Source organism: Microbacterium phycohabitans, assembly GCF_032464935.1.
Classification (GTDB): domain Bacteria; phylum Actinomycetota; class Actinomycetes; order Actinomycetales; family Microbacteriaceae; genus Microbacterium; species Microbacterium phycohabitans.
In genome coordinates this window covers 1-56607 of sequence record NZ_JAWDIT010000005.1, presented here as the reverse complement: position 1 = coordinate 56607, position 56607 = coordinate 1, and the positions used below count along the sequence as shown (strand labels likewise).

Sequence of the window (56607 nt, the reverse complement as noted above, 5' to 3'; positions counted from 1 at the left end):
TTTTCCCGCCGCGGGGTCTTCGTTCAATACCCGCTCGAACGAAGGCTTGACGGACACTGTTGTAGCTGACGTCGAAGTATTCCGCGATAACCTCGAGTGACTTGCCCTTCTTATAAAGAGCAGTAGCTTCACGGACCTGGCTGTCACTGAGCGGCTGGCAACGGAGCTGGACACCCTCATCGCGCAGAAGCTTTAGCAGGCCGCCCTTCAAGAGGGTGTGCTCCACACAGAGGGAAGGGGTCGTCGCGCCGGACCGATACTTCGCGACGATCTCAGCGATGACGGCCGGATCGAGCCTACGGCGTAAGAGTCGAGGCGACGGCTCTGGGGGTGAGTTTGAGGCAGACGAATTCGGTACTAGACCAGCCAATTTCTGCAGTTCCGCCAGGGGTGGTGGTAGGAGCGCCGAATCATTCGAGTAGCTGTGTACTGGCTCTACAGGTTCCGCAGATCAGCCCCGGTTTTCGCCGGGGCTTCTGTCTTTCCCGGGCGCGAATCCTCCGCGAGCGAGGCAGCGCCCTTATCGAGGCGCCAACCGAGCCGGTCGCCTCCCCGCTCCGAGCCCGCGCGGGATTATGCTCGCCCCATGCTGATCGCCGCCGAGCACGGTCGCGGGTCTCGTCCCGCACCGATCTTCGGCGATCACTCCTACCGTTCCGAGCTTTATCAGTGAGCCGGGTGCCGTCCCCCGTCACCCCCTCTCACTGATCGGAACACCCATGACCATCCGCACCTATCCGACCCCTCCCGCGCCCGGAATCGACTGGGCCGCCGCGCACATGCCCCTCACCCGCGAGGCCGTCCGAGAGCTCGGCTCCGTCTTCAACGGGCTGCGCATCGCGATGTGCCTCCACATCGAACCGAAGACGGCTGTCCTCGTGCGCCTGCTCGCCGAGGCGGGAGCCGAGGTCTCGCTGACCGGTTCGCCCGGCACGACCCGCGAAGACACGGCCGCCGATCTGCGTGAGCGGGGCGTCGCCGTCCACGCCGCGCGCGATGACGATGCGCCCCGCGTCGCCGCGGTACTCGCGAGCGACCCCCATCTCATCCTCGACAACGGGGGAGACCTGTTCCGGGGCGTCCTCGACGGTCATCCCGCCCCGCACCTGCGCGGCGGCACTGAGGAGACGACGACGGGTGGCATCGTCCTGCGTCGACGCGCGGCCGAGGTGCGGCATCCGATCGTCGTCATCAACGACAGTCCGCTCAAACTGCTCGTCGAGAACCGCTTCGGGGTCGGGCAGTCGGTGGTGCAGGCGTTCATGAACGCGACGAATCTCATGATCCCCGGCTCCCGCGCCACGGTGGTCGGCTTCGGCCCCTGCGGGCGGGGAACCGCGCACACCCTGCGCCAGCTCGGAGCGGTGGTCACCGTGGCCGACATCGACCCCTACCGCGCTCTCGAGGCTTCGCTCGAGGGGTTCATCGTCGCGGATCTCGACGAGGCCCTGGAGCGCGCGCGTCTCGTGTTCCTCGCGACGGGGGCGCCGAAGGTGCTCGGCGCCGCGCAGATCGACCGGCTCGCGCACGGCGCGATCATCGCCGGCGTCGGCCACCACCCGTGGGAGATGGACCTCGAGGCCCTGGGGCAGCCCGCCGTCGCCGAGGGGTTCCACGCCTCGTACGATCTCGCGGGAGGTCGCACGGTGCACGTGATCGCCGACACGAACATGGTCAACCTGGTCGCCGGGTTGGGCAATCCGATCGAGGCGATGGACCTCGGCCTGACGCTGCAGGCGCGTTCGCTGGCCGCCGCCGCGCGCGGCGAGGTCGACCGCGGGGTGCACCCCGTTCCGGATGCCGTGGACCGCAGCGTCGCGGCGGCCTTCCTGCGTCAGCGGACGGCGGGCTGAGGCAGGTCGCCGCTCAGCCGCCACTCACGATCCGCACGTTCCCGTGGCAGTGCGCGCGGATCGTGGGGCGGCGGATGCCGCGACGCCGGGTCGCGGCATCCGCCCCCTCACTTCATGGTGTCAAGGATCCCCACCAGGTCGTCGAACGTCGTGCGGGGGTTGAGGATCGCGAAGCGCGCGTTCACGCGACCGGCGTGGCTCGACGGGGTGACGAAGGCGTGCTGCCCGTCGAGCAGCTGCGCCGACCAGCGGTCGTAGTCCGCTTTCTCCCAGCCGACGCGCTCGAAGACCACGACCCCCAGCTGAGGACGGCGGACGAGCGTGAGCTCGGGGCGGTCGTCGATCTCGTCCGCGATGCGCTCGGCGAGGTCGATCGCGGCGGTGATGGCCTCGCGGTAGACGGCGGCGCCGTAGGTGGCGAGCGAGAACCACAGCGGCAGGCCGCGCGCGCGTCGGGTGAGGTGAGCGGCGAAGTCCGAGGGGCTCCAGTCGCTCGTCTCGGTGAGCGTGTCGAGGTACTCGGCGTGCTGCGTGTGGGCGCGGCGTCCGAGCTCGGGGTCGCGGTAGATGAGCGCGCAGGCGTCGAACGGGGCGAACAGCCACTTGTGCGGATCGACGACGAGGGAGTCGGCGTGCTCGACGCCGGCGAAGCGGTGCCGCGCGCGCGGCGAGAGCATGCCGGTGAGCCCGTACGCGCCGTCGACGTGCAGCCACGCCTCGGTGCCCTCGAGGGCGCGGGCGATGTCGGCGATGTCGTCGACGATGCCGAAGTTGGTGGAGCCGGCGGTGGCGACCACGGCGAAGACGCTGTCGCCGTGCTCGTCGAGGGCCGCGCGCACGGCGGCACCGCGCAGCACGCCGTCGTCGCCCACGGGCACGCCCACGACCTCGACGTCCATGACGCGGGCGGCCGACGCGATCGACGAGTGCGCCTCGACGCTGCAGACGACGCGCCAGGCGTCGGGGCGGGGCTTGCCGGCATCCGCGAACCGGTCCCGGGCGGCCTCGCGCGCGGCGACGAGCGCCGAGAGGTTGCCCAGCGTGCCGCCCTGCACGAAGACGCCTCCGGCACCGGCGGGGAGTCCGAACTCGGCGGCGAGCCAGCGCAGCACCTCGTTCTCGGCGTGCACCGCTCCCGCTCCCTCGAGCCACGAGCCGCCGTAGAGGGCGCTGGCGGAGACGACGAGATCGAAGGCCGCGGCCGCCTTGGTGGGGGCGCTGGGGATGAACGACAGGTAGCGGGGGTCGTCGGTCGTGATGCACGCGGGGGCGAGCACGTGCTCGAAGATCCCGAGCGCCTTGCGCGCGCCGATGCCGTTCTCGTCGATGGTGCGACCCGCGAGGCGGCGCAGTTCGGCGGCCGGCAGCGGCTTGTCGAGCGGGGTGTCCTCCGAGGTGAGGCGACCCCGCGAGTACTCGAGCACCATGTCGACGATGGCGCGGGTCTCGTCGCTGACCTCGTGCATGCGCGCGGCGGGGGAGTGGGTCATCGAAACCTCCGGGATCAGGATGCCGATCGCGGCCGCGACGGGAGGCGGCGTCGGCGTCGACAGGGGTGGGGGAGCGCGGGGCGGGTGGCGATCGGCTCGTGGGAGTCAGCTTATTCGCCGCCGTCGCCGACGGCGCGACGAGGCCTGCAGGGGAGGACCGGGTGCGGCCTCGGGCAGCGGGGATCGTCTCGCCCGGGCCTCGCGGCACCGGCTCACGCCGCGGTGAGCTGTGGCGCGACGCGGGTGATGCGCGTGCGGAGCTCGGCGACGGTGCGGTCGAATTCCTCGGCGTTGCCGATCTGCGCGGGATCGCGGATCGACCAGTGCACGTCGTCGCGACCGCCGAGGGTCTCGTGCGCGTGATCGCACACACTGATGATGAAATCCCCGGGCCGGACGACCTCGTCGAGCGACCGGGGTCGGGCCGTGTCGTCGAGGTGCAGACCGTGCCGGGCCGCGGCGGCGATGGCGCCGGCGTGCACGTGCGCGCCGGGGTCGGTCCCGGCCGACTCCGCCGGGATCGCGCTGTGGGCGTCCCAGATGGCGCGGGCCAATTGCGACCGGGCGGAATTCGCCGTGCAGACGAAGAGCACGCGGCCCTCGACCTTGCGCGGGGCGAGGGTGAGGTCGGTGAACGCCTCGGGAACCAGCTGCAGGTAGCTGCGGCGGCCGTCCGACTCTGATCGCACGCGCCGGGCGATCCCGCGGTCTTCGAGCACGTTGGCGTGGAAGGCGACCAGGTTCGACTTCATCCCGAGCACGGAGGCAATTTCGCTCGACGACATGTCGCCCATCGCGAGCAGGTCGACGATGCGCAGGCGTCCGGGGTCTCCGAGGGCGGCGAACGCCTCGGCGCGTCGGTGAAGGTCGCTCATTATGCCCCCGTCCGCTCGATCTGTCATCCGTCAGCGGAAATCGCTATTGCTCAGTAAAGTTTGAGCGACCGCAACGGGCGGGCGCCCCCCAATAGTGCGCCCGTTGCGGTCTCTCACAGCTCCGGGCTAGAGGAGTTTCTCATGCGGCAGCGGCTCATCGGGTGCCGGATCACGGCGTGTGTCGGGAGCCCGCGATGACGGCGGCCGTCCCCCGGGAGGGTGGGCGACGAGCACTCCGGGCGCAGCGCGTGCCGGATGCCACGGCGCCCTCCGTGCCGGACCTGGGCGCGGTCTTCGCCGGTCGCTACCGCCTCCTGCAGCCGCTGGGTCGCCGGGGGACGGAGGGCCACGTCTTCCGCGCGCGCGACGACATCCTCGCGCGAGACGTCGTGCTGAAGGTCTTTCCCCTCGAACCGGCGGCCGACAGCGAGCCGCCGCGTCGTCTCGAGGGGGCCCGCGTTCTCGCCGCCCTCGACCACCCGTCGCTCGTCACCCTCTACGACGCGCAGCTCGCGCGCGACGGCCGCGGCTACCTCGTGACGGAGTTCATCGACGGACCCACGTTGCGCGAGCGCCTCGACAGCGAGGGACCACTCTCGTCGCCGTCGGCGGCCGCGCTGGTCGAGGACCTGGCGCGCGGACTCGCCGCCGTGCACGCGGTGGGCATCGTCCACCACCACCTCACGTCGTCGCATATCGTGCTGCGCCCCGTACGTCATCCGAATCGCCCGTTCGTGGGGATCCTGGCCGACTTCGGGGTGGCCCACCTGCTCGCCGGCGGCGCGGGCACGGCCGCCGGAGACACCGTCGCGGAGGACGAGGACTACCTGCCTCCCGAGCAGCTGCGCGGAGACCTGCCCGGCGCCGCGGCAGACGTCTACGCCCTGGGCCTTCTCGCCGTCGAGGCTCTGACGGGCGAGAGTCCGGTGCTCGGCGGAGAGGTGCAGCACATCGTCCTCGCCCCGCTCGACTTCGACCCCGTCATCCCCTCGCGTTTCGGCTACGGGTGGGAAGTCCTGCTGACCGCGATGACCGACCCCGACCCCGACCGTCGGCCCTCGGCCGGGGAGGTCGCCGCCGTCGCGGCCGAACTGCGGCAGGGGGCCGAGAGCCGCGACGTGGTCCTGGACCCGGATGCCCCGCTCGAGTCGGAGTCCGAGCCGGTATCCGCTCTCCACGCCGTCGCCCAGTCGCGCGAATCGGCGACGCGTCGGCGGCGTCCGCCCATCTGGGCGTGGGTCAGGCACGCGCGATGACCGCCTCCGGGCGGGTGGACCTGGCAATCACCTGACCTTCCCCTCCGCGTGTTCGTCGCAAACCGCGTGTTTCCGCATATTCGGAGGAGAGAACATACGTCGTGGCGCATATGCGCCCCGTAACGTCGACACCAGTCCTCGGCATCCGCCTTTGGCTTTCGGCCTACGCGGTCACCCCGAACCGAGGAGCATCCCATGGCTGCACCCGTCATCGAGTCCCGGATGGGGCCGATCCGCCAGACGTACAAGGGGACCACCGAGTTTCCCCCGATGGCCAAGGCCTACACCGAGCTGTCGCAGGTCGTGCGCGAGACGGGACTGCTCACGCGGGCCCGCCGCTTCTACGCCCTGGTCGGCGCGGTCCTCGCCCTCGGCTTCGGCGGCGCGATCACCGGATTCGTGCTCCTCGGCGACAGCTGGTTCCAGCTGCTCATCGCCGCAGCGCTCGGCATCCTGTTCACGCAGGTCGCGTTCCTCGCCCACGAAGCGGCGCACAAGCAGATCTTCGCCTCGGGCAAGGCCAACGAGCGTCTCGCCCTGTGGCTCGCCTCAGGCGTCGTGGGCATGAGCGTGTCGTGGTGGAGTGCGAAGCACACCCGCCACCACGCCAACCCGAACCGCGTGGGCAAAGACCCCGACATCGAGATCGACACGATCTCCTTCCTCGACGTCGACGCCGCCAAGGCGCGCGGCCTGCAGCGGTGGATCACGCAGCGTCAGGGGTGGGCGTTCTTCCCCCTGCTCACGCTCGAGGGTGCCAACCTGCACGTCATCGGGCTGCGTCACCTGCTCTCCCGCGAGCCGGTCAAGGGTCGCTGGACCGAGCTGTCGCTCATCGCCCTGCGCTTCGCGATCTTCGTCGCCCCTGTCTTCGTCTTCCTGCCCCTCGGCATGGCCTTCGCCTTCCTGGGTGTGCAGCTCGCCGTGTTCGGCGTCTACATGGGCGCCTCGTTCGCCCCGAACCACAAGGGCATGGCCGTCATCGCCCCGGATGCCAAGCTCGACTTCTTCAGCAAGCAGGTGCGCACCTCACGCAACATCACCGGCGGCTGGTGGGCGACCTGGCTCATGGGCGGCCTGAACTACCAGATCGAGCACCACCTGTTCCCCAACATGCCGCGCCCGCACCTCAGCAAGGCCCGCGCCATCGTCAAGGAGCACAGCGCCACGCTGAACGTGCCCTACGTCGAGACGACGCTGCTGCAGTCGTACGGCATCGTCATCCGGTACCTCAACCGCGTGGGCCTGGCCGCCCGCGACCCGTTCGAGTGCCCGATGACCTCGGCGGCCGCGCGCGCCTGACCGCGGCACCGACCCTTCCGACGGCCCCGGCCGGCGTCCTCACGCCGACCGGGGCCGCGGTGCGTCCGCGGGTGAAGGGGACGTAGCCTGGAGTGACAACCCGGGAGGTCTGGATGACGCACCGACGGATCTGCGCGTCGACGGGCCCGACCCGACGTCGGACCGGTCGACGACTCTGACCGATGGACGCTTCCCCCGATCCGCGCCGGTGGCGCGCGCTCTCCGTCCTGCTGATGGGGCAGTTCGCCTCGCTCCTCGACCTCAGTGTCACCAATGTCGCCCTCCCCTCGATCGGTCGATCGACGGGCGCCGGAGCGAGCGAGTTGCAGTGGGTGATCACGGGCTACGTCCTGGCCTTCGGGCTCGTGCCGGTGATCGGCGGCCGGCTCGGCGACGGTCGCGGACGCAGACGCATGTTCGTCGTGTCGATGCTCGGCTTCGTGGTCGCCAGTGCCGCGGTGGGTCTCGCCCCGACCCCCGAGGTGCTCATCGCCGCCCGCGTGGTGCAGGGGATCTTCGGCGGCATGATCGGGCCGCAGGTGTCGGGCTTCATCCAGAACGCGTTCCCTCCGCTCGAGCGGGGCAAGGCGTTCGGGCGGCTCGGTCTCACCGTGGGTGCCGGCACCGCGCTGGGCCCCGTCGTGGCGGGACTGCTGATCGCGGTGGGCGGCGACGTCGACGGCTGGCGTCTGGTGTTCTTCATCAACGTCCCGATCGGGATCGCTGCGGTGCTGCTCGCGCGCCGGTGGGTCGCGGCCGACGCTCCCGTCGCACACGGAGCGGGGCGTCGGCTCGACCTGCTCGGCGTCGTCCTGCTCGGGGCGGGGCTGCTGTGCCTGCTGTTCCCGATCGTCGAGACCGGTCAGGCCGGTGGACCCGTGACGCTCCTGCTCCTCATCCCCGCGGCCGGGCTCCTCACCGCCTTCATCCGGCACGAAGCCCGTCTGACGCGAGAGGATGCCGCGCCCCTGGTGGATCTGCGCCTGTTCCGCACGCGATCGTTCGTCATCGGGGTGGTGTTCGCGGTGGTGTTCTTCTGCAGCAACACCGGAATCCCCCTCGTGCTCGCGCTCTACTACCAGGACGGCCTCGGCTTCACGGCCTTGCAGTCGGCACTGGGGGTCACCGCCTACGCCGTGGGCACGGTCTTCGGCGCCCCCATCGCCGGCCGTTTCGTGTCGCGCGTCGGTCGGCCGCTGCTGCTGGGCGCGGTGTCGGTCTTCACGCTCGTCACGATCGTCCTCGGCCTCGTCGTCCGGGTCGCGCCCGAGGCCACCGATCCGACGAGCGTGATCCTGCGCCTGTGCCTGCCGTTGTTCGTCCTCGGCGTCGCCGGCGGGTCGATCGTGACGCCGAATCAGACGCTGACCCTCGCCGAAGTCGACCCCGCGCGCGGCGGCGTCGCCGGCGGGGTCGTGCAGACCGCGCAGCGGGTGGGGGCCTCGATCGGTCAGACGGTGCTCGGCACGAGCTTCGTCCTCGTGCTGGCGGGAACCGCGCGCGCGGCCGAGCCGGGTTCACCCGCGCCCGACCCGAGTGCCTTCGCCGACGCCCTCACGGTGGCGCTCGCGGTGTCGGTCGTCTTCTCGGCGACCGCCGCCGTCCTCAGCGGCGTCGAGGTGCGACGCTCGCGGACGCGGTAGCGTTCAGCCCTCGTCGTCCCAGCGCGACCGGGGGCGTTCATCGTCGTCCCAGCGAGAGCGGGGGCGGTCGTCGTCGTCCTCGTCGCTGCGCGCGACACGTCGCGGTTCCGGCCACTCCAGCTGGAATCCGCACTCCCGGCACGCGTCGGCATCCTCGCCCTCGTCGAACAGCGGGTGCATCGTGATGCCGCAGGCCGGGCAGATCGGCTGGCGGTCGTCGGCGGTGGTCTCGAGGAAGGTCATGGCGCGTCGCTTTCGGATGCACCGCCGACACCCGTCGACGGCGGACCTTGGAGGCAACAGGCGCCGGCGCCCCCATGTTCCCGTCCCGCTACCGTCCGTCCCCGCTACCGTCGGATCATGAGCGTTCCCGTTCCCCTCGGCCTCGGCCTCGCCGCCGTCGGCCGCCCCGCCTACATCACCACCGCGCGCGACGCCGACCTGGGCGACCCCGACGAACGGTCGATCGACGCCCTGCGCACGCGCGCGCATGAGCTGCTCGACGAGGCGTGGGGACTCGGCATCCGGTACGTCGACGCGGCGCGGTCCTACGGTCTCGCCGAGGAGTTCCTCGGATCGTGGCTCACCGCCCACCCCGAGCGCCGCGCGCAGCTCACGATCGGCTCGAAGTGGGGCTACGCCTACGTCGGCGACTGGAAGATGGATGCCACGGTCCACGAGCGCAAGGAGCACTCGGCCGCGATGTTCAACCGGCAGTGGCCCGAGACACTTTCGGCGCTCGGTACGGCACCGGATCTGTACCTGATCCACTCCGTCACTCCCGAGAGCCCGGTGCTGGCGGATGCCGAGGTGCTCGAGCGGATGCGCCGGCTGCGCGGTGAGGGGGTGCGCGTCGGGCTGTCGACGAGCGGACCGCGGCAGGGCGACGTGCTGCGCGCCGCGCTGACGCTCGCGGACACGCCCTTCTCCGCCGTGCAGTCGACCTGGAACCTGCGCGAGGTCTCGGCAGGCGACGCGCTCGCCGCGGCGCACGACGCCGGTTGGACGGTGGTGCTCAAGGAGGTGCTCGCCAACGGCGCTCTCGCGGCGGCCGAACCGGACGACGACCTCGAGCGGGCGGCATCCGGGGTCGATGCTGATGTCTTCGCGATCGGGGTCGCGCGGGCGCGGAGCTTCGCCGATGTCGTGCTGATCGGCGCGACCACGCGTGAACACCTGCGGCGCGGCGCCGGAGCGCCGGCCCGGTCGATCGAGAGGGCCGAGCTCGATGCGCTGGCCGTCGACCCGGAGGTCTACTGGAGGGAACGCGCGGAGCGCCCCTGGCGCTGACGCCGCGGGCTCACGACACGCAGCGCACGTCGGCGACCGCGCCCGAGACGTTCGCCGACGACCCCGCGATCGCCGTCGCCAGCACCGATCCCGAGGACGAGCGCGCCTGCGCGTAACCCGCCGAACGGGCATTGGCGATCGAACGCACGGTGATACCCGGCGCATAGGTGCCGCACGTCGACCACGACACGCGGGTTCCCGACAGGCCCGAGCCGCTGAACGCGCACACGTTGCCGGTCGCGCAACTGCCCACGGCCTTGTTGTCCTCGGCGGGCACGTCGATGCTCATCCCGAGCTCGGGCCACACCGCATGGCGGGCGTCGATGACCACGCCGCCGGGGACCTCGGCGAGGGCCGCGGCGACGTCGGGGTGCAGCTCGGCGGACGGATCGTCGGTGCGGCTCATCGGGGGGCATCCTCTCTGTCCTGCGCGTCCCACAGGGCGTATTCGGTCAGCGACCCGGCGGGCAGGTCGAGGTCGGTGTTCGCATCGATCAACGCCGACTCGAACCCGACGATGCGCCCGGTCTCGGTCGACAGCAGGAGAGTCACCTCGGTATTGGCGGTCACCGAGGGGATGCCCGCCAGGCCCACGACCGCGCGACCGAGACGGTCCTCGGTCGTCCCGAGAGCCCGCAGGCCGGGGGAGGCGGCGACGACGTCGAGGAGCGCGGACTGCTGGGCGTTGCTGAGCGTCCATTCGCCCTGCACGCTGCGCACACCGACCAGGGCGTCACCGGCGTTCAGGGCCTCGGTCGCGCCGGTGGCCGTCGTCAGGAGCGCGCGCATGGCCTCGGCCGACGCATCCGGCGGCGCCGGCGACAGCGGCCGGAACTGATTGCGTACGTAGCGCATCTCGCCGACGACCGTCCCGGGGGCGGGGTCGACGTTCGGCACGGTGTCGCCGTCGGCGTTCGTGGCCTCGGCCGCGGTGGTCACCACCGATCCGGAGAAGTCCTCGTTCCACCGCAGGTCCACCCATTCGCGCCGGAACACCGTCGCCTCGGCCCCGTCGGGTGAGGCGCTGAAGTACCAGCCGAGCGACAGGGAGCGGCGCTCCGCTGCCACGTCGCCCTCTCCGGCGGCGAGCCGTTCCTGCGCCTGCGCGATCACCTCCGCGGCACCGGTTCCGCTGGGCACGGCGGTGTAGACGAGGGGCTTGGGGGTGAGGGCGGATGCCGAGGTCCCCGGCATCCACAGGACTCCCGTGACGATGGTCAGGATCACGACGACGGCGGCGGCCGCCGAGGTCCACGCCAGGGCGGGGCGGCGACGCCGGACGGGCGGACGGTCGAGGATCTGCCGCAGCCGGCGTTCGGCGTCGAGGGGGAGGGGCGCGTCGAGCGGGGTCTCGGCGGGGTCCATCCGGCGCAGCGCGCGCGCGAGGTCATCGTCGGTCATCGCTCACCCCCTCCGCGTGGACGACGGCGCCGTCGAGCAGCGGTCGCAGACGCGCCCGCGCGCGATTGAGTCGCGTCCACACCGCGCCGGTGTTCATCTCCATGACCAGGGCCACCTCGGCGGCCGACAGCTCCTCCCAGTATGTGAGCCAGAGGATCTCGCGTTCGCGCTCGGGAAGATTGCGGATCGCGTCGACGAGGCGTTGCGCCATCGCGGGTTCGGCTTCGCTCGCCAGAGCGCGCACGTGGTCTTCGATGTGCGTCCACAATGCCCCCTCCCGGTCGCGTCGCCGATATTCGTTCGCGATGAGGTTGCGCGCGGTGCGGTACAACCACGGCAATCCGAATGGATCACGCGGATCGCGTTTGCGCCACGCGATCTCGAAGCAGTCCATCGTGAGGTCGGCGGCGGCCTCGCGATCCGATACGCGCCGTTCGATGAACCGCCGAACGGCGTTGTGGTGCTCGCGGAAGAGCGCCGCGAATTCCGTCTCGTCGATCACCGGCGTGCATCTCCGTGCGTTCGAAGAGGCTGTGTCGCAACCCGCGCGATCCTTACGTGGCGGCGGGAGGAAAAAGATTTCCGGCCCCGTGTAAGGAATGCCGACCGATCGACACCACATAGATGGGGGTGGGTGTCGTCTCCGGCTTCGAGACGACGCCCATACGCCCGTCGAGAGATGTTCGGGACAAAATTCGACGGGCGAGGGAGTGCACTGCATGGGGGCGGTGCACTCCCTCGGATCCTCGTCATGTCACCCAGGATGCCAGAGCCCGGTGCCCGGACCCTTTCCGCGCTCGCGGTGCGCTCGTGGGAGATGACGCCGCAGCGACTTCGTCCGTTGCGCGGATCGTGACCACCGCCGGCATCCCGGGGCGTGCTGCTCAGGCCGTGGCTGCTCCGCGAGGCCGCCGCGCTCACTCCGGATCGACGAGCAGGTTCGTGATGCGCGCCGTCGCGACGAGCCGGCCCTCGTCGTCGCTCACGCGCACGTCATAGGTCGCGATGCGACGCCCGCGGTGGGCGGGGGTGGCGACGGCGTGGATACGACCCTCGCGCGCGCCGCGGTGGTGGGTGATGTTGAGATCGACACCGACGCACACCTTGCCGAAGGTCGAGGCGTGGATCATCGCTGCCCAGGATCCCGTCGCCTCGCAGAGCGCGGCGGTGGCTCCGCCGTGCAGCCGACCCAGCGACTGGGTGTTGCCGTCGACGGGCATCGAGGCGCTCACGCCGTCGACGGACTGCTCCGTCACGACGATGCCGAGACGCTCGTCGAGGGCGCCGGGGACGATGGTCCAGGGTGTCATGACGGCTCCTTCCGCCGTCCCCTTGTCGGACGGGCGCGCCTCTGACACTATTACTGAACGCTCGGTCGGTAACAGGTGCCGCCGAGATTTCCCTGCCCACAGAACGACGGAGTTCTCATGGCCTCGCAGACAGCGGCATCCACCCGTGCCACCACGACCGGCATCTCGCGAGAGGAGCGGCGCGTGCTCGCCGGCACCCTCGTGGGCACCTCGATCGAGTGGTACGACTTCTTCATCTACGCCCAGGCGGCCGGCCTCGTGCTCGCGCCGCTGTTCCTCGCCCCACTCGCGCAGTCCGATCCGGCCATCGCCCAGGTGCTGTCGTTCGCGACGATCGGCATCTCGTTCCTCTTCCGCCCGCTCGGGGCGATCGTGGCCGGTTACCTGGGCGACCGCCTCGGCCGCAAGAAGATGCTCGTCCTCACGCTCATCATGATGGGCGTGTCGACGGCCCTCATCGGCGTGCTGCCGACCTACGCCGCGATCGGTGTGGCCGCCCCCGTCCTGCTCATCCTCTTGCGCGTCCTGCAGGGCTTCTCGGCCGGCGGCGAGTGGGGCGGGGCGGCGCTGCTCTCGGTCGAGCACGCCCCCGTCAACCGTCGCGGCTACTTCGGCGCGTACCCGCAGATCGGTGTTCCGGTCGGCATGATCCTGGCCACCGCGACGCTGTGGATCCTCACCTCGTCGATGTCGGCCGAGGCTTTCCTCGCGTGGGGCTGGCGCGTGCCGTTCCTCTTCTCGATCGTGCTCATCGTCGTCGGCTACGTCATCCGGCGCGCGGTGGAGGAGAGCCCCGTCTTCGAAGACCTCGTGCGTCGCCGCAAGGAGTCGTCGGCGCCGCTCGGCCAGCTCTTCCGCAAGAACTGGCGCCAGGTCGTGCTGACCGCCCTGGTGTTCATCGGCAACAACGCCGCGGGGTACCTGCTCATCGCGTTCTTCGCCACCTACACGGTCACCGTCCTCGGGCTCGAGCGCCCCACCGTCCTGCTCGCCACGACGCTGGCATCCTTCGGCTGGCTCGGGTTCACCCTCTGGGGCGGACGTCTGTCCGACACCCTCGGCCGCGTGCGGACGTTCCAGCTCGGCTACCTGCTGCTCGCGATCTGGGCCGTGCCGATGTGGTTCCTCATCGACACGGGGAACATCGTCTGGTACTTCGTCGCCCTGTTCGTCATGACCCTCGGCCTCGGCCTGTCGTACGGACCGCAGGCGGCGCTGTACGCCGAGATGTTCCCCGCGAACGTGCGCTACTCGGGGGTGTCGATCGGCTACGCCCTCGGCGCGATCCTCGGCGGCGCCTTCGCCCCGATGATCGCCGAGGCGCTGCTGCGCACCACCGGCGCCTCGTGGACGATCGGCGCGTACATCGCTGTGGCCGCCCTGGTATCGCTGGTCGCGGTCTCGCTCATCAAAGAGCCGAAGGGCGTCGACCTCCGGGCCTGACCCCGGATGCCGCGACGGGGCCCTGCGCGATCGCGCGGGGCCCCGTTCTGCTGCCGAGACCTCACGATCGTGACCAGATCGCTCGTCCCGAATCGCACGGATCGGGTGATCTCGCCCCGATCGTGCGGCTGCGCGGCGGGACGCCCGCGGCGGGACCCCGCGCCAGGACGCCCGCGGTCAGGACGCCCGCGGTCAGGACGTGCGCAGGCCCTCGAGGGCGATCCGCACGATGTCGGCGCCGAGCCGGTCGCCGTCGACGCCGCCCCCGGGCCGGTACCACTCCACGACGGAGTTGATCATGCCGAACAGCAGACGCGCGGCGACGGCGGCGTCGACGTCGTCGCGCACGTCGCCCTCGGCCTGGGCCGCCGCGACGAGGGCGGTGACGCGGTGGTCGAAGACGCGTCGGCGCTCCAGGGCGGCCTGTTCGACGGGGCTGTTGCCGCGCACGCGCAGCAGCAGGGTGACCGCCGGCAGCTGCGCCACGAGCACGTCGGTCGCGCCCGTGAGCACGTGACGCAGGCGATCGGATGCCGAGCCCTCGGCCGCGCGGGGGTCGTCGAGCACCGCCTCGAGCCCGCCGAGGGCCGCCTCGAGGGCGACCGAGAGCAGCTCCTCCTTCGAGGAGAAGTGGTGGTAGAGCGCCGATTTCGCCAGCCCCAGGCGGCGCGCGAGGTCGGACACGCTCGTGGCGTCGTAGCCCTGCTCGTTGAACAACTGCACGGCGACGGAGAGGATGCCCTCGCGGTCGTAGCCGGGTCGACCGCGCCGGGCGGGCGCGTCGGCGGCGGAGCTCGTGGCGGGATTCGCGGCGGTCACGGTGTCAGTGTGTCACTCCAGCAGCGCCGGGGTGTCGGCGTGCAGCAGGGCGCGCGCGGCGTTTCCGATCACGGCGCTGTAGGTGGGGTAGGCGAACCGCACGCCCGCGAGCGTCGACACGTCGATGCCGGCGGCCATCGCGGTGGTGACCGACTGGATCACCTCGACCGCGTTCTCGCCGACCGCGTGCGCACCCAGCACGAGCTCGCGGCGCCGGTCGGCGATCAGCATGAGGAACCCGTTCTCGCGATCGTCGATGACGGCGCGATCGAGGTCGGCGAACCGCACCGTGGCGACCACGCACGCCGGGTCGCGGTCACGTGCCTGCTCCTCGGTGAGACCGACGCCGGCGTAGTCGGGGTCGGTGAACCCGCCCGCGGGCAGCAGGTGATGGGGCGTGCGGCGATTCGCCCCCAGGACGGCGTTCTCGGCCGCGGCTTCACCCTCGAACTGCGCCGCCTGCACGAGCATGTCGCGGCCGTTCGCGTCGCCGACCGCGAGGATGTGCGGAACGATCGTGCGGAAATACCGGTCGACGGGGATCGCCGAGCGCTCCACCTCCACGCCCGCGTTCGACAGGCCGAGGTCGTCGACGTCGGCGGGCCATCCGGTGGCCATCACGACGACATCGACGTCGACGCTCCGGCCGGCGTCGTCCTGCCGCCAGGTCAGGCGGATCGACCCGTCGTCCTGCCGGTCGAGGCGCTCGACGGTGTCGATCCCGGTGCGCACGTCGACGCCGTTGCGGGTGAGCGCGTCGGCGATCGCGCGTGAGATCGCGGCATCGGAGGCCATGAGCACCCGCGGGGCGACGTCGAGCAGCGTCACCTCCGCGCCGAACGAACGGAACACCGTCACCAGCTGCGCGCCGGTGTTGCCCGCGCCGATCACGGCGACGCGGCCCGGCAGCTCGGTGAGCGAGAGCACGTCCTCGGGCACCGTGGCCAGTTCCGCGCCCGGGATGGGCAGACGACGGGAGTGCCCGCCCACGCACACCAGGATCGACTCCGCCCGGATGCGCCGGCCGCTGTCGAGCACGAGCGTGTGCTCGTCCGCGAAGCGCGCGCGCCCCTCGTGCACGAGGTCGACACCGGCCTCCGCGAAGCGTTCGGCCTCCCGCTTGATCGAGCGCACGGCATCCACGCGCTCGTGCACCCGCGCCACGACCGCCGACCAGTCGACGCGCGGTTCGTCGACGACGATGCCGTAGTCGTCGGCGGAGCGGGTCTCGCGCATGAGGCGCGCGGCCTTGGCCAGCACGCGGGTGGGGACGCAGCCCGTGTTCACGCACGTCCCGCCGACGCGGCCGGCCTCGAGCACGACGACGCGCGCACCCAGTTCCGCAGCCCGCAGGGCGGCAGCGGTGCCGGCGGGCCCCGCGCCGATGACGGCCACGTCGTAGCCGTCGGCTGCGTCCGTGGTGGGGTCGGGCGTCGAGGCGGGGTGCGCGGTGTCGGTCACGGTGGTCCTCCCGAAGGTCGAGGACCCCAGTCAACCGGCCGCGCGCCGACGGGCGGCGGGGCTTGTGCTCGCGGTCAGAACCGCTCGTACAGGTCGGTGGCGGTGAGGTCGGTGCCCCCGATGGCGTGCACACCCGGAGCAGGGTGCAGCGCGAACGTGTTCCCGTCGTGCAGCAGCGTCGCGGTGTAGTCGCCGCGGGTGTCGAGCTTGACCTCGAACCGCCCGGTGTCGATGAGGCGCAGCGTCACGACCGCTCCGCTGCGCGCGAGGAACTTCGTCTCCTTCTCCTGCGCCGTCGGCAGCGGGATCACCGGCTCGTCCGCGGCGGGCGCGGGCGGTGCCGGTGGGGGCGTGGTCGGCTCATCGGCATCCATTCGCCGAGTCTGTCACGCCCCCACGGGCCGCGGGTCAGCGCCCGTCGCGCCAGGAGCGCTGCGGGTCGTACCCCAGCAGGCGCCGCGCCTTGTCGATCGAGAGCAGGGTCGTGTTCTCGCCGAGCTCGCGCGTCTCGACGCCCGGGAACACCTCGGCGACGAGTTCGGCGTTGGGGCGGTTCATGACCGTGTCGGCCGCGGCGATGATGAACGTCTCGAAGCCCGCCGGGGCGACCTCGAGGGCGCGTTCGATCGCCTGAGCGCCGTCGCGCGCGTCGATGTACCCCCACAGGTTCCACTTGCGGGTGCGGGCGTCGGCGTCGAAGGGGAACTCGGCGTAGTCCTCGGGCACCATGACGTTCGAGAAGCGCAGGGCCGTCACCGACAGGTCGGGGTTCCAGCGCACGAGCTCGGTGGCCATGCGCTCCTCGAGCGTCTTGACGAGCGAATAGACCGACTCCGGCCGCGGCGCGTACTCCTCGTCGACGGGGATGTAGGGCGGCGGCACGTCGAAGGGCAGACCCAGCACCGTCTCGCTGGACGCGTAGACGATCTTCCGGATGCCGAGACGCACGGCGGCCCAGAACACGTTGAACGTGCTCGTCATGTTGTTGTGGAAGGTCGCGACGTCGGAGCGGATGCCGGGGGCCGGGATCGCGCCGAGATGGACCAGGGCGTCGACACCGCTGTGCTGATCGTTCACGCCCGCGAGGGCGTCGATGACCTGGCCGTAGTCGGTGAGATCGACCTGGACGAACCCGGGGCCGCGCTCGCCGCGGACGTCGAGACCGATGACGTCGTGGCCGGCGGAGCGGAGCTCGCGGGCGACGACGGTGCCGAGTTTGCCGGACGAGCCGGTGAGGGCGATGCGCATGGGACTCCTGGGTGTCGGGGTGGGGTGTGGCCGACGATAGCGGTCGGGTCCGACACGGGAGGCTCTCTTGACGCCGCCCGCCGAACGGCTCGCCTCGACGGCAGAGGAAAGGCCCGCGAGCGAGGTGCTCGCGGGCCCGGACGGCACGTCAGTGGACGCGTGCCTCCTCCTGCTCGTCGTCGTCGTCGCTCGGGATGTAGACGTCGACCACGGTCACGTTGATCTCCACGGCCTTCATGCCCACGATCTCGGTGATCGCGCGACGCACGGCCGAGCGGACGTCGTCCGCGACGCGCTGGATGCGCTCGGGGTAGTCGACCTGGATCGCGATGTCGGCGGCGACCTCGGTCTCGCCGACCTCGACGCTCACGCCCTGCGCGTAGTCCTTCGCGCCGACGGCCTGGCGGATGTTGCCGATCACGCGCGCGGCACCGCCGCCGAGCGCGTGGACACCGGGGACCTCGGCCGCGGCGATGCCGGCGACCTTGGCGACCACGGGGTCGACGATGACGGTCTTGCCGCCGCTGGTACGGGCGTCGGCCGAGAGGGGGGAGTTCTGTGCCATGAGGAGCGTCCTTTCGTCAAGATCCCCGACCGCGGAGGGTGCGGGGTGTTTCGCTATGGGGACGAACCGGATTCGCGACACGTCACGGTTCGACGCTGAGAATTCGCTGACAGGAAATCGATGCCCTCTTTGTCCACCGCCACCGACGCCTTCCTCGCGTCGCGCGCGGCCGACGGCGACCAGATGGCCTTCGGAGTGCTGGTGCGTCGACACGCGCCGTTCCTCGTCGCCTTCGCCACGCGCCTCACCGGATCACGGGCCGACGCCGACGACTGCGTGCAGGAGGCCCTCATCACGGCGTGGCGTCGCCTTCCGGATCTCACCGATCCGGAGAAGGTGCGAAGCTGGCTGACGACCATCGTGTCGCGCAAAGCCACGGACCGCCTTCGTTCGCGCAAGATCTCCGATCAGATCGACGAGGAGATGGTCTCGGCGGCCGACGACCCGGAGCGCTCGGCCGTGGCGTCGTCGCAGATGGACGCGTTGAAGAGAGTGCTGGCGGAACTGCCCGAGGAGCTCCGTGTGGTGTGGGTGCTGCGCGAGGTCGGTGGGCACAGCTACGACGAGATCGCCGTCGAGGTGGGGGAGTCGGCCGCCACCGTCCGCGGCAGGCTCGCCCGGGCGCGCAAGACCGTGTTGGAACGCATGCAGGAGTGGAGGTGATCGGATTGAGCGAGCACAACGACGACATCGGCGGCTCCGGCTACTCGCTGGAGGATCTCTCCGCGTATCTCGACCGCGGGCGTACCCCCCGCATCTCCGCGATCGAGCGCAACGCCGAGTGCCAGGCGATCCTCGCCTCGATGGAGCGCATGGGCCGGCTGTCCCGCGAGATCGTGGAGGAGCAGGCCGCCGAGCCGCTCGCGGACTCCTGGTACGACAGCATCATGCGGGAGGTGATGCGCGAATTCCGCTCCGGCCGTGACATCCCCCTGGCACGCACCGAGGACGGCACCGAAATCGTCGTCACCGAGGGCGCGCTCTACGAGCTGATCCGTACGGTGGGCGACGGCATCGAGGGCCTGCTCGTCGGTCGGGTGCGGCTGAACCAGCCCGAGCCCGACGCGCCACTCGACGTGCGCGTGACGGTCAGCGTGCGTTTCGGGCGCGCGATCGCCGCCGCCGTCGACGAGATGCGCGACGGCATCCGTCTGGCGATCGAGCGTCACGGCGATCTGAAGGTGGGCCGGGTCGACGTGACCGTCGGTGACGTGCATCTGGACGAGGGGGAAGACCGATGACCCGCATCACCGCAGCCGAGTTGGCGCCGCGCATCGACCTGGCCGTCACGGCGGTCGAGGGCGTGCGCGAGTGCTATTCCGCGCGGCCCGTGGTCGCTCGGGCGTTCGAACACGTCACCGACGTCGAGGGATCGCTCTCCGCGGTCGATGACGTGCCGGGAGCGCGGGCCATCACGGTCTGCATCGGCGTCTCGGCGCAGGACGACAGCGCCGCCGTGGCCGCGGCGGTCGCGGCGGCGGCCCGGGGTGCCGGCGACGACGACGAGACGGCGACGGTGCGCGTCCGCGTGGCACGTCTGGTGGCGCCCGCGACCTGACGCAGCTCCCGGGCGGCGCGAAGCTCCATCGGTGAGGCAATTCCCGGCCGGGGGAGTGCGCGGAGCAATACGCTGGAGGCACCGCTCACCCCCGGAGGCCGTATGTCCATGCCGCCCGTCATCGCCGTCACCGGATCCACCGGCGCCGTGGGAGGCCGCGTCGCCCGCGACCTCGCCGCCCGCGGCATCCCGCAGCGTCTTCTCGTGCGCGATGCGTCGCGCGCCCCGCGTCTCGACGGCGCCGAGGTCCACGTCGCCCGCTACTCCGACACGGATGCCGCCCGCTCCGCGCTGCAGGGCGTCGAGACCTTGTTGATGGTCTCGGCGTCGGAGACGGCCGACCGCGTGGAGCACCATCGCACGTTCGTCGAGGCCGCAGCCGCCGCCGGCGTGCGCTCGATCGTCTACACGTCGTTTCTGGCTGCCGCACCCGACGCGGTGTTCACGCTCGGGCGCGACCACGCGGCGACCGAGGACATCATCCGCGCGTCGGGGATGAGCTTCACGTTCCTGCGCGACAACTTCTACATGGACATGATGGAGCTCTTCGCCGGTGACGACGGGGTGATCCGCGGTCCCGCGGGAGAGGGGCGCTGCTCGCTCGTCTCGCGGTCCGACGTCGCCGCCACCGCCGTGGCGGTCCTACGCGATCCGTCCGCCCACGCCGACGTCTCGTACGACCTCACCGGCCCCGAGGCGTTGACCATGGCCGAGGTGGCCGAGAAGATCTCGGCCGTGCGGGGCCATCCCGTCCGCTTCCTCGACGAGACCGTCGACGAGGCGTACGCGTCGCGAGCCGCTTTCGGCGCGCCCCGGTGGCAGGTCGACGCCTGGGTCAGCACTTACACCTCCATCGCCAGCGGCGACCTCGCCGGGGTCTCCGACGACGTCGAGCGCGTCACGGGTCGTCCCGCGCAGAGCTTCGACGAATTCCTCGGCGCGGTCTCTTGACGGCGGTCTCGTCGTCGTACCGGTTCCGACGGCATCCGGCTCCGGTGACGCCGCGTGACGCATCCGTGTCGCCGCGCTCCCCGCTCGAGTATGCTGACCGCGTGCTGACTTGTCGCTGTTGTCGCTGAACGCCCCCGCGTTCTCTTTCGACGACCCCGTCAGCCGCGCCCGCCTCGGGCGCTCCCAACCCCTCAGGATGCCATCGTGCGTTACGCCCAGAGCGTCGCCGACCTCGTCGGCAATACCCCCCTCGTCCGCCTGTCCCGCGTCACCGACGGCATCGCCGCCACGGTGCTCGCCAAGATCGAGTACTTCAACCCCGGTGGCTCCGCCAAGGACCGCATCGCGGCCAACATCGTGGATGCCGCCGAGCGCGACGGTCTGCTGCAACCGGGCGGCGTGATCGTCGAGCCCACCAGCGGCAACACGGGCGTGGGCCTCGCCCTCGTAGCGCAGCAGCGTGGGTACCGGTGCGTGTTCGTCGTCCCCGACAAGGTCGCGGAGGACAAGCGCGCGGTGCTGCGCGCCTACGGCGCCGAGGTCGTCGTCACGCCGACGAACGTCGAGCCCGACGACCCCGACTCGTACTACAGCGTCTCGGACCGTCTCGTGCGCGAGATCCCCGGGGCGTTCAAGCCCAACCAGTACGCCAACCCGAACGGACCGCGCAGTCACTACGAGACGACCGGTCCCGAGATCTGGCGCGACACCGACGGCGCCCTCACGCACTTCGTCGCCGGCGTCGGCACCGGCGGCACCATCACCGGAACCGGACGCTACCTGCGCGAGGTCGCCGGCTCCTCCGTGCGCATCGTCGGGGTCGATCCCGTCGGCTCGATCTACTCGGGCGGCGACATCCACGGCTACGACGTCGAGGGCGTCGGCGAAGACTTCTGGCCCCCCGCCTTCGACCCCACCCTCGTCGACGGGTACGAGCGCGTCTCGGATGCCGAGTCCTTCGCCATGACGCGTCGCCTGGCCCGCGAGGAGGGCCTGCTCGTTGGCGGTTCGAGCGGCATGGCCGTCGTGGGCGCCCTGCGCGTCGCCCGCCACCTCCCGGCCGAGGCGGTGGTGGTCGTGGTCCTGCCCGACCACGGCCGCGGCTACCTCAGCAAGATCTTCGACGACGACTGGATGACCGCCCGCGGTTACGAGGTCGAGCCGTCGGCATCCGTCCTTCCCCCGACCTCCCAGGAGCACTCCGCATGAGCACCCACGACGCCGCCCGCGGTTTCGACAGCCTCGCCGTCCACGCGGGCCAGGCGCCCGACGAGACCACCGGCGCGGTCATCCCGCCGATCCACGTCTCGACGACGTACGCGCAAGACGGCATCGGGGGCCTGCGCGGCGGGTACGAGTACGGCCGCAGCGGCAACCCCACGCGCACCGCGCTCGAGACGCAGATCGCCGCCCTCGAGGGCGGCGCCCGCGCGCTGTCTTTCGCCTCGGGTCTCGCCGGCGAGGACGCCCTGCTGCGCGCCGCCCTCGTCCCGGGCGACGAGGTGCTCCTCGGCAACGACGTCTACGGCGGCACCTACCGCCTGCTCGCGCGCGTGCTCGGCCCCTGGGGTGTGAAGCTCCGCGTCGTCGACATGAGCGACCTGGATGCCGTGACCGCGGCCATCGAGGAGCGCGCGCCGAAGATGGTCTGGGTCGAGACGCCCAGCAACCCGATGCTGCGCATTACCGACATCGCCGGTCTCGCGCGACTCGGTCACGCGGCCGGGTCGATCGTCGTCGTCGACAACACCTTCGCCTCGCCCGCCCTGCAGCGCCCGCTCTCGCTCGGCGCCGACGTGGTGGTGCACTCCGCGACGAAGTACCTCGGCGGGCACAGCGACGTGGTGGGCGGCGCCCTCGCGTTCGCCGACGCCGCGCTGGCCGAGAAGGTGCAGTTCCTGCAGTTCGCCGCGGGCGCCGTCTCGGGCCCGTTCGACGCCTACCTGACCACGCGCGGAATCAAGACCCTCGCCGTGCGCATGCAGCGTCACAGCTCCAACGCGCAGGCCGTCGCCGAGCACCTGCTCGCCCACGACCGCGTCGCGAAGGTCTACTACCCCGGGCTTCCCACGCACCCCGGGCACGCGCTCGCCGCGGCGCAGATGAGCGGCTTCGGCGGCATCGTGTCGCTCGAGTTGGCCGACGGCGCGGCCGCGCGCCGCTTCGCCGAGTCGACCCGCCTGTTCACCCTCGCCGAGTCCCTCGGCGGCGTCGAGTCGCTGGTGAACTACCCGGATGCCATGACCCACGCCTCGGTCCGCGGCACCGAGCTGGCCGTTCCCGAGACCATCGTGCGCCTGTCGGTCGGCATCGAGTCGGTCGACGACCTCATCGCCGACGTCGAGCAGGCCCTCGCGGCTCTCTGACCGCGCCCGGAAACGACGAACCCGGCCCTCGCGATTGTGCGGGGCCGGGTTCGTTCATTTCTGACGTGAGTCGTCGGGATTCGTCGCTCCGGGGCCTCCCCGGGCGACGAATTCCTACGCCTCGCGCGAGGGGAGAGGGTCAGCGTTCGGCGCGGGCCAGGTTCTGCTCGAGCTCGGTGCGGGTCTGACGCACGACGTACGCGGGCTGGTCGCGCTCGACGCGCCAGCTCTCGGCGAGCGGGCCGACGTTCACCGTGTCGAAACCGAACTGGTCGTAGATGCGGGTGACGAGGTCGACGGCCTCGTCGGAGTCGCTCGACGTCGCGAGCGCGCGGCGGTCCGCGCTACCGGCGGGGGCACCGTCGGTGAGGATGTCGGCGGCGGGGATGTGGTTGAACGCCTTCACGACGATCGACTGGGGGAGGCGCTCCTGCAGCATCTGCGAGGTAGTGGTCTTCTTCTCATCGAGAGCCGCGATGCGACCGTCGCGCTCGAAGTAGTAGTTGTTGGTGTCGAGAACGGTCTTGCCGGCGAGCGGGGCGACGGGGAGGTCGTCGATCGCCTTCAGGGGCACGGTCACCACGACGATGTCGCCGGCCTCGGCGGCCTCCTCGGCGGTGGCGGCGCGAGCGCGGTCGCCCACCGAGGCGACCAGGTCGCCCAGGGTCTCCGGCCCACGGGAGTTCGCGATGACCACGTCGTAACCGTGATCCGCGAAGCCCTGTGCGAGAGCCGAACCGATGTTTCCTGCGCCGATGATTCCTACGGTTGTCATGCCCGAGGACAACCGCGACGGAACCGGACCCATTCCCGGGAGCGCTACCAAGAGATCAGTGGTCTAAATAGTTAGCAGCTCTAGTAATCAGTGTCAATGGGTCGATTCGCGGTGATCCGGCTCCCTATCGTCATTCCTGTCGCACCCTCACGCGAGTGGTCGCAGTCCGGTGTTCGGGTCACCGTCCTGCTTGACCTGTGAGGGCGACGGCCCCCGGTGGACGCGGCTTCGGACCACCGGGGGCCGCTTTCGTTTCCGGGTCCGTCCGCGACGACCGGTCGACGGCGGCGACGGCGCGGAGGAGTGGAAGACTGGGGCGTCGGCGAGACGCGCTCGCCCCCCACGACCCCGAGGACCCCCGTGACGCTCGAGACCCGCCCGCCCCGCACCGCCCGCCTCTACGTCGTCTGCGTCGGAGTCGGACTGCTCGCGGGGCTGATGTCGGGCCTGTTCGGTGTCGGCGGCGGGACCGTCATCGTGCCGCTGCTCGTCCTGCTGCTCGGCTTCGACCAGCGCCTCGCCGCCGGCACCTCCCTCGCGGCGATCGTGCCCACGGCATCCGTCGGGGTGATCACCTATGCCGTCGACGGGCACGTCGCCTGGCTCCCGGCGCTGATCCTCGCGGCCGGCGCGGTCGGTGGGGCGCAGATCGGCACGTGGCTGCTGCCCAAGCTGTCGCAGACCGCCCTGCGATGGGCGTTCGTCGCCTTCCTCGTCGCGGTCATCGTGAGCCTCTACTTCGTCATCCCCTCGCGCGACGCCGACCTCGTGCTCACCTGGGTCACGGGGCCCGGCCTGGCCGTGTTGGGGGTGGTCACCGGCATCCTGGCGGGACTGCTCGGCGTGGGCGGCGGGATCATCGTCGTCCCGGCGCTGCTGCTGCTGTTCGGCACGAGCGACCTCGTCGCCAAGGGCACGTCGCTGCTGATGATGATCCCGACCGCCGTGTCGGGCACGGTCGGCAACCTGCGCCGGAAGAACGTCGATCTCGTCGCGGCCGTGTGCGTCGGCGTCGCCGCGTGCGCGACGACGGCCCTCGGCGCCCAGATCGCCAAGGCGGTCGATCCGTTCGTGGCCAACGTGCTCTTCTCGATCTTCCTCGTCTTCATCGCCTCGCAGATCGCGGTGAAGGCCGTTCGCGGCCGCCACCAGCGCTGACGCCCTGGCGCACCGAGGCGTCGCGCGGTTCGCGGGGACCCGTCGTTCTCTGCGCACCCTCCCGAGACGGCGGACGGGGAGACGGACGCCACGGGCACAGCCCCACCAGAGCCTCTCGGTAGACTGACCCGGTGCCCGTGAACCCCGAATTGGTCGGCCGAGTCTTCCCGCCGACCGCGCCGTACCTCGTCGGTCGCGAGAAGGTGCGCGAGTTCGCGCGCGCCGTCTTCGCCGACGCCCCGCAGCACTCCGACCCCGAGGCCGCGCGCGCCCTCGGCTACGACGACGTCGTGGCCCCGCCGACCTTCGCGATGGTCGTCCAGGACCTCACGCTCCAGCAGCTGCTCGGCGACCCCGAGTCCGGCATCGAGCTCTCGCGTCTCGTGCACGCCGAACAGCGTTTCCGCTACACGCGTCCGATCGTCGCCGGCGACGAGCTCGTCGCGACGCTGTCGGTCACCGGCATCCGTTCGATGGGTGGCAACGCCATGATCACGAGCGAGGCGGAGATCGTGGATGCCACCGGCGCCCACGTCGTGACGACGGCGAGTGTCCTGCTCGCGGGGGAGGCCGGCGCATGAGCGAGTTCACCGTGGGCGAGTTCATCGCCGAACGCTCGGTCCACCTCACGCGCGAGTCGCTCGTGCGCTACGCCGGCGCGTCGGGGGACTTCAACCCCATCCACTATCGCGACGACGTCGCCGCTGCCGTCGGGCTCCCAGGCGTCCTCGCCCACGGGATGCTCACGATGGGCATCGCCGTCGGCACCCTCGCCGAGGCGCTCGGCGACAGCGGTCGCATCGCCGAGTACGGCGTGCGTTTCACGCGCCCGGTCGTCGTCGACCCCGAAACGGGCGCGGATCTGCACGTGAGCGCCAAGGTCGGCGCCGTCGACGACGAGACCGCTCGCATCGACCTCACCGTGACCTTCGCCGAGACCACCGTCCTGGGCAAGGCGCAGGTGCGGGTGCGGCTGCGCTGATGCCCGAGGTCGCTCCGGTTCCGCTCTCGCAGCTCACGACGCTGCGCACCGGCGGGGCGCCCGCGCGCCTCGTCGAGGCGGCGACGACGGACGAGCTCGTCGCGGCGTTGCGCGAGGCGTGGGCCGACGGCGAGCCGTGGTTCGTCCTCGGCGGGGGATCCAATCTCTTCGTCGGCGATGAGCCGTTCCAGGGCACGGTGATCCGCGTGCGCACCTTCGGCATCGAGGAGCTCCCCGGCTCGCGGCCCGACACCGTGCGTCTGCGCGTGCAGGCCGGACACGACTGGGACGCCTTCGTCGCCGAGACGGTCGCCCGCGGCTACGCCGGAGTCGAGGCGATGTCGGGCATCCCGGGCACCGTCGGCGCGGCACCGGTGCAGAACGTGGGCGCCTACGGGCAGGAGATCGTGCAGACGCTCGTCGAGGTCGAGCTGATCGACGAGTCCACCGGCGAGGTGGCGCGGGTCTCGGCATCCGATCTGGGTCTCGGTTTCCGCACGTCGGTCCTGAAGCACCACTACGGCTCCGTGCCCGAGCGGCCCGCCGTCATCCTGTCGGTCACGCTTGAACTCGAGCGCGTCGGCACGGACGAGCGTCCGATCGCCGGGGAGCAGTTGCGCGGCGCCCTGGGGCTGGATGCCGAGCAGTCCGTGTCGTTGCGATGGATCCGCGACCACGTGCTCGCCACCCGTGCCCGCAAGGGCATGGTGCTCGACGCTGAAGACCCCGACACGTGGAGCGCCGGCTCGTTCTTCCAGAACGCGATCGTCTCGGAGGCTTTCGCGCGCACCCTGCCCGACGCGTGCCCGAAGTGGCCGATGGGCCCGGCCCTCGACCCGGTGACCGTGATCCCGCTCGCCGCGTTCGACGGCATCCTGCCCCCGCCGCCGGTCGAGAACCGCCAGGTCAAGGTGAGCGCCGCGTGGCTCATCGAGAACGCCGGGCTCTCGCGCGGCTTCCGCTTCCCGCGCTCGCGCGCCGGTCTGTCGACCAAGCACACCCTCGCGCTGACCAATCGCGGCGAGGCGACCGCGGCCGAGATCGCCCAGCTCGCCCGCTTCGTGCAGAGCCGCGTCGCGGCCGAGTTCGGCCTCGTTCTGCAGCCCGAGCCCGTCCTGGTGAACGTCGAGCTGTAGCCCGTACCGTCGCGTGCGGTCGTGCGGGCCGGGCCCGCCGGTCTGTGGTTCGGGGGCGTGCCGTCGTGCGGAGTTCGTCGTGCAGTCCGTAGCGTGCCGTCGTGCGGAGTTCGGCGGCGACATGCCGGTTCGGGATGCCGGGGTGCGGCGTGTCGGTCCGGAACTCCGCGTGACGGTCCGGTGGGGTCGCATCGCCGCGCAGCGGGTTGGGCGGGGGCGGCGTGCCGCCCGGGGCGTGCCGTCATGCCGCCCGGGGCGTGCGGTTCGGGGCGTGCCGTCGTGCGGAGTCCGATGCCGACACGCCGGTTCGGGATGCCGGGGCGCGGCGTGTCGGTCCGGAACTCCGCGAGACGGTCCGGCCGGGCCGCAACCCCGCGCGGCAGGTTGGCGGGCGCGGCGTGTCGGCCGCGAACTCCGCGAGACGGCCGGGCGGGGTTGCGGCGCCGCCCGGCGTGTCGGCCGGGAACTCCGCGAGACGATCGGGCGGGGGCGCGGCGCAGAACGGCGCCGGCCACCGCGATCGGTGACCGGCGCCGCAGAGGTCGGCTCAGGCGAAGAGGCGCTGGAGGCGCTGCACGCCCTCGAGAAGCTGGTCGTCGCCGAGGGCGTACGACAGGCGCAGGTAGCCGCTCGGGCCGAAGGCCTCGCCGGGGACCACGGCGACCTCGGCCTTCTCGAGGATGAGGTCGGCGAGCTCGAGCGAGGTCGTGGGCGTCACGCCCTCCCACGTGCGGTTCAACAGGCCTTGCACGTCGGGGTAGACGTAGAACGCGCCGAGCGGATTGGGCACCTCGACGCCGTCGATCTTCGACAGCTCCGAGACGATCAGCTTCCGCCGGCGGTCGAACGCCAGACGGAACTGCTCGGCCTCGTCCTGCGGGCCGTTCAGGGCGGCCGCGGCGGCGAGCTGGGCGACGTTGTTGACGTTGCTCGACAGGTGCGACTGCAGGTTGCCGGCGAGCTTCATGGCATCCGCCGGTCCCACCATCCAGCCCACGCGCCATCCGGTCATGGCGTAGGTCTTCGCGACGCCGTTGACGAGAATCGTCTGCCCGGCGAGCTCCGGCACGGCCTCGACGATCGAGACGGCGCGCACGCCCTCGTAGGTGAGGTTCTGGTAGATCTCGTCGGTGATGACCCAGATGCCGTGCTCAAGCGCCCAGCGGCCGATCTCGGCGGTCTCCTCGGGCGTGTAGACCGAACCGGTCGGGTTCGAGGGGGACACGAACACGAGCACCGTCGTCTTGTCGGTGCGAGCCGCCTCGAGCTGGGCGACGGTGACCTTGTAGTCCTGATCGGCGCCGGCGAAGACCTCGACGGGCGTGCCGTCGGCGAGGGCGATGGCCTCGGGGTAGGTGGTCCAGTACGGCGCGGGCAGCAGCACCTCGTCGCCGGGGTTCACCACGGTCTGGAACGCCTGGTACACCGACTGCTTGCCGCCGTTGGTCACGATGACCTGCGAGGGGGCGACCTCGAGGCCCGAGTCGCGCAGCGTCTTGGCGGCGATCGCCTCGCGCAGCACGGGGAGGCCGGCCGCGGGGGTGTAGCGGTAGTTCTTGGGATCCTGCAGCGCCTTCGCTGCGGCATCCACGATGAACGACGGGGTGGCGAAGTCGGGCTCGCCGGCCGCGTACGAGATGACGGGGCGGCCGGCGGCCTGGAGGGCCTTGGCCTTGGCGTCGACCTTCAGGGTCGCGGACTCGGCGATGGCGGAGAGCTTGCGGGAGAGCGGAGCGCGGGAAGTCACGACTCCGAGCCTAGTGTTTCCGCGCTTTCGGCCCCAGGGTCATGACGACCAGGGCCCCCAGATCAACGCCGCCGGAACGAGCATCAGGATGCCGAGACCCAGCGCCACGATCGACCACGCGCGCCGACCCTCCCGGCGGGCGGCGACGATCAGGCCGATCACCGAGAGCAGGATCACGATGACGCCGTCGAGCACGAGAAGCGGAAGCAGCACGATGCCGAGCCACCAGATCGCGTTCATCTCGGGGACGAGGCCGATGAGGAAGACGGCGAGGGTCGGCACGATCACGACGGCGGCGATGCACGCGGCGATGATGCCGAGCACGTCGGCGGGGCGGCGGGCGGCGACCGGCGGGGGCGTCATGCGGTCAGGCTACCGCCGGTCGGAACACGAAACATGGGTCGATTAGCGTGGCGGGGTGACCGCTCAGACCGCCACGCCCCTCCGCTCCCGTCGACGCGGATTCGCCTCCCTCACCCGGCTGGGGATCGCGACCCTCGTCGTGGGCGTGACCACGGGGCTCGCCGTGCTGCTGCTCGTGTGGATCGTGCACAGCCTCGAGCACTTGGTGTGGGGCCATGAAGAGGGTCCGTTCCTCGACGGCCTCGCATACCCGTCGGTGTGGTGGCTCCCGATCGTCACGGTCGGCGGCGCGGGCGTCGTCGCGGCGCTCGGCTGGTACCTGCTCCGCCGCTTCGGGCGAAAGCTCGCCACGGTCGAGCAGGGCGTCGACGGAGCCCGGATGCCGTGGTGGGAGACGCTCGCCGACACCGTCATCCAGGTGGGGTCGGTGGCGATGGGCGCCTCGATCGGCAAGGAGGTGGCCCCGCGCGAGCTGTCGGCGATGGCGGGCGCGAAGGTCGTGCGGTGGTTGGGCCTCGACGCACGATGGTGCCGCATCCTCATCGCCTCGGCCGCCGGGGCGGGCCTTGCCGCCGTGTACAACGTGCCCCTCGCCGGGGCCCTGTTCGCGGTGGAGATCCTGCTCGCGCAGTTCAGCGTGGGCGCGGCGGTGGTGGCGCTGACCGTCAGCACCATCGCCACGCTCGTCGCGCGTCCGCTCGTGGGGGACGGGTCGCTCTACTCGATCGGCTCGGTCGAGGTGAACGCGTCGCTCATCGTCGCCGCGATCCTCATCGGCCCGCTCATGGGGTGGGGAGCGACGAGCTTCGCCACGGTGACGAAGAAGCTCGCGCGTTTCCGTCCCGAGGGGTGGAAGCTCCTGGTCGTCCTGCCGCTGACGTTCACGGCCGTCGGGGCGGTCGGGGCGGCCTTCCCGCTCATCCTCGGCAACGGCCGTGCCCTGGCGACCGCCGGTTTCGACCTCTCGCAGCCCGCGCTGCTGCTCATCGCGCTCGCCGTGCTGAAGTACGTCGCGACCGCCCTGTCGCTGGGGTCGGGGGCCATCGGCGGCACCCTGCAGCCCTCGGTCGCCATCGGCGCGGCCCTCGGCGCCGCCGCGGCGGCGGGGTGGGCGTTCGTCTGGCCCGGAGCCGACGGCACGGCGCTGGCGATCGTCGCGGCGGCTGCGTTCCTGGCATCCAACATGAGGGCCCCGTTCACCGCGATCGCCCTCATCATCGAGTTCACGAACACCGGGTTCGACCTGCTGCTGCCGATGTTCCTCGCCGTCGCGGGATCGCTCGCCGCGTCCAAGCTCACGTCGCGCGAGAGCCTGCGCCCGTTCGCGCCGATCGACCCGGCGCGGCCCTGACGGGTGCGGCCCTGACGGGTGCGGCCCTGACGGGCGTTGCCCCTGACGGACGTTGCCCCTGACGGACGTTCGGCTCGGGGCGCCTCGCCGAGCGCGGGGCCCCTAGCCGAGCGCACGGCCCGCCGGCACGGGTGAGGGGCCGAGGCTCGTGGCCCCGGCCCCTCGGCATCCGGTCAGTTCAGGTGCTTCGCGTACGCCGGCAGGGTGAGGAACGCCGGGAACTCCTCGCGCAGGGCCACCTCGCGGAACACCGCGGCGGCGTCGTCGAACCGGTCGCCGGCCGCGCGGGGCGCATCGGCGAGCACGTCCTGCACCATCGACTCGACGTACTCGCGGGTGATCGGGGTGCCCTCGGCGGTGCGGTGGTCCTGGTGGATCCACTGCCAGATCTGCGAGCGCGAGATCTCAGCGGTCGCGGCGTCTTCCATGAGGTCGTCGATGGCGACGGCGCCCAGGCCCCGCAGCCACGCCTCGATGTAGCGGATCGCCACCGACACGTTGCCGCGCACGCCCGCGGCGGTCACGGGGCGTCCGATGCGCACGTCGAGCAGGTCGGCCGGCTCGACCGACACCTCCTCGCGTGTCCGCCCGAGCTGGTTCGGCTCGTCGCCGAGCACCGCGTCGAACTCGGCGCGCGCCACGGGGATGAGGTCGGGGTGGGCCACCCAGGTGCCGTCGAACCCGTCGCCGGCCTCGCGACGCTTGTCGGCGGCGACCTTCTCGAACGCCGCCTCGGTCACCTCGGGGCGCCGGCGGTTCGGGATGAAGGCGCTCATGCCGCCGATCGCGTAGGCGCCGCGCTTGTGGCACGTCTGCACGAGCAGCTCGGTGTATGCCCGCATGAAGGGGACCGTCATCGTCACCTCGCTGCGGTCGGGGAGGACGAAGCGGGCCCCCCGGCCGCGGTAGGTCTTGATGATCGAGAAGATGTAGTCCCAGCGTCCGGCGTTCAGGCCCGCGCAGTGGTCGCGGAGGGCGAAGAGGATCTCCTCCATCTCGAACGCGGCCGGCAGCGTTTCGATCAGCACCGTGGCGCGGATCGTGCCGTGCGCGAGCCCCAGACGCTCCTCGGTGAACGAGAACACGTCGTCCCACAGGCGGGCTTCCTCGGCCGACTCGATCTTGGGGAGGTAGAAGTACGGTCCTCGGCCCGCCGCGATCAGGGCGTGCGCGTTGTGGAACACGTACAGGCCGTAGTCGACGAGCGACCCGGATGCCGGCAGCTCCCGACCCGAGCGATCGATGAAGCTCACGTGCTTCTCGGGCAGGTGCCAGCCCCGCGGGCGCATCACGATCGTCGGGGTGCGCTCGGCCGTGACCTCGTAGCGCTTGCCCTCGGGGCTCGTGAACGACAGCTGCCCGCGGATCGCGTCGAACAGCGAGAGCTGCCCGCCGATGACGTTGCGCCAGGTGGGGGAGGTGGCATCCTCCTGGTCGGCCAGCCACACCCGCGCTCCGGAGTTGAGCGCGTTGATCGTCATCTTCGGGTCGGTGGGGCCGGTGATCTCGACGCGGCGGTCCTCCAGCCCGGGGCCGGCGCCGGCCACGCGCCACGACGGATCCTCGCGGATGTGCGCGGTGTCGGCTCGGAAGTGCGGGTCGTCGCCCGTGCCGATCTCGAAGCGGCGACGCAGCCGCGCGGCGAGCCGGTCGTGCCGGCGGCGGGCGAAGCGGTCGTGCAGCTCCGTGAGGAACGCGATCGCGGCGGGGGTGAGGATCTCGGCATCCCGGCCCTCGAGGGGGCGCTCGAGACGCAGGTGAGGGGTGGATGCCGGAGGGCTCGGCATCCGGGATCCGTCGGCGGCGCGGTCGCTCGGCGTCCGGTGCCCGGCGGTGCCGGCGCCGGTGGTCGGGGGCGGTGGAGAGGTGATGAGGGTCATGGTCCTGGCTTTCTGTCTGTATCGCGCTCCGCCCCTCTCCCGCAGACCATGTCCCGAAGATGGCTACTCGGGGGTGGCCCGAGTGGCCATATGTGGGACGAGGTCCGCGATAAGTGGGACGAGGTGTCGGTGCGCAGCGGGCAGGGGCGCGGCGGGGTGGTGCGCAGCGGAGAGGGGCGCGGCGGGGTGGGCCGCGTGCAGACCGTGTCCCGAAAATGGCTACTCGGGGACGGCCCGAGTGGCCATATGTGGGACGAGGTCCGCGATAAGTGGGACGAGGTTCGAGGGAAGGGGCGAGGGCGTCGCCCGGGTCAGTGGAACTGGGCGGTCTCGGTCGAGCCGGCCAGGGCGAGGGTCGCGCTGTCGGGGTTGAGCGCGGTGGAGACGACGTCGAAGTAGCCGGTGCCCGCTTCGCGCTGGTGGCGCGTCGCGGTGTAGCCGTCGGCTTCGGCGGCGAACTCGGCCTCCTGCAGCTCGACGTACGCGCTCATGGCGCGCTCGGCGTAACCGCGGGCGAGGTCGAACATCGAGTGGTTGACGGCGTGGAAGCCGGCCAGCGTGATGAACTGGAAGGCGTAGCCGAGGGCAGCCAGGTCGGCCTGGAACGTGGCGATCTGCTCATCGTCGAGGTGGCGCTTCCAGTTGAAGCTCGGCGAGCAGTTGTAGGCGAGCTTCTTGCCCGGGTAGCGGGCGTGGATCGCCTCGGCGAAGGCGCGGGCGAGTTCGATGTCGGGCTCGCCGGTCTCCACCCACAGCAGGTCGGCGTAGGGGGCGAAGGCCAGGCCGCGCGCGATGACCGAGTCGAGCCCCGGTCGCACGCGGTAGAAGCCCTCGGTCGTGCGCTCGCCGGTGAGGAACTCGGCATCCCTCGGGTCGACGTCGCTGGTGAGCAGGTCGGCGGCCAGCGCGTCGGTGCGGGCGATGATCACCGTCGACACCCCCGCGACGTCGGCCGCGAGGCGCGCGGCGTTGAGCGTGCGGATGTGCTGTTGGATCGGCACGAGCACCTTGCCGCCGAGGTGACCGCACTTCTTCTCGCTCGCGAGCTGGTCTTCCCAGTGGATGCCGGCGGCCCCGGCCGCGATCAGCGACTGCGCCAGCTCGTAGGCGTTGAGCGGTCCGCCGAAGCCGGCCTCGGCATCCGCGACGATCGGGGCGAGCCAGTCCTGCGTGATCTCTCCCTCGGCGCGCTCGATCTGGTCCTGACGCAGGAGGGCGTTGTTGATGCGGCGGACGACCGCGGGCACGCTGTTGGCGGGGTAGAGGCTCTGGTCGGGGTAGGTCTGGCCCGCGAGGTTGCCGTCGGCGGCGACCTGCCAGCCGCTGAGGTAGATGGCCTTCAGCCCCGCGCGTACCTGCTGCACGGCCTGACCCCCGGTGTAGGCGCCGAGGGCCCGGATGTAGTCCTCGGTGTGGAGGAGGTTCCAGAGGTTCTCGGCCCCGCGGCGGGCGAGGGTCGACTCCTCCCGGACGCTGCCGCGCAGGCGGACGACGTCCTCGGCCGAGTACGTGCGCTCGATGCCGTCCCAGCGGGGGTCGTTCTCCCACGCGGCGCGGATCTCATCGGCGGTCTCGGTCTGGTCGCCGGGGCGCAGGGGCTGCTGGGCGGGGGTGGCCTGGATCGTCATGTCGTCCTCCTTCGGGTCGCGGGGCGGCGGTGCCCCGTGACGACCACTGTGGGCGAAGAAACGCGCACCGAACCGGTGTTCATGCGGTGAAGATCGCGCGATCTTCTGTTTTCGTGAGAACCTCGCGTATGGACACCGGCGTCTTCGCTTCCTCGGCATCCCTCCCGCTCGACGATGGGGAGGTGGACACCCTCACCATCGGCCGCCGCATCCGGCAGCTGCGCACCGCGCGGGGCATGACGCTCGACGACCTCGCCGCCGCGGTCGGGCGCGCCCCCAGCCAGATGTCGATGATCGAGAACGGCCGCCGCGAGGCGAAGCTCACGCAGCTGCAGGCGATCGCCCGCGCGCTGGAGTGCCGACTCGATCAGCTGCTGGATGCCGAGCCCCTCGACGCCCGCGCCACCCTGGAGCTCTCGGTCGAGCGGGCGATGCGCGGCCAGACCTTCCAGGCGCTCGGCATCGCTCCCTTTCGCGTGGGGCGGTCGGTGCCCGACGAAGCGCTCACAGCCATGCTCGCGCTGCAGGCCGAGATCGAACGCCTCCGCGAGGAGCGCTCCGCCACGCCCGAAGAGGCCCGGCGCGCCAATGTCGCCCTGCGCCGACTGATGCGCACGCAGGACAACCACTTCCCGGAGCTCGAGCGCGTGGCATCCGGGATCCTCGAGGCGATCGAGCACCCCGGCGGGCCCCTGACGCAGCGCGGGGCGAGCGACATCGCCGCGCACCTGGGCTTCACGCTGCACTACGTGCCCGACCTGCCGTCGTCGACGCGAAGCATCGCGGATGCCAAGAACGGACGGCTGTACCTCTCGACGAAGGTTGCGAAGGGCGACCCGCGCGCCGCGGTGCTGCAGGCGCTGTCGAGCCGGATCCTGGGTCACGGCGAGCCGACCAGCTACGACGAGTTCCTCCGCCAGCGCGTCGAGACCAACTACCTGACGGGCGCGCTGCTGATGCCCGAGGCGCACGTCGTCCCGGCGCTGCGCGAGGCGAAGGAGCGGCGCACCATCAGCATCGAGGACCTCCGCGACGCCTACTCGGTGTCGTACGAGACCGCCGCGCACCGTTTCACGAACCTCGCGACCGTGCACCTCGGCATCCCGGTGCACTTCCTCAAGGTGCACGAGTCGGGGACGATCACGAAGGCGTACGAGAACGACGACGTGAACTTCCCCACCGACCGGCTCGGCTCGATCGAGGGACAGATGTGCTGCCGGCGGTGGACGAGCCGCGTGGTGTTCGACGAGGACGACCTCTTCAACCCTTATTACCAGTACACCGACACCGGCAACGGGACGTACTGGTGTACCGCGCGCGTGGAGCAGTCGAGCGAGGGCGCGCACTCGGTGAGCGTGGGCGTGCGCTTCGACGACACGCGCTGGTTCCGCGGCCGAGACACCCCGAACCGCGGCGTCTCGCGGCACGCCGTCGAGACGTGCTGCCGTCGGCCGCCGGCCTCGCTCGAGAACGCGTGGCGCGGACAGGCATGGCCGAACGTGCGCACGCCGCGGACGCTGCTCGCGACGCTGCCGACGGGGTCGTTCCCGGGGGTCGACACGACCGAGCTGTACGAGTTCCTGGAGGCCCACGCCCCGGTGGAGTGACCGGCGTCGCGGACGTGCGGACCCGTGTCGTCGTGGGGTGGGCGGCTGTGCGGCGGGCGGTCTGCCCCGTGTCGTCGTGGGGCGGTCGGGCGGTGGGGCGGTGGGCGGCGCGGTCGTGCGGGGCGCCGTCGGGCGGAGGTCGTGGGCGACACGCCGGTTCCGGATGCCGTGGTGGCGGCGTGTCGGGTCGGAATCCGCGGGACGGTCCGTGACGGCTCGATCTCGAACGGGGTTGACCTAAAACCTAACGTGTGTAAGGTTTCTGACCAGTGAGCTCCATCCCCCCGGAGCGCTTTCGATGAGGAGAGCCAGTCATGAAGCACACCCTCGCGGCATCCACCGCCGTCGTCGGTCTCGTCCTGGGCGGTCTCGCCGCGTCGGCCCCGGCCGTCGCCGCGCCGCCCGAGAAGCCCGGTCCGCCCGGCCATGCGGGGCTGCCCAGCCACGCGGGTCCACCCGCTCACGCCGGTCCCGGCGCGCGCGACCTCGCCCGCTACGCCGAAGACACCTGGACCTCTCTCGCCGCGATGGCCCACGAGAACACCGGTCTGCCCGACGACAACATCGGCGGGACGCTCGATGAGTCCACGGCATCCGGATACACCTCGCCGACCAACATCGGCGGCTACCTCTGGTCGACGGTGACCGCGCGCGACCTCGGCATCATCGATGCCGGTGAGGCCCGCGAGCGCCTCACCGCGACGGTCTCCACGCTCGAGACGATGGAGCGCAACGAGGGCAGCGGCATGTACTACAACTGGTACGCGCCGGACACCGGGGCCAAGCTCGAGACCTTCCCCACCTCGGGCGAGGTCATCCACCCGTTCCTCAGCACCGTCGACAACGGCTGGCTCGCCGCGGGGCTGCGGATCGTCCGCGAGGCGGAGCCCACGCTCTCCGACCGCGCCGATGCGCTGTACGAGTCGATGGACTTCTCGGCGTTCTTCGACACCGCCGGGGCGGCGGGCCTTCCGGCCGGCACCAACCGCGGCGGCTTCTGGGAGGCCCCTCCCGGTGACGGCTGCGCGGTCGAGGCCCCCATGTACAACGGCAGCGGCGAGCAGGCGTTCTACACGTGCCACCACTACGACACGACCGTCAGCGAGAGCCGCATCGCGACGTATCTCGGCATCTCCGACGGCTCCATCCCGGCATCCGGTCTGTACGGCACCCACCGCACGATGCCCGCCGGCTGCGACTGGGCCTGGCAGGAGCAGCTTCCCACCGGCGAGAACCGTGAGTACGACGGCGTCGACGTCTACGAGGGCGTGTATTCCTACGACGGCATGTCGTTCGTGCCGAGTTGGGGCGGCAGCATGTTCGAGGCCCTCATGCCCGACCTGCTCATCCCCGAGGCTGAATGGGGTCCGCGCTCGTGGGGCGTGAATCACCCCATCACCGTCGAGGTGCAGAAGCGACACGGCCTGAACGAAGCCGGCTACGGCTACTGGGGCTTCTCGCCCGCCAGCAACCCGTTCGGCGGCTACAGCGAGTACGGCGTCGACATCGCCGGCATCCGCTCCGACGGATACACCTCGGATGCCGAGAAGACCGATGTCGACATCGACCGCCCCGGCTGCACGGAGGGGACGAACCCCGACCCGACGTTCGGCGACGGTGTCGTCACCCCGCACGCGGCGTTCCTTGCCCTGCCGTACGACCGGCAGGGGGTCCTCAAGAACCTCCGCGGAATCGAGAAGAAACTCGGCGCCTACGGTCCGGGTGGCTTCTACGACGCCGTCGCCGTCACGAGCGACACGGTCGCCGAGCGCTACCTGTCGCTGGACCAGTCGATGATCATGGCCGCGATCGGCAACGCGCTGACCGACGACTCCCTCAAGGACTACATGGTCGATGACAGGATGGAGCAGAACCTCCGGCCCGCCATCGAACAGCAGGTCTTCGGCTCGTCGTGGGGCGCATCGCGTCCCTGACGTCTCGATCGCTCGATGCCCGGTGTCCCGAGGGGTGCCGGGCATCGTCGCGCCCGGGGAGAGGATGCCGATGACCGACGCACCCGCGCCCCGCGCTCGCCGCGGGAGTTACGCCAAGGGGCAGCAGACGCGTCAGCGCATCGTCGACGAGGCGGTCCTGGTGTTCGGGCGCTCGGGCGTCACCGCCGGGTCGCTCCGCGAGGTCGCGGCGCGCGTCGGGCTGACGCCCGCGGGGCTCCTGCACCACTTCGCCTCGAAGGAGGAACTCTTCGCCGAGGTGCTGCGCCAGCGCGACGAGCGGGTGCGCGCTGCCGCCGGTGACCCGGACGAGCACGGGCTCATCGAGCAGATGCAGAAGGTCGTCGCGCACAACGCCACGACTCGGGGCCTCACGTCCTTGTACACACTCGTCGTCGCCGAGGCGGGCGATCCCGCCCACCCCTCGCACGACGCGTTCGCCGAGCGGTACCGTCGGAGCGCCGAGACCGCTGCCGAACTCCTGCGCGCGGGTCAGGCCGCGGGCGAGGTGCGCGCCGACATCGATCCCGCCCGTGCGGCGCGTCTGCTGGGCGCCGTGATGGACGGCCTGCAGCAGCAGTGGCTGCTCGACGAGTCGGTCGACATGTCCGCCCTGTTCGCCGAGTTCGTGCGCGGTTACCTGCGGCCTTCTCCCTGAGCCGTCGGCATCCACTGGTCGCCGGCCCGACCTCGGATGGCGGCGGGCCGTCTGGCGGAATTGGTCGGGGCGCGCCGTGTCCGGATGCCGGGTCGGCGGCGTGTCGGCGGTGGGCTCCGCGTGACGGTACGGGTGGGGCGGGCGCGAGGGGGAGGGCTCCATCCGAAGGCTCGACGGGTGCTGGACGGACGTGCGTTGGGTCGGCGACATTCGGTGGGATGCCGTGTGGCTGTCAGGGGTTCGCGAGGTGCAACCCGCGGTCGACGTGGGCGCGGATGGCGAGCTTGACCGTCGGCCAGTCGTGCACCACCATGGCGTAGTCGAATCGCAGGGTGACGAATCCCCACGCTGCGGCATGTGCGTCGCGGACCAAATCCCGGTGTCGGTGGTCGGCGCCGGCGTGGTTCTCGACGCCGTCGACCTCGACGATCAGACGTTCGCCGATGACGAGATCGACTCGGCCGACCGACACGATGTCCTGCTGCGTCCGCACATCGATGCCCCACCCGCGGAGGCGCCATCGGACCAGGGTCTCCAGGCCGCTCTCCGCGTCATGGCGGGCGAAGGCGATCGCCTCGCGTGCCTGCTTGTTCGTGTTCTCTTCGAGCCAGGCCAGATCAGCGGGTCGGATCTTCTTCTGATGCAGCGCTGATTCCAGAGCGACCACAAAGTCTTCGACTCCTCGGCATCGAAGGATCTGCCGTAGCGTCTGCGTCACCGGCGGAAGGCCGAATGCATCGCGGGCATCATGGTCCCAGTGGTCCACGTCCGCGGTCCCGTGCCGATGCCCGTGTGGCCTCAGCCTGATGTGCAGCGGTTCCGAGGCGGTCAGAACCCAGAGGCCGTGGTGTCGTGCGGCAGTGACACACGCGGGCGAGCCGCCGAGCAGGGCCGCACGAATCATGGGCTCGCAGGTGTCGGCATCCGCGTACACCCCGCGTCGGAGGCGGACGAGGGTTCCGCCGCGCAGGGCGGTGTCGATCGCCCGGCGGGTCATTCCCCGGGAGAGCAGCTCCGCGCGGGTGCGGATCGAGGACGTGCACATCGCCCCAGCGTCGTCGAGGCGGCTGGCCGCGCGTCGGCGTTCTTCCGTCAGGTGTGGATGACGCGGCGGATTCCCCCGGTGGGGAGGACGGGCGAGGTGAGGCGGGCGGCGTGCCGTCGTGCGGAGTCGTGCGGTGACACGCCGCGGCGGTGCGGGTGCCGGCGGCGTGTCGTCTCCGGACTCCGCGCGACGGCCCGGGTTCCTCCCGACGGCCCGTTGCCCGGGCCTGCCGTCCGGCGCCCGCGGCTGGACGCGGGCGGGCGGCGTGCCGTCGTGCGGAGTCGGGCGGTGACACGCCGCGGCGGTGCGCGTGCCGGCGGCGTGTCGTTTCGGGACTCCGCTTGACGGCCCGGCTACCGCGCGGCGACCCGCCGCCCGGCGACCCGCTGCCCGGCCCGCTGCCCGGCGACCCGCCCGCCCCCCGCCCCCGACGCGCCGGTTGCAAACCAGAGGTTATGCGCTTAAACTCACCCACGACGTTGCATTCGGCACCCGACGGCGGGTGCCCCGGTTCGAGGAGGAACACGATGAAGATGACCCGATGGAGCGCCGTGGCGGTCGTTGCGGTGGCGGCGATCGCGCTGACCGGCTGCGGACGCGCGTCCGACTCCGACTCCGGCGCCGCAGAGGCATCGACGATCGGCGACGCCGAGGCCGAGGGCACTCTGACGATGTGGGCGATGGGTGCCGAGGGTGAGGCACTGCCCGAGTTCGTGAAGCAGTTCGAGGATGCCAACCCCGGCGTGACCGTCGAGGTCACCCCCGTGCCCTGGGATGCCGCCTACAGCAAGTTCCAGACGGCCATCGCGGGCGGCAACACCCCCGACCTGGCCATGGTCGGATCCACCTGGATGGCGGACTTCGGCGATGCGCTGCAGACCGTGCCGACCGACCTGTCCACCGACGGGATCTTCCCCGGCGCCGTGGATTCGACCATGATCGATGACCGCGCCACCGGAGTGCCCTGGTACGTCGACACCCGTGTGCTCTACTACCGCACCGACATCGCCGCTCAGGCCGGCTGGACCTCGGCTCCCACGACGTGGGACGACCTGAAGCAGATGGCGACGGACATGCAGGCCAAGGGCGGTGCCGACTACGGCATCCGCTTCCCCGCCGGCAACGACTCTTTCCAGGGCAACGTGTGGATGCCGTGGTCCAACGGTGCCGAACTCGAGAACGGGTCCGAGTGGACCCTCGACACCCCCGAGGCCGCGGAGGCGTTCGAGTACTACCAGAGCTTCTACGCCGACGGCGTGGCCAATCCCGCCGCAGACCGCTCGGCCGGGGCCCAGGAGGCCGACTTCGTCTCGGGCTCGACCCCGATGCTCATCGACGGACCGTTCCTCATCGGTTCGCTCGAGGAGCTCGGCGGCGAGGGCTTCAGCGACAAGTTCACCACCGCCGTCTTGCCCGCGAAGGAGTCGTCCACCTCTTTCAGCGGCGGCGCGAACCTCGCGGTCTTCGACAACAGCGACAATGCCGCCAGCGCGTGGAAGCTCGTGCAGTGGCTGACCGAACCCGAGACGCAGGCCGCCTGGTACGAGGCGACGGGTGACCTGCCCGCGGTTCAGGACGCCTGGAAGTCCGACGCCTTGGCCTCATCGCCCACCCTCGCCGCCTTCGGCACGCAGCTCGAGACAGCCAAGTCGGTGCCCGCCGTCACCACGTGGGTGCAGGTCGCCGCGGCCGGTGACGCGATGCTGGAGAAGATCCGTCTCGGCCAGCAGTCGCCGGCCGACGGTCTGAAGGAGCTCCAGGCCACCGCCGACCAGCTGGGTCTGGGCTGAGACCATGACGCAGGCAGTCGTGGGCGCGACCGGGCGGGCTCCGGCCCCCGGCCGCGCCCGCGCCGGCGGGGCGTCGAGCCGCCGCCGGCGCCAGGGATGGGTCGCGTGGGGCTTCGCCCTGCCGTTCGTCGCGGTGTTCGCGGTGTTCATGGTCGTGCCGATCGTCGGATCGTTCGCGATGTCGTTCACCGACTTCACGGCGCGCGACATCCGCTCGCCCTTCGCGGTGAACTTCGTCGGACTCGAGCAGTACGTCGGCGTCCTCTCCGACCCCGTCTTCCTCACCTCGTTGGGGGTGACCGCGACGTTCGTCGTCGTCGGCATCCCGGTGACCATGGCACTCGCGCTGGCCCTCGCCCTCGCGTTGAACGCGAGTAAGGGGCGCATCGTCTCGGTGCTGCGGGTGGGCTTCTACGCCCCCGTCGTGACGAGCATCGTCGCGGTCGCGGTGGTGTGGCGCTACATCCTGCAGCCCGAGGGGCTGCTCAACTCGGCGCTGGCGATCGTCGGCATCCAGGGCCCGGACTGGCTCAACGACACCTCGACGGCTCTTCCCTCGCTCATCGCGATGGCGGTGTGGCGCAATGTCGGCACGCTCATGGTCATCTTCCTCGCGGGCCTTCAGGCCATCCCCACCGATGTGAAGGAGGCCGCCCTGATGGACGGCGCCTCGTCGTGGCGGCGCCTGACCTCCGTGACACTGCCGCTCCTGCGTCCGACGCTGTTGCTCGGCGCCGTGCTCATCTCGGTCGGGTTCCTGCAGTTCTTCGAAGAGGCCTTCGTGATGACCCAGGGCGGTCCGTTGAACTCCACCCTCTCGGTGGCCTATTACACGTTCAAGCAGTTCGGCTTCGGTGAGTACGGAACGGCATCGGCCGCCAGCTACCTGCTTTTCCTCGCGATCGCGCTGCTCAGCCTGGTGCAGTTCCGCGTTCTGCGGGCGAAGGATTGAGGGAGGATGCCATGACGCTCACCACCCCCGCGGCCCCGGCCGCTGTCGTCGACGCCACCGGGACGCCGCCCCGCCGTCGCCGCGCGGAGAACCGGCTCACCCCCGGTCGCGCTCTCACCTACACCGTGCTCGTCGTGGGCCTGCTGGTGTGGATCCTGCCCTTCGCGTGGATGCTGCTGGGCTCGGTCAAGACGCAGCGGGAGATCCTGCAGCGTCCGCCGACCTGGTGGCCGCAGGAGTTCACGTGGGAGAACTTCGGCGCCTGGTTCGGTCAGCTGAACTTCGGGCAATTCTTCGGCAACAGCATCGTCGTCGCGCTGTTCACCGTCGCCGGCAACCTCGTGTTCTGCTCGATGGTCGGCTACGCCCTGGCGAAGATGAACTTCCCCGGCAAGAAGGCGCTGTTCGTGGTGGTCATGGTGACCCTGATGGTCCCCGGCGTCGTCACCTTCGTGCCCCTGTTCGTCATGGTCTCCTCGCTCGGCCTGGTCGACAGCTATGCGGCGCTGATCCTGCCGTTCGTCACCACTCCGCTGGGCGTGTTCCTGATGCGGCAGTTCATGCTCGGCATCCCGGATCCACTCCTGGAGGCCGCGCGTATCGACGGAGCGGGCGAGCTGCGTATCTTCGCCCGGATCGTCATGCCGCTGTGCGGACCGCCGCTCGCGACCCTCGGCATCCTGACCTTCCTCGCCTCGTGGAACAACTTCCTCTGGCCGCTCGTCGCGGCGCAGACGGAGGCGAAATACACCCTCCCCGTCGCGCTGTCGCTGTATTCGACGGGCCAGAACGCCACCGATTACGGCCTCCTGCTCGCGGGCTCCGTGCTGGTGATCGCGCCCATCATCCTTCTGTTCGTCTTCCTGCAGCGCTACTTCATCCAGGGCATCGCCTCGACCGGTCTGAAGTGAGGCTCGGGCGGGCTCGCGCTGCCGCGACCCGCCCGACGCCGCCCTCGGCCCGACCCCCGCTCTCCGGCCCGGCCCCGCACCGGCGGGCCTCGAAAGGATTCCCCCATGACCTCCGCCCGCTTCCTCACCGCCCCTGACGGGACGCGCTTCCGCGACCTGAACGGCAACGGCGTGATGGACCCGTACGAGAATCCGACGCTCGGCGTCGAGGAGCGCACCGACGACCTCGTCGCGCGCCTCAGCCTCGAAGAGAAGGTCGGCCTGATGTTCCAGACCGTCATCGAGGTCGGCGACGACGGAGAACTGCTCGAAGCGCCCGGCAAGATCTCGAAGTCGCCGACGACCACGGTGGTCGTGCACAAGAACATGAACCACTTCAACGTGCACGCGATCCGCACGGCCCGCCAGGTGGCGACGTGGAACAACAACCTTCAGGCTCTCGCCGAGACGACGCCGCACGGCATCCCGGTCACCATCAGCACCGATCCGCGTCATGCTTTCGTCGAGAACACCGGTGTGGCGTTCTCGGCAGGGCCCTTCTCGCAGTGGCCCGAGGGGCTGGGGCTCGCCGCCCTCGATGACGTCGAGACGGTGCGCGCCTTCGCCGAGGTCGCACGGCGCGAGTACGTCGCCGTCGGCATCCGCGCCGCTCTGCACCCGCAGATCGACCTCGCCACCGAGCCCCGGTGGGGCCGACAGGCGCAGACCCTGGGGCAGGATGCCGCGCGGGTCACCGAATTCACGGCCGCCTATCTCCAGGGGTTCCAGGGTGACCAGCTCGGCCCCGACAGCGTGGCGTGCACGACGAAGCACTTCCCGGGCGGGGGGCCTCAGCTCGGCGGCGAGGACGCGCACTTCCCGTACGGCCGCGAACAGGTCTACCCGGGGGGCATGTTCGACTACCACCTCGAGCCCTTCCGCGAGGCGATCCGACGCGGCACCGCGGGGATGATGCCGTATTACGGGATGCCGGTGGGGCTCGAGGTCGGCGGCGAGCCGATCGAGGAGGTCGGCTTCGGCTACAACCGCCAGATCGTCACGGGCCTGCTGCGCGAGCAGTTGGGATACGACGGTGTCGTGGTCACCGACTGGGAGCTCGTGAACGACAACCACGTCGGCGACCAGGTGCTCCCGGCGCGGGCGTGGGGTGTCGAGCACCTCACCGCCGTCGAGCGCATGGAGAAGATCCTGGATGCCGGCAGTGACCAGTTCGGAGGGGAGGAGTGCGTCGAGATGCTCCTCGACCTCGTGCGTTCGGGTCGTGTGTCGGAGGAGCGGATCGACGCCTCGGTGCGGCGCCTCCTGCGGGTGAAGTTCGCCCTCGGTCTCTTCGACGACCCGTACGTCGACGTCGACGAGGCCGAGCGCCTCGTCGGCAACGCGGACTTCCGAGCACTCGGCGAGCAGGCCCAGGCCCGGTCGCTGACGGTGCTCGTCAACGAGGAGCGCGACGGGGCGCCCGTGCTGCCGTTGCGGCCGGTGTCCGCCGTCTACGTCGAGGGCTTCCGCCCCGACGACGTCGCCGAACTGGGCCGGGTCGTGACGAATCCGGGCGAGGCCGACCTGGCCGTCGTGCGCATCGGCGCGCCCTTCGACCCGCGCGACGACCTCTTCCTGGAGGCGTGGTTCCACCAGGGCTCCCTCGAGTTCGCGCCGGGGCTGGTGTACCGCCTCAACACGATCGCGGCATCCTGTCCGCTCGTGATCGTCGTGAACCTCGACCGCCCCGCGATCCTCACCCCGTTCGTGGGTCACGCCGCCGCGATCGTCGCCGACTACGGCAGCTCCGCGCGCGCCGTCCTCGACGCGCTGACGGGGCGCGTGCTGCCCCGGGGGCGGCTCCCGATCGAGATCCCGCGGTCGATGGATGCCGTGCGCTCGTCGCGCGAGGATGTACCGTCGGACACCGGCGATCCCGTCTTCCCCGTCCACCACGGGCTGGAGCTGCGGACGCTCGCGAGCACGGCGCAGAGGGAGTAGGGCGGTCTGATGGCGGAGGGGCAGTCGGCGCGTCGACCGACCGTGTACGACGTCGCCCAGGAGGCGAACGTCTCAATCGCCTCGGTGTCGTTCGCGTTCCGACGGCCCGACAAGCTCAGCGACGCCACGCGCGAGCGCGTTCTCGACGCGGCCCGGCGGCTGGGGTACGCCCCCAGCGCAGCCGCTCGGGGCCTTGCGCACGGGCGCACGGGAACCCTCGGTCTGCACGCCTTCGACCTTCTGCTCGAACGGGCCGACCCCCTCGCCCAGCCCCTGAGCGGGATGCAGTCGCCGTCGCTGGGCGTCGGGGGAGTCATCCCCTGGGACCAGACGGACGACGACGTGCTCTCCGACCCGCGCGCGTTCCCCCTCTACGTCGACGAGGTGCAGCGCGGGTTCGAGTTGGAGTGCTGGGCGCTGGGTCGTCCGGTGATGCTCAGCAGCGGATCGGATGCCGATGTGTCGGTCGCCGACACCGTCGGGCGCGTCGATGGACTCGCGGTGTTCCCGTCGCCGCAGACGGCGCCCACCCTGGCCCGGCACTCGCTGAGCATTCCGATCGTGCTGTTCAGCGCGTCGCCGGCCGATGATCGCCACCACCGCGTCCGCGTCGACAACGCGCGGGGGATGCGCGCGCTCGTGGCCCACCTCGTCGACGATCACGGAGCGACCGATCTCGCCTTCGTCGGGCGTCTGGAGGCCACGGATGCCGTCGAGCGGCGCGACGCCATGGTCGATGAACTGGAGCTGCGCGGCATCCGCCCCCGCGCCGACCTCGTCGATGCGACGGTGCGCGGCGACGACGAGCTCGTCCCGCAGGTGCGCGCGCTGCTGGCCGAGGGGCGGATGCCGCAGGCCTTCGTCTGCGCGACCGACCAGAACGCGTTCACCCTCCTCGACGTCCTCGCCGCCGAGGGCCTCCGCGTCCCCGACGACGTGATCGTCACCGGCTTCGACGGCACGCTCGGATCGCGGCTGACCTCTCCGCCGCTGACGACCGTCCGGCAGCCGATGGAGGCGATGGGTCGCGCAGCAGCGCGCATCCTCGCCGGCACGGCCGGTGCCGCCCCCGCCGGTGGGGCCTTCGACGTGGTGTTCGAGCCGCGGCTGCTGGTTCGCGGTAGCTGCGGCTGCTGACGGCATCCGCCCGCTCCCGGGTCGGGCGCCTCGCGCGCGCCGTCGGGCGGAGTCCCGGACGACACGCCGACTCGGGATGCCGTACCCGCGGCGTGTCGGAGAGGAACTCCGCAGGACGGTTCCGACTCCCGTATGGAGTCGGGCCGTGCCGTCGGGCGGAGTCCGTTGGTGACACGCCGGTGGGGGATGCCGCGGGGCGGCGTGTCGGGAAAGGACTCCGCGGGACGGTTCCGACTCCCGGGTGGTGGAGTCGGGCCGTGCCGTCGGGCGGAGTCCGTTGGTGACACGCCGGTGGGGGATGCCGCGGGGCGGCGTGTCGGAGAAGAACTCCGCGGGACGGCACGTACCCCCCCTCCGCCGGAGGGCCCCTACCGGCCCTCCTCCGCCAGTCGCAGGGCGGCCCACATCTCCGCGCGCGCGGCGAACGACGACAGGTCGCGGCCGAGGACCCGCTCGGCCTGGGCGATGCGGGCGCGAACGGTGTGGCGATGGATGCCGAGAGCCTGGGCCGTGGCCTCGTGCGAGCAGTCGTGGGCCAGCCACGCGTCGAGCGTGACGAGCAGGGCGGAGCCCTGGGCCCGGTCGTGAGCGTGAAGCGGCGTGAGGGCGCCGACGGCCACGGCGTGGGCGGCCTCGGAGCCGAGGGCGGCGAGCAGCCCCGCGCGGGCCGTGTCGGTGAAGTCGGCGACGCCCGGGGTTCCGAGACGGTCGCGAGCCGTGCGTGCCTGGGTGAGGGCGCGCGCGAACTCGTCGTAACCGGTCGGGGCCGAGCACCCCACGACCATTTCGAAGCGTTCGGCGATCGCCTCCAGCGGCGACCGCGCCGACGCGGGCACCACCAGCACGACCCCGTCGTCGCCGCGACCGAAGAACAGCTCGCCGCGCTGCTCGTGCGCGCGAGTCTCGAGCCACTCGGTCAGCGCGGTCGACCGGAGAGCCGAGGGCGGCGTCAGTGCCACCACGACCGGAGCCGTCGGCAGCGGGCCGAACAGATCGCGTGCCGAGCGGCGGGCGAGGGTCGGGTCGCCGGTCGTCAGGGACTGCACGAGACCCGCGCGGAAGGTGCCGATGGCCCGACCCAGGCCGTCCTGCTGCTCGAGCGCGAGGGCGGCCATGGCGACGACGGCGGTCACGACGCTCCGGGCCTCGTGGTCGAGATCGGAGGCTTCGATGGCCAGCGCGCCGCGCAGGTGCCCGCCACGTCCCAACGTCTGCACGCTCACGGCGCGACCGCCGGCGTCGAGCGATCCCGCGGCGCGCGTGCCGCGGCGCAGCATCGTCGTGACCTCCGCGGCGAGGGCGTCGGCGGCGGCGGCGGGCAGGGCGCCCGCGGGGAAGGCGGTGCGCAGCGCTCCCGCCGCGTCGTACAGCCCCACCCAGCAGTCGAGCTGTCGCGAGAGCTCGGCGAGCGTGGCCGAGAGACCGTCGGGGCGCAGCGCGGCGAGCGACACCGCGCGTTGGGCGGCGAGCGACCAGCTGCGACGCGCGTACGCGTCGGCGGCGATCGCCTCGGCACCCGCCCGCGCCACGGCGATGAAGGGCGTGCGGTACGGCACCTCGAACAGCGGCATCCCGGCCCGTCGGCACGCATCGACGAGGGGAGCGGGGATGCCGTCGCGCACGACCTCCGTGCCGAAGCCCAGGCCCTGCACGCCGCGCGCGATCAGACGGCCGACGTAGGCGTCGTAGTCGGCGGCGGTGGCCTCGCCGAACTGGGTGCCGGTGGTCAGCAGCACGAGACCCTCGCTGAGGAAGGGCGTCGGATCGGCGAGGTCGCTCGAGTGCACCCATCGCACGGGGCGATCCAGGATGCCGGGAGCCAGGTCGTCGTCGGCCACGAGCCGCAGGTGCAGGTCGCGGCGGGACAGGAGCGCGCGCAGGCTGGGCGGGGCGGGGGTGGTGTCGGCCATGACAGCTCCTGTACGACTCGTATACGACGGCGCCTGCGACTGTACAGGCAGGAGAGTGCGGCTCGCGGCGCGGCGTCCGTAGCATCACCGCCATGAGCCTCGACACCCTTCCCCTCGTCGGCGGTCCGTCCCTCGCCCAGGAGCGCCGCATCGTCACCGCCATCCCCGGCCCGCGTTCGCAGGAGCTGCTGGAGCGAAAGGCCGCCGCCGTGGCATCCGGTGTCGGTCACACCGTCCCGATCCAGGCGGTCGCCGCCGGAGGGGGAGTGGTCGTCGACGCCGACGGCAACTCGCTCATCGACCTCGGCTCGGGCATCGCCGTGACCAGCGTCGGCAACGCCCACCCCGCGGTCGTGAAGGCCGTGCAGGAGCAGGTCGCCGCCTTCACCCACACCTGCTTCATGATCTCGCCGTACGATTCCTACGTGTCGGTGGCCGAGGCCCTCAACCGCCTCACTCCGGGCGATCACGCCAAGAAGAGCGCGCTGTTCAACTCGGGCGCCGAGGCGGTCGAGAACGCCGTCAAGATCGCGCGCAAGTACACCAAGCGCCAAGCGGTCGTCGCGTTCGACCACGGCTACCACGGCCGTACCAACCTGACCATGGCGCTGACGGCGAAGAACATGCCGTACAAGAGCGGCTTCGGGCCGTTCGCGGCCGAGGTCTACCGCGCTCCGCTGTCGTACCCCTTCCGCGACGGTCTGACCGGTCCCGAGGCCGCGGCCAAGGCGATCGCGGTCATCGAGAAGCAGGTCGGAGCCGAGAACCTCGCCGCCGTCATCATCGAGCCCATCCAGGGCGAGGGCGGCTTCATCGTCCCCGCCGACGGCTTCCTCAACGCGATCGTCGACTGGTGCCGCGACAACGGCGTGGTCTTCATCGCCGACGAGGTGCAGTCGGGCTTCGCCCGCACCGGCGCGATGTTCGCCAGCGAGCACTTCGGCATCGTCCCCGACCTCGTCACCACCGCCAAGGGCATCGCGGGCGGCCTCCCGCTCGCGGCCGTCACCGGCCGTGCCGAGATCATGGATGCCACCCACACGGGCGGTCTGGGCGGCACCTACGGCGGAAACCCGATCGCGTGCGCCGCGGCTCTGGCATCCATCGACGCCTTCGAGAACGAGGGGTTCGTGGAGCGCGCCCGCGAGATCGGCGACGTGCTGAAGGGGCGCCTGCACGCCCTGCAGCAGAGCGACCCGCGCATCGGCGACGTCCGCGGCCACGGCGCGATGATCGCCGCCGAGTTCGTCGACCCGACCACGGGAGCGCCCGACGCCGCCCTCACTTCCGCGGTGGCCAAGGCCGCCATCGCCGAGGGCGTGATCGTGCTCACGTGCGGCACGTACGGCAACGTCATCCGATTCCTCCCGCCGCTGTCGATCGGCGACGACCTGCTGAACGAGGGCCTCGACGTCGTCGCGGCCGCTCTCGCCCGCAGCTGACATGCGTCCCGGCGGCGGCGTCGACCCGAACTCCGCCGCCGTCGGGGCCACCCACGAAGACGTGAACGACACAACGAAGGAAGTGCCCATGGACGACATCACCCGTGACGTGGTCGTGATCGGGGCCGGCGCCGCCGGTCTCACCGCGGCCAACGACCTGCGCAAGGCCGGCCTGTCGGTCGCCGTCCTGGAGGCCCGCGATCGCGTGGGCGGACGCCTGTGGACCGACGTCATCGACGGCGCGATGCTCGAGCTCGGCGGTCAGTGGGTCTCTCCCGACCAGACCGCGCTCATCGACACCGTGGCAGACCTCGGCCTGTCCACCTACAGCCGCTACCGCGAGGGCGACAGCGTGTACGTCGGCCCCGACGGCGAGGCGAAGCGCTTCACGGGGGAGATGTTCCCCGTCGCACCCGAGACCGAGAAGGTCATCGACGAGATCACCGCACGCTTGGATGCCATGGTCGCCGAGATCGACCCCGACAAGCCGTGGGAGCACCCCCGCGCCGCCGAGTGGGACAAGATCTCGTGGGACGCCTGGCTGCGTCAGCAGACCGACGACGACGAGGCCGTGCGCAACCTCGCGTTCGCGACGGGCTCCGCGATGCTCACCAAGCCCACGCACACGTTCTCGCTCCTGCAGTCGCTGCTCATGGCGGCATCCGCGGGCTCGTACTCCCACCTCGTCGACGCCGACTTCATCCTCGACAAGCGCGTCACGGGGGGACTCCAGCAGGTGCCCGAGCTGCTCGCCGAGCGTCTGGGCGACGACGTCCTGCTGAATCAGCCGGTGCGCCGCATCGTCTGGGGCGACGCCTCCGTCGCACCCGAGCGCGTCGCGAACGCGGCGACGGGTCAGCGGGTCGACGATCTGCGCGCCCTGACCGCTCGCGTCGAGGCGGCGACCGCCTCCTCCACGGGCGTCACCGTGATCGCCGACGGCGTGACCGTGCGCGCGCGCTTCGCGATCCTCGCCCTCGCCCCCGTGCTCTACTCGCGCATCTCGTTCGAGCCGCCGATGCCGCGCCTGCAGCACCAGATGCACCAGCACATCTCGATGGGCTTCGTGATCAAGGTGCACGCCGTCTACGAGACGCCGTTCTGGCGGGAGAAGGGCCTGTCGGGCACCGCGTTCAGCCCCTACGAGCTGTGCCACGAGGCGTACGACAACACCAACCACGGCGACGAGCGCGGCACCCTGGTGGGCTTCGTGTCCGACCAGAACGCCGACGACCTGTTCCGCCTCAGCGCCGAGGAGCGCAAGGAGCGCATCCTCGAGTCGCTCTCGCACTACTACGGTCCCGAGGCGAAGAACCCGGTCGTCTACTACGAGAGCGACTGGGGCACCGAGGAGTGGACCCGCGGGGCGTACGCCGCGAGCTTCGACCTGGGCGGGCTCCACCGCTACGGCGCCGATCAGCGTCAGCCCGTCGGGCCGATCCACCTCGCGTGCAGCGACATGGCCGGCGCCGGGTACCAGCACGTCGACGGCGCAATCCGTCAGGGCCACCGCGCCGCCGACGAGATCCTCGAACGGACGCGCGGATGACCGGCGACCGCGTCGTCGTCGGGTACACCGCGACCGACGCCGGCGCGGATGCGCTCGCCCTCGGCGCGCGTCTCGGGGCGGCGCTCGGCGCTCCCGTGCACGCGGTGGTCGTGCTGCCCTCGCCCGAGAACAACGTCTCGATCCCCTCCGCCGCGAGCTACGACCGCCTCGTCGCCGACACCGCCCGCGGCTGGCTCCGCGACGCCCTCGCGCGACTCGGCGACCCGTCCCGCATCCGGGGTCACGTCCGCTACGCGCAGGCCGTGTCGGACGGGCTCGTCGCGGCGGCGGAGGAGTTCGACGCCGGGGTAATCGTCGTGGGGACCGGCGCCGGTGGGCCCCGCGGTCGTCACCGCCTGGGCACCACCGCCGAGGAGCTCGTCCACTCCGCGCCCGTCCCGGTCGCGCTGGCGCCCGAGGGGGCGCGGAAGATCGATCCGGCCGCGGGGCTGCCGCGCATCACCGCCGCCATCGGCACCCGACCGGGGGCCCAGACGCTGCTCGACACCGCGATCGGCGTCGCGCGGCGCTCCCACGCGCCGCTGCGGCTGCTCTCTCTCGCGGGCGTCGACCTCCCGGACCGCGTCGACGCGGGCCTGACGCGACTGACCGGCCAGACCCACGCCGCGGGCGTCCTCGACACCGTGCGCGCCTCCCTTCCCGACGAGATCGCGGCCGAGGCCGTCGTCGGCACCGGCGACGACATCGAAGACGCCGTCTCGCGCCTCGAGTGGCAGCCGGGCGAGATCGCCCTCGTCGGCTCCAGTCGCCTCGCCCAGCCGCGGCGTCTGTTCCTCGGCTCCACCGCGGGCCGCATCCTGCGCGCCCTGCCCGTCCCCATGATCGTGGTGCCCCGCACCTCGGAGGCCTCCTCATGACCAGCCCTCGCAACGACGCGAGCCCCGCACCCGACGCCGCCGTCACCACCGGCATCTCGAACAAGGGCCTGCGCGTCGGCTCGATCGGCATGATCGGCGCCGTCGTCATCGGCATCTCGACCATCGCCCCGGCGTACACGCTCACCGGCGCCCTCGGCCCCACCGTCTCGGCGGTGGGCTTCCAGGTGCCGGCGATCATCCTCGTCGGCTTCATCCCGATGCTCCTGGTGGCGCTCGGCTACCGTGAGCTGAACTCCCGGATGCCGGATGCCGGCACCTCGTTCACCTGGGCGGCTCGCGCCTTCGGGCCCTGGGTCGGCTGGATGGCCGGGTGGGGGCTGGTGGCAGCGACCGTCATCGTGCTGTCGAACCTCGCCGGCATCGCGGTGGACTTCCTGTTCCTGCTCATCGCCCAGATCTCCGGCAACCCGGACATCGCCGAGATCACGCGGATCGTGCCCGTCAACGTCGCCGTGTGCCTGCTCTTCATGCTGCTGGCCACGATCGTGTCGTACCGCGACCTGCAGACCACGCAGCGTCTGCAGTACGGCCTGGTCGGGTTCCAGATCCTCGTGCTGCTCGTGTTCGCGGGCGCGGCCGTCATCGAGATGATGAACGGCAACGCCTTCGATGCGAGCCCCGTCCAGGCGTCGTGGTTCAACCCGTTCGAGGTCGACTCCTTCAGCGCGTTCGCGGCCGGACTCTCGCTGTCGATCTTCATCTTCTGGGGGTGGGACGTCATCCTCACGATGAACGAGGAGACCAAGGACCCCGACAAGACGCCCGGGCGCGCGGCCACCGTCACCGTGTTCCTGATCGTCGCCCTGTACCTGTTCATCGCCGTCGCCCTGCTGATGTTCGCCGGCAACGGCACGGGGGAGCTGGGGCTGGGCAACGAGGACATCCAGGAGAACGTGTTCTTCCACCTCTCCGGCCCGATCCTCGGGCCCCTGGCCTTCCTCGTCTCGCTCGCCGTGTTGACCAGTTCGGCATCCTCGTTGCAGGCCACGTTCGTCGGTCCCGCGCGCACGCTGCTCGCGATGGCCCACTACGACGCCCTGCCCCGGAAGTTCGCGAAGGTCAGCCCGCGCTTCTTCACCCCGGGGTACGCCACGATCGTGTCGGCGATCGTCGCATCGGCCTTCTACGCGATCATGCGCGTGCTGAGCGAGAACGTGCTGACCGACACCATCACGGCGCTCGGGGCGATGATCTGCTTCTACTACGGCCTGACCGCGTTCGCCTGCGTCTGGTACTTCCGCAAGCAGTGGTTCGACTCGGTGCGCAACGTCTTCCTCACCCTCCTCGCGCCGCTGGTGGGTGGCGTCATCCTGGCCGTGCTGTTCGTGACGACCCTCATCGACAGCGCGAACCCCGACTACGGATCCGGTTCGCAGATCGGGGGAGTGGGTCTGGTGTTCGTCATCACGGTCGTGATCATCGTCGTCGGCATCGTGCTGATGATCGCGCAGCGCATCGCGAGCCCCGCCTTCTTCCGCGGTGAGACCCTGGGACGGGAAGCGCCCGCCAGCGCCCGCCGCCGCCGCGCGGTCTGACCGCACCAGCTGACAACGAAACGAAAAGGAGCATCATGAGCGACTACGCCGTCGTCAATCCCGCCACCGGCGAGACCCTCGCCGAGTACGACACCCTGACCGACGCCGGGGTGGAGAGCGCGATCGCCTCCGCTCACGACGGGTACCGCGTGTGGTCGCGCACCGCGCCCGCCGACCGCGCCGCCGCGATCCGGCGCGTAGCCGAGCTGCACCGCGAACGCCGCGAGGAGCTCGCGGCGATCATCGTGCGCGAGATGGGCAAGCCGCTGGAGGCGGCCCTCGGCGAGGTCGACTTCGCCGCCGACATCACCGAGTACTACGCCGACAACATCGACAAGATCACCGGCGACACCCCGCTCGACATCCTCGGCGAAGGCACCGCGGTCATCCGCCGCTCGCCGCTGGGCGTGCTGCTGGGCATCATGCCGTGGAACTTCCCGTACTACCAGGTCGCGCGATTCGCCGCCCCGAACCTCGCGGTCGGCAACACGATCCTGCTCAAGCACGCACCCCAGTGCCCCGAGTCGGCCGAGGCGCTGCAGGCGATCTACCGCGATGCGGGACTTCCCGACGGCGCCTACGTCAACATCCGCGCCACCAACGACCAGGCGGCGACCATCATCGCCGACCGCCGCGTGCAGGGCGTGTCGGTGACCGGCTCCGAGCGCGCCGGTGCCGCGGTCGCCGAGATCGCCGGCCGCAACCTCAAGAAGGTCGCCCTCGAGCTCGGCGGGTCCGACCCGTTCATCCTGCTGTCGACCGACGACCTGGATGCCGCGGTGCAGGCCGCCGTCGACGCGCGCCTCGACAACAACGGCCAGTCGTGCAACGCCGCGAAGCGCTTCATCGTCGCGGACGACCTCTACGACGGCTTCCTGTCGAAGTTCACCGCCGCGCTCGGCGAGGCGAAGGTCGGCGACCCCTTCGCCGATGACACGGTGCTCGGTCCACTGTCCTCGCTCACCGCGGCCGAGCGCCTCGACGAGCAGGTGCAGCGCGCGGTCGCGCAGGGCGCCACCGTCGAGGTCGGCGGCAGGCGCGACGGCGCCTTCTACCCCGGCACGGTGCTCACCGGCGTCACGAAGGACATGGACGCGTACGGCGAGGAGTTCTTCGGCCCCGTCGGCACGGTCTACCGCGTCTCGAGCGAAGACGAGGCCGTCGAGCTCGCCAACGACACCGGCTACGGACTGGGGTCCTACGTCTTCACGACGGATGCCGAGCAGGCCCAGCGCATCGCCGACAAGATCGAGGCCGGAATGGTCTACGTCAACGTCGTGCTCGCCGACTCTCCCGAACTGCCGTTCGGCGGCGTGAAGCGCAGCGGCACCTCGCGCGAGATGGGACTGCTCGCCGCGGACGAGTTCGTGAACAAGAAGCTCATCCGCACGATCTGATCGATGCCTCGTCCCCCGGTCCGGTTCGCCAGGCCGGGGGACATGGCATAGACTGGGGAGTGCAGTCGAAATCTGCATTCTTTCGCTGTGCCCTCGGGTACGCGGCATCCCTCCCCGAGGAATTCCAGGCGGAAGCGCGCCGGTTTCGCATCCTGGATCCCTCGGGATCTTAGGGCGGTAGCTCAATTGGCAGAGCAGCGGTCTCCAAAACCGCAGGTTGCAGGTTCGATTCCTGTCCGCCCTGCGCACAGCGCACGCTGGCACAGACAGAGACCTAGGTGGTTCGATGACGCAGGACGAGGCGAAGGGCGAGGTCGTCGCAGACCGCGGCGCGCCCCGCGAGAAGAAGCTCAACTTCTTCGCGCGGATCGCCCTCTTCATTCGTCAGGTCTTCGCGGAACTGCGCAAGGTCGTCACCCCCACGCGGCAGGAACTGATCAAGTTCACCGCCGTCGTCCTCGGGTTCGTCGTCGTGATGATGGCGATCGTCTACGGCCTCGACGTGTTGTTCGTGTGGATCACCACCGCCGTCTTCGGCGTCCCCGGTACCGCCGGCGCCTGACCGGCGTCTGGGCGGACGCGCGGCGCCAAGAGCGGCCGCCTCTGAACGGAAGAGATCACAGTGTCTGAAAGATATGTCGACGACGCCGACTGGGCCACGGCCGCGGAGCAGTCCAGCGAGGACGACGAGGCCCAGGAGGGCAACGTTCTCGAGTCCCAGGAGCGCGCCTCCGACTCGGCCGAGCACACCGCGGTCCACATCGTCGACGACGAGACCGACACCGACGACGCCGATCTCGGCGACATCGACATCACCGACCCGGAGGCGGACGCGATCGTGAACGACGCTCTCGAGATCGACGAGACCAGCGAGGCCGAGGCCGCAGCCGAGGTGCTCACCGATTCCCTGGCCGAGGAGCAGGCCGAAGAGGCCGCCGAGGCCGCCGACGAGGTCACCCCCTACGACGGTCCCGACGTCAACGGCGAGCCCGACGCGCCGGTGCTCGACGAGGACTTCGTCGACGAGGTCAACGCGGCCGCCGGTGTGGTCGACGAGGCCGAGGCGTCCGAGTCGCCCGCCGACGCCGCGGAGGCGCCGGAAGACGCCGACTCCGCCGACGACGAAGACGCCGACCCCTACGACGCGTTCCGCGCCGAGCTGCGCTCGCTCCCGGGCAAGTGGTACGTCATCCACTCCTACGCCGGCTTCGAGCGCAAGGTGAAGGCCAACATCGAGCAGCGCAAGTCGACGCTCGAGGTCGAGGACGACATCTACCAGGTCGAGGTCCCGATGGAGGACGTCGTCGAGATCAAGAACGGCCAGCGCAAGATGGTCAACCGCGTGCGCATCCCCGGCTACGTGCTGGTGCGCATGGACCTCAACGAAGACACCTGGTCGGTCGTGCGTCACACCCCCGGTGTCACCGGCTTCGTGGGCAACGCCCACAACCCGACCCCGCTGCGCTTCGAGGAGGCCTTCACCATGCTGAAGAGCCTGGTCGAGGTGAAGGAGTCCGCTCCCGCCAAGGCCGGAGCGGCCAAGGGCGCCCCGACCGCTCAGCGCGTCATCCCCGCCGAGGTCGACTTCGAGGCCGGCGAGACGATCACGATCAAGGAGGGCTCGTTCGCGGGTCTTCCCGGCACGATCAGCGAGATCAAGCCCGAGAGCGGCAAGCTCACGGTCCTCGTCTCGCTCTTCGAGCGCGAGACCCCGGTCGAGCTGTCGTTCGACCAGGTCACCAAGATGGTCTGACGCCCCGCGCGTCCCGCGAACGCCCCGCCCGGCCCCGGCCGCGCGGGGCGTTCGCCGTTCCGCGCCGCGATCTCGCGCCGATAAACGCCGTTTGTGCCCAGACACGCGGCACCGGACCGTGTCTCAGCGCGAACGGCGTTTATCGCCGCCCGCCGCGCCGCGCCCCGCCACACCCCGCCGCGCCGCACCGGCTCACCGCGCCCGCCGCACCGGCCCGCAGCCCGACGCCCCCCCGCGCC

51 protein-coding genes and 1 tRNA gene are annotated in these 56607 nt (G+C 71.1%); 33 read left to right on the top strand and 19 right to left on the bottom strand.

The window, feature by feature from the left end; translation table 11 throughout:
- The first annotated feature begins 719 nt into the window (after positions 1–719).
- Positions 720–1853: an adenosylhomocysteinase gene (locus RWH44_RS13735; protein ID WP_316005012.1), complete on the top strand. Its 1134-nt coding sequence runs from the start codon at positions 720–722 to the stop codon at positions 1851–1853.
- Between the two features lie 107 nt (positions 1854–1960).
- Here RWH44_RS13735 and RWH44_RS13730 read toward each other — a convergent pair whose 3' ends face one another.
- Together RWH44_RS13730 and RWH44_RS13725 are read right to left on the bottom strand one after the other, a co-directional pair.
- Positions 1961–3343, bottom strand: coding sequence for a pyridoxal phosphate-dependent decarboxylase family protein (locus tag RWH44_RS13730; RefSeq protein WP_316005011.1), 1383 nt, complete (start codon positions 3341–3343; stop codon positions 1961–1963).
- A gap of 212 nt (positions 3344–3555) precedes the next feature.
- On the bottom strand, positions 3556–4218 hold the full coding sequence (locus RWH44_RS13725) for an arsenate reductase/protein-tyrosine-phosphatase family protein (RefSeq protein WP_316005010.1): 663 nt from the start codon (positions 4216–4218) through the stop codon (positions 3556–3558).
- A gap of 272 nt (positions 4219–4490) precedes the next feature.
- Between RWH44_RS13725 and RWH44_RS13720 the strand changes: the two genes are divergently transcribed.
- From RWH44_RS13720 to RWH44_RS13710, 3 genes are all read left to right on the top strand, one after another.
- Complete coding sequence (locus RWH44_RS13720; RefSeq protein WP_316005009.1) at positions 4491–5474, top strand: serine/threonine-protein kinase; 984 nt, start codon at positions 4491–4493, stop codon at positions 5472–5474.
- Between the two features lie 195 nt (positions 5475–5669).
- A complete protein-coding gene (locus RWH44_RS13715; RefSeq protein ID WP_316005008.1) occupies positions 5670–6776 on the top strand; it encodes a fatty acid desaturase family protein in 1107 nt (368 codons plus the stop codon).
- 182 nt (positions 6777–6958) lie between these two features.
- Complete coding sequence (locus RWH44_RS13710; protein ID WP_316005007.1) at positions 6959–8419, top strand: MFS transporter; 1461 nt, start codon at positions 6959–6961, stop codon at positions 8417–8419.
- 3 nt (positions 8420–8422) lie between these two features.
- Here RWH44_RS13710 and RWH44_RS13705 read toward each other — a convergent pair whose 3' ends face one another.
- A complete protein-coding gene (locus RWH44_RS13705) occupies positions 8423–8662 on the bottom strand; it encodes a hypothetical protein (RefSeq protein ID WP_316005006.1) in 240 nt (79 codons plus the stop codon).
- 117 nt (positions 8663–8779) lie between these two features.
- Between RWH44_RS13705 and RWH44_RS13700 the strand changes: the two genes are divergently transcribed.
- Complete coding sequence (locus RWH44_RS13700) at positions 8780–9709, top strand: aldo/keto reductase (protein ID WP_316005005.1); 930 nt, start codon at positions 8780–8782, stop codon at positions 9707–9709.
- A 10-nt stretch (positions 9710–9719) separates the two neighbouring features.
- On the opposite strand, the gene RWH44_RS13695 is transcribed toward RWH44_RS13700, so the two are convergent.
- The 4 genes from RWH44_RS13695 to RWH44_RS13680 all read right to left on the bottom strand — a co-directional run bounded on the left by RWH44_RS13695 (position 9720) and on the right by RWH44_RS13680 (position 12420).
- Complete coding sequence (locus RWH44_RS13695) at positions 9720–10115, bottom strand: peptidase inhibitor family I36 protein (RefSeq protein ID WP_316005004.1); 396 nt, start codon at positions 10113–10115, stop codon at positions 9720–9722.
- Positions 10112–11110, bottom strand: a complete 999-nt coding sequence (locus tag RWH44_RS13690; RefSeq protein WP_316005003.1) for a hypothetical protein — start codon at positions 11108–11110, stop codon at positions 10112–10114. The genes RWH44_RS13695 and RWH44_RS13690 overlap by 4 nt, the downstream gene beginning before the upstream one ends.
- Positions 11097–11612, bottom strand: coding sequence for an RNA polymerase sigma factor (locus RWH44_RS13685; protein ID WP_316005002.1), 516 nt, complete (start codon positions 11610–11612; stop codon positions 11097–11099). The genes RWH44_RS13690 and RWH44_RS13685 overlap by 14 nt, the downstream gene beginning before the upstream one ends.
- 415 nt (positions 11613–12027) lie before the next feature.
- On the bottom strand, positions 12028–12420 hold the full coding sequence (locus RWH44_RS13680; protein WP_316005001.1) for a PaaI family thioesterase: 393 nt from the start codon (positions 12418–12420) through the stop codon (positions 12028–12030).
- A 117-nt stretch (positions 12421–12537) separates the two neighbouring features.
- Here RWH44_RS13680 and RWH44_RS13675 point away from each other — a divergent pair, with 117 nt between their 5' ends.
- Positions 12538–13863 carry an MFS transporter gene (locus RWH44_RS13675; protein WP_298873838.1) on the top strand — a complete coding sequence of 442 codons (1326 nt, stop codon included), beginning with the start codon at positions 12538–12540 and terminating at the stop codon, positions 13861–13863.
- Positions 13864–14055: 192 nt separating this feature from the next.
- Here RWH44_RS13675 and RWH44_RS13670 read toward each other — a convergent pair whose 3' ends face one another.
- The 5 genes from RWH44_RS13670 to RWH44_RS13650 all read right to left on the bottom strand — a co-directional run bounded on the left by RWH44_RS13670 (position 14056) and on the right by RWH44_RS13650 (position 17956).
- Complete coding sequence (locus RWH44_RS13670) at positions 14056–14682, bottom strand: TetR/AcrR family transcriptional regulator (RefSeq protein ID WP_298873836.1); 627 nt, start codon at positions 14680–14682, stop codon at positions 14056–14058.
- A 12-nt stretch (positions 14683–14694) separates the two neighbouring features.
- On the bottom strand, positions 14695–16143 hold the full coding sequence (locus RWH44_RS13665; protein ID WP_316005000.1) for a dihydrolipoyl dehydrogenase family protein: 1449 nt from the start codon (positions 16141–16143) through the stop codon (positions 14695–14697).
- Between the two features lie 74 nt (positions 16144–16217).
- Positions 16218–16517, bottom strand: a complete 300-nt coding sequence (locus tag RWH44_RS13660; RefSeq protein WP_316004999.1) for a hypothetical protein — start codon at positions 16515–16517, stop codon at positions 16218–16220.
- A gap of 34 nt (positions 16518–16551) precedes the next feature.
- Positions 16552–17391 carry an NAD-dependent epimerase/dehydratase family protein gene (locus tag RWH44_RS13655; protein WP_316004998.1) on the bottom strand — a complete coding sequence of 280 codons (840 nt, stop codon included), beginning with the start codon at positions 17389–17391 and terminating at the stop codon, positions 16552–16554.
- A 148-nt stretch (positions 17392–17539) separates the two neighbouring features.
- Positions 17540–17956 (bottom strand): Asp23/Gls24 family envelope stress response protein, encoded by a 417-nt coding sequence (locus RWH44_RS13650; RefSeq protein WP_316004997.1) that lies wholly within the window; start codon positions 17954–17956, stop codon positions 17540–17542.
- Between the two features lie 120 nt (positions 17957–18076).
- On the opposite strand from RWH44_RS13650, the gene RWH44_RS13645 reads away from it, so the two are divergent.
- The 6 genes from RWH44_RS13645 (at position 18077) to RWH44_RS13620 (ending at position 22831) form a co-directional block, all read left to right on the top strand.
- Complete coding sequence (locus RWH44_RS13645; protein WP_298873826.1) at positions 18077–18619, top strand: RNA polymerase sigma factor; 543 nt, start codon at positions 18077–18079, stop codon at positions 18617–18619.
- A gap of 5 nt (positions 18620–18624) precedes the next feature.
- A complete protein-coding gene (locus tag RWH44_RS13640; RefSeq protein WP_298873824.1) occupies positions 18625–19197 on the top strand; it encodes an Asp23/Gls24 family envelope stress response protein in 573 nt (190 codons plus the stop codon).
- Complete coding sequence (locus RWH44_RS13635) at positions 19194–19514, top strand: hypothetical protein (protein ID WP_316004996.1); 321 nt, start codon at positions 19194–19196, stop codon at positions 19512–19514. The genes RWH44_RS13640 and RWH44_RS13635 overlap by 4 nt, the downstream gene beginning before the upstream one ends.
- A gap of 102 nt (positions 19515–19616) precedes the next feature.
- Positions 19617–20465 carry an SDR family oxidoreductase gene (locus RWH44_RS13630; RefSeq protein ID WP_298873821.1) on the top strand — a complete coding sequence of 283 codons (849 nt, stop codon included), beginning with the start codon at positions 19617–19619 and terminating at the stop codon, positions 20463–20465.
- A gap of 204 nt (positions 20466–20669) precedes the next feature.
- Complete coding sequence (locus RWH44_RS13625; RefSeq protein WP_316004995.1) at positions 20670–21674, top strand: pyridoxal-phosphate dependent enzyme; 1005 nt, start codon at positions 20670–20672, stop codon at positions 21672–21674.
- On the top strand, positions 21671–22831 hold the full coding sequence (locus RWH44_RS13620; RefSeq protein WP_316004994.1) for a cystathionine gamma-synthase: 1161 nt from the start codon (positions 21671–21673) through the stop codon (positions 22829–22831). The genes RWH44_RS13625 and RWH44_RS13620 overlap by 4 nt, the downstream gene beginning before the upstream one ends.
- A gap of 139 nt (positions 22832–22970) precedes the next feature.
- Here RWH44_RS13620 and RWH44_RS13615 read toward each other — a convergent pair whose 3' ends face one another.
- Positions 22971–23606, bottom strand: coding sequence for an NADPH-dependent F420 reductase (locus RWH44_RS13615; protein ID WP_316004993.1), 636 nt, complete (start codon positions 23604–23606; stop codon positions 22971–22973).
- 360 nt (positions 23607–23966) lie between these two features.
- Here RWH44_RS13615 and RWH44_RS13610 point away from each other — a divergent pair, with 360 nt between their 5' ends.
- The 4 genes from RWH44_RS13610 to RWH44_RS13595 all read left to right on the top strand — a co-directional run bounded on the left by RWH44_RS13610 (position 23967) and on the right by RWH44_RS13595 (position 26882).
- Entirely contained in the window at positions 23967–24764 is a 798-nt protein-coding gene (locus RWH44_RS13610; RefSeq protein ID WP_298873812.1) for a sulfite exporter TauE/SafE family protein, read from the top strand.
- A 131-nt stretch (positions 24765–24895) separates the two neighbouring features.
- Positions 24896–25345 carry an FAS1-like dehydratase domain-containing protein gene (locus RWH44_RS13605; protein WP_316004992.1) on the top strand — a complete coding sequence of 150 codons (450 nt, stop codon included), beginning with the start codon at positions 24896–24898 and terminating at the stop codon, positions 25343–25345.
- Complete coding sequence (locus tag RWH44_RS13600) at positions 25342–25746, top strand: MaoC/PaaZ C-terminal domain-containing protein (RefSeq protein WP_316004991.1); 405 nt, start codon at positions 25342–25344, stop codon at positions 25744–25746. Before RWH44_RS13605 ends, RWH44_RS13600 begins: the two co-directional genes overlap by 4 nt.
- Positions 25746–26882 (top strand): UDP-N-acetylmuramate dehydrogenase, encoded by a 1137-nt coding sequence (locus RWH44_RS13595; RefSeq protein ID WP_316004990.1) that lies wholly within the window; start codon positions 25746–25748, stop codon positions 26880–26882. Before RWH44_RS13600 ends, RWH44_RS13595 begins: the two co-directional genes overlap by 1 nt.
- Before the next feature lie 547 nt (positions 26883–27429).
- On the opposite strand, the gene RWH44_RS13590 is transcribed toward RWH44_RS13595, so the two are convergent.
- Complete coding sequence (locus RWH44_RS13590) at positions 27430–28629, bottom strand: pyridoxal phosphate-dependent aminotransferase (protein WP_316004989.1); 1200 nt, start codon at positions 28627–28629, stop codon at positions 27430–27432.
- A gap of 39 nt (positions 28630–28668) precedes the next feature.
- Complete coding sequence (locus RWH44_RS13585; protein WP_316004988.1) at positions 28669–28992, bottom strand: hypothetical protein; 324 nt, start codon at positions 28990–28992, stop codon at positions 28669–28671.
- A 55-nt stretch (positions 28993–29047) separates the two neighbouring features.
- On the opposite strand from RWH44_RS13585, the gene RWH44_RS13580 reads away from it, so the two are divergent.
- Positions 29048–30343 carry a chloride channel protein gene (locus RWH44_RS13580; protein WP_316004987.1) on the top strand — a complete coding sequence of 432 codons (1296 nt, stop codon included), beginning with the start codon at positions 29048–29050 and terminating at the stop codon, positions 30341–30343.
- Positions 30344–30516: 173 nt separating this feature from the next.
- Here the strand turns inward: RWH44_RS13580 and aceB are convergent, their stop codons facing one another.
- Together aceB and aceA are read right to left on the bottom strand one after the other, a co-directional pair.
- Positions 30517–32130 carry a malate synthase A gene (aceB, locus tag RWH44_RS13575; RefSeq protein WP_316005166.1) on the bottom strand — a complete coding sequence of 538 codons (1614 nt, stop codon included), beginning with the start codon at positions 32128–32130 and terminating at the stop codon, positions 30517–30519.
- A gap of 404 nt (positions 32131–32534) precedes the next feature.
- Positions 32535–33851: an isocitrate lyase gene (gene aceA / locus RWH44_RS13570; RefSeq protein ID WP_316004986.1), complete on the bottom strand. Its 1317-nt coding sequence runs from the start codon at positions 33849–33851 to the stop codon at positions 32535–32537.
- A gap of 128 nt (positions 33852–33979) precedes the next feature.
- On the opposite strand from aceA, the gene RWH44_RS13565 reads away from it, so the two are divergent.
- The 3 genes from RWH44_RS13565 (at position 33980) to RWH44_RS13555 (ending at position 38068) form a co-directional block, all read left to right on the top strand.
- Positions 33980–35458 (top strand): helix-turn-helix domain-containing protein, encoded by a 1479-nt coding sequence (locus RWH44_RS13565; protein ID WP_437127302.1) that lies wholly within the window; start codon positions 33980–33982, stop codon positions 35456–35458.
- Positions 35459–35772: 314 nt separating this feature from the next.
- Positions 35773–37392: a glucoamylase family protein gene (locus RWH44_RS13560; protein WP_316004985.1), complete on the top strand. Its 1620-nt coding sequence runs from the start codon at positions 35773–35775 to the stop codon at positions 37390–37392.
- A 70-nt stretch (positions 37393–37462) separates the two neighbouring features.
- On the top strand, positions 37463–38068 hold the full coding sequence (locus RWH44_RS13555) for a TetR/AcrR family transcriptional regulator (RefSeq protein WP_316004984.1): 606 nt from the start codon (positions 37463–37465) through the stop codon (positions 38066–38068).
- Between the two features lie 232 nt (positions 38069–38300).
- Here the strand turns inward: RWH44_RS13555 and RWH44_RS13550 are convergent, their stop codons facing one another.
- Complete coding sequence (locus RWH44_RS13550; RefSeq protein ID WP_316004983.1) at positions 38301–39002, bottom strand: endonuclease domain-containing protein; 702 nt, start codon at positions 39000–39002, stop codon at positions 38301–38303.
- Positions 39003–39640: 638 nt separating this feature from the next.
- Here RWH44_RS13550 and RWH44_RS13545 point away from each other — a divergent pair.
- The 5 genes from RWH44_RS13545 to RWH44_RS13525 all read left to right on the top strand — a co-directional run bounded on the left by RWH44_RS13545 (position 39641) and on the right by RWH44_RS13525 (position 45883).
- On the top strand, positions 39641–40903 hold the full coding sequence (locus tag RWH44_RS13545; RefSeq protein WP_316004982.1) for an extracellular solute-binding protein: 1263 nt from the start codon (positions 39641–39643) through the stop codon (positions 40901–40903).
- Between the two features lie 4 nt (positions 40904–40907).
- Positions 40908–41855 (top strand): carbohydrate ABC transporter permease, encoded by a 948-nt coding sequence (locus tag RWH44_RS13540; protein ID WP_316004981.1) that lies wholly within the window; start codon positions 40908–40910, stop codon positions 41853–41855.
- Positions 41856–41866: 11 nt separating this feature from the next.
- Complete coding sequence (locus tag RWH44_RS13535; protein ID WP_316004980.1) at positions 41867–42766, top strand: carbohydrate ABC transporter permease; 900 nt, start codon at positions 41867–41869, stop codon at positions 42764–42766.
- 105 nt (positions 42767–42871) lie between these two features.
- A complete protein-coding gene (locus tag RWH44_RS13530) occupies positions 42872–44746 on the top strand; it encodes a glycoside hydrolase family 3 protein (RefSeq protein ID WP_316004979.1) in 1875 nt (624 codons plus the stop codon).
- A gap of 9 nt (positions 44747–44755) precedes the next feature.
- Entirely contained in the window at positions 44756–45883 is a 1128-nt protein-coding gene (locus tag RWH44_RS13525) for a LacI family DNA-binding transcriptional regulator (RefSeq protein WP_316004978.1), read from the top strand.
- 368 nt (positions 45884–46251) lie between these two features.
- Here RWH44_RS13525 and RWH44_RS13520 read toward each other — a convergent pair whose 3' ends face one another.
- Positions 46252–47793, bottom strand: coding sequence for a PucR family transcriptional regulator (locus RWH44_RS13520; protein ID WP_316004977.1), 1542 nt, complete (start codon positions 47791–47793; stop codon positions 46252–46254).
- A gap of 92 nt (positions 47794–47885) precedes the next feature.
- Between RWH44_RS13520 and gabT the strand changes: the two genes are divergently transcribed.
- From gabT to nusG, 8 genes are all read left to right on the top strand, one after another.
- Positions 47886–49235 (top strand): 4-aminobutyrate--2-oxoglutarate transaminase, encoded by a 1350-nt coding sequence (gabT, locus tag RWH44_RS13515; protein ID WP_298873792.1) that lies wholly within the window; start codon positions 47886–47888, stop codon positions 49233–49235.
- Positions 49236–49323: 88 nt separating this feature from the next.
- On the top strand, positions 49324–50784 hold the full coding sequence (locus RWH44_RS13510; RefSeq protein ID WP_316004976.1) for a flavin monoamine oxidase family protein: 1461 nt from the start codon (positions 49324–49326) through the stop codon (positions 50782–50784).
- Complete coding sequence (locus RWH44_RS13505; protein ID WP_316004975.1) at positions 50781–51662, top strand: universal stress protein; 882 nt, start codon at positions 50781–50783, stop codon at positions 51660–51662. The genes RWH44_RS13510 and RWH44_RS13505 overlap by 4 nt, the downstream gene beginning before the upstream one ends.
- Positions 51659–53218 carry an APC family permease gene (locus tag RWH44_RS13500; RefSeq protein ID WP_316004974.1) on the top strand — a complete coding sequence of 520 codons (1560 nt, stop codon included), beginning with the start codon at positions 51659–51661 and terminating at the stop codon, positions 53216–53218. Before RWH44_RS13505 ends, RWH44_RS13500 begins: the two co-directional genes overlap by 4 nt.
- A 35-nt stretch (positions 53219–53253) precedes the next feature.
- Positions 53254–54615: an NAD-dependent succinate-semialdehyde dehydrogenase gene (locus RWH44_RS13495; RefSeq protein WP_316004973.1), complete on the top strand. Its 1362-nt coding sequence runs from the start codon at positions 53254–53256 to the stop codon at positions 54613–54615.
- Between the two features lie 171 nt (positions 54616–54786).
- A tRNA-Trp gene (locus tag RWH44_RS13490) sits at positions 54787–54859 on the top strand.
- A gap of 42 nt (positions 54860–54901) precedes the next feature.
- Positions 54902–55177 carry a preprotein translocase subunit SecE gene (gene secE / locus RWH44_RS13485; RefSeq protein WP_298873780.1) on the top strand — a complete coding sequence of 92 codons (276 nt, stop codon included), beginning with the start codon at positions 54902–54904 and terminating at the stop codon, positions 55175–55177.
- A gap of 60 nt (positions 55178–55237) precedes the next feature.
- Positions 55238–56368: a transcription termination/antitermination protein NusG gene (nusG, locus tag RWH44_RS13480; RefSeq protein WP_316004972.1), complete on the top strand. Its 1131-nt coding sequence runs from the start codon at positions 55238–55240 to the stop codon at positions 56366–56368.
- Positions 56369–56607: the final 239 nt, after the last annotated feature.

What these genes read in the sequence shown, in the direction of transcription:
- RWH44_RS13735 (WP_316005012.1), top strand. Translation starts at nt 720, where the DNA reads ATGACCATCCGCACCTATCCGACCCCTCCCGCGCCCGGAATCGACTGG.
- RWH44_RS13730 (WP_316005011.1), bottom strand. Translation starts at nt 3,343, where the DNA reads ATGACCCACTCCCCCGCCGCGCGCATGCACGAGGTCAGCGACGAGACC.
- RWH44_RS13725 (WP_316005010.1), bottom strand. Translation starts at nt 4,218, where the DNA reads ATGAGCGACCTTCACCGACGCGCCGAGGCGTTCGCCGCCCTCGGAGAC.
- RWH44_RS13715 (WP_316005008.1), top strand. Translation starts at nt 5,670, where the DNA reads ATGGCTGCACCCGTCATCGAGTCCCGGATGGGGCCGATCCGCCAGACG.
- RWH44_RS13710 (WP_316005007.1), top strand. Translation starts at nt 6,959, where the DNA reads ATGGACGCTTCCCCCGATCCGCGCCGGTGGCGCGCGCTCTCCGTCCTG.
- RWH44_RS13705 (WP_316005006.1), bottom strand. Translation starts at nt 8,662, where the DNA reads ATGACCTTCCTCGAGACCACCGCCGACGACCGCCAGCCGATCTGCCCG.
- RWH44_RS13700 (WP_316005005.1), top strand. Translation starts at nt 8,780, where the DNA reads ATGAGCGTTCCCGTTCCCCTCGGCCTCGGCCTCGCCGCCGTCGGCCGC.
- RWH44_RS13695 (WP_316005004.1), bottom strand. Translation starts at nt 10,115, where the DNA reads ATGAGCCGCACCGACGATCCGTCCGCCGAGCTGCACCCCGACGTCGCC.
- RWH44_RS13690 (WP_316005003.1), bottom strand. Translation starts at nt 11,110, where the DNA reads ATGACCGACGATGACCTCGCGCGCGCGCTGCGCCGGATGGACCCCGCC.
- RWH44_RS13680 (WP_316005001.1), bottom strand. Translation starts at nt 12,420, where the DNA reads ATGACACCCTGGACCATCGTCCCCGGCGCCCTCGACGAGCGTCTCGGC.
- RWH44_RS13675 (WP_298873838.1), top strand. Translation starts at nt 12,538, where the DNA reads ATGGCCTCGCAGACAGCGGCATCCACCCGTGCCACCACGACCGGCATC.
- RWH44_RS13660 (WP_316004999.1), bottom strand. Translation starts at nt 16,517, where the DNA reads ATGGATGCCGATGAGCCGACCACGCCCCCACCGGCACCGCCCGCGCCC.
- RWH44_RS13655 (WP_316004998.1), bottom strand. Translation starts at nt 17,391, where the DNA reads ATGCGCATCGCCCTCACCGGCTCGTCCGGCAAACTCGGCACCGTCGTC.
- RWH44_RS13650 (WP_316004997.1), bottom strand. Translation starts at nt 17,956, where the DNA reads ATGGCACAGAACTCCCCCCTCTCGGCCGACGCCCGTACCAGCGGCGGC.
- RWH44_RS13645 (WP_298873826.1), top strand. Translation starts at nt 18,077, where the DNA reads ATGCCCTCTTTGTCCACCGCCACCGACGCCTTCCTCGCGTCGCGCGCG.
- RWH44_RS13635 (WP_316004996.1), top strand. Translation starts at nt 19,194, where the DNA reads ATGACCCGCATCACCGCAGCCGAGTTGGCGCCGCGCATCGACCTGGCC.
- RWH44_RS13630 (WP_298873821.1), top strand. Translation starts at nt 19,617, where the DNA reads ATGTCCATGCCGCCCGTCATCGCCGTCACCGGATCCACCGGCGCCGTG.
- RWH44_RS13620 (WP_316004994.1), top strand. Translation starts at nt 21,671, where the DNA reads ATGAGCACCCACGACGCCGCCCGCGGTTTCGACAGCCTCGCCGTCCAC.
- RWH44_RS13615 (WP_316004993.1), bottom strand. Translation starts at nt 23,606, where the DNA reads ATGACAACCGTAGGAATCATCGGCGCAGGAAACATCGGTTCGGCTCTC.
- RWH44_RS13600 (WP_316004991.1), top strand. Translation starts at nt 25,342, where the DNA reads ATGAGCGAGTTCACCGTGGGCGAGTTCATCGCCGAACGCTCGGTCCAC.
- RWH44_RS13595 (WP_316004990.1), top strand. Translation starts at nt 25,746, where the DNA reads ATGCCCGAGGTCGCTCCGGTTCCGCTCTCGCAGCTCACGACGCTGCGC.
- RWH44_RS13585 (WP_316004988.1), bottom strand. Translation starts at nt 28,992, where the DNA reads ATGACGCCCCCGCCGGTCGCCGCCCGCCGCCCCGCCGACGTGCTCGGC.
- aceB (WP_316005166.1), bottom strand. Translation starts at nt 32,130, where the DNA reads ATGCCGAGCCCTCCGGCATCCACCCCTCACCTGCGTCTCGAGCGCCCC.
- aceA (WP_316004986.1), bottom strand. Translation starts at nt 33,851, where the DNA reads ATGACGATCCAGGCCACCCCCGCCCAGCAGCCCCTGCGCCCCGGCGAC.
- RWH44_RS13565 (WP_437127302.1), top strand. Translation starts at nt 33,980, where the DNA reads ATGGACACCGGCGTCTTCGCTTCCTCGGCATCCCTCCCGCTCGACGAT.
- RWH44_RS13560 (WP_316004985.1), top strand. Translation starts at nt 35,773, where the DNA reads ATGAAGCACACCCTCGCGGCATCCACCGCCGTCGTCGGTCTCGTCCTG.
- RWH44_RS13555 (WP_316004984.1), top strand. Translation starts at nt 37,463, where the DNA reads ATGACCGACGCACCCGCGCCCCGCGCTCGCCGCGGGAGTTACGCCAAG.
- RWH44_RS13545 (WP_316004982.1), top strand. Translation starts at nt 39,641, where the DNA reads ATGAAGATGACCCGATGGAGCGCCGTGGCGGTCGTTGCGGTGGCGGCG.
- RWH44_RS13540 (WP_316004981.1), top strand. Translation starts at nt 40,908, where the DNA reads ATGACGCAGGCAGTCGTGGGCGCGACCGGGCGGGCTCCGGCCCCCGGC.
- RWH44_RS13535 (WP_316004980.1), top strand. Translation starts at nt 41,867, where the DNA reads ATGACGCTCACCACCCCCGCGGCCCCGGCCGCTGTCGTCGACGCCACC.
- RWH44_RS13530 (WP_316004979.1), top strand. Translation starts at nt 42,872, where the DNA reads ATGACCTCCGCCCGCTTCCTCACCGCCCCTGACGGGACGCGCTTCCGC.
- RWH44_RS13525 (WP_316004978.1), top strand. Translation starts at nt 44,756, where the DNA reads ATGGCGGAGGGGCAGTCGGCGCGTCGACCGACCGTGTACGACGTCGCC.
- RWH44_RS13520 (WP_316004977.1), bottom strand. Translation starts at nt 47,793, where the DNA reads ATGGCCGACACCACCCCCGCCCCGCCCAGCCTGCGCGCGCTCCTGTCC.
- gabT (WP_298873792.1), top strand. Translation starts at nt 47,886, where the DNA reads ATGAGCCTCGACACCCTTCCCCTCGTCGGCGGTCCGTCCCTCGCCCAG.
- RWH44_RS13510 (WP_316004976.1), top strand. Translation starts at nt 49,324, where the DNA reads ATGGACGACATCACCCGTGACGTGGTCGTGATCGGGGCCGGCGCCGCC.
- RWH44_RS13505 (WP_316004975.1), top strand. Translation starts at nt 50,781, where the DNA reads ATGACCGGCGACCGCGTCGTCGTCGGGTACACCGCGACCGACGCCGGC.
- RWH44_RS13500 (WP_316004974.1), top strand. Translation starts at nt 51,659, where the DNA reads ATGACCAGCCCTCGCAACGACGCGAGCCCCGCACCCGACGCCGCCGTC.
- RWH44_RS13495 (WP_316004973.1), top strand. Translation starts at nt 53,254, where the DNA reads ATGAGCGACTACGCCGTCGTCAATCCCGCCACCGGCGAGACCCTCGCC.
- secE (WP_298873780.1), top strand. Translation starts at nt 54,902, where the DNA reads ATGACGCAGGACGAGGCGAAGGGCGAGGTCGTCGCAGACCGCGGCGCG.